General features: G+C 71.4%; 50 protein-coding genes and 1 riboswitch (2 of these 51 only partly in view). Of the genes, 23 read left to right on the top strand and 27 right to left on the bottom strand.

The window, feature by feature from the left end:
• Together cyc1 and AB0E77_RS21885 are read left to right on the top strand one after the other, a co-directional pair.
• Positions 1-639, top strand: the 3' portion of a protein-coding gene (gene cyc1, locus AB0E77_RS21890) for an epi-isozizaene synthase (RefSeq protein WP_361573140.1). The gene continues 447 nt to the left of window position 1, outside the view; the window shows 639 of its 1086 coding nt (coding positions 448-1086); its start codon lies beyond the left edge, outside the window; the stop codon is at positions 637-639.
• Positions 636-2051, top strand: a complete 1416-nt coding sequence (locus AB0E77_RS21885) for a cytochrome P450 (RefSeq protein WP_361573138.1) — start codon at positions 636-638, stop codon at positions 2049-2051. Before cyc1 ends, AB0E77_RS21885 begins: the two co-directional genes overlap by 4 nt.
• A gap of 18 nt (positions 2052-2069) precedes the next feature.
• On the opposite strand, the gene AB0E77_RS21880 is transcribed toward AB0E77_RS21885, so the two are convergent.
• The 7 genes from AB0E77_RS21880 to AB0E77_RS21850 form a co-directional block, all read right to left on the bottom strand.
• Complete coding sequence (locus tag AB0E77_RS21880) at positions 2070-3038, bottom strand: helix-turn-helix domain-containing protein (protein WP_361573136.1); 969 nt, start codon at positions 3036-3038, stop codon at positions 2070-2072.
• 220 nt (positions 3039-3258) lie between these two features.
• Positions 3259-4275 carry a ribonucleotide-diphosphate reductase subunit beta gene (locus AB0E77_RS21875; RefSeq protein ID WP_361573134.1) on the bottom strand — a complete coding sequence of 339 codons (1017 nt, stop codon included), beginning with the start codon at positions 4273-4275 and terminating at the stop codon, positions 3259-3261.
• Entirely contained in the window at positions 4275-6656 is a 2382-nt protein-coding gene (locus AB0E77_RS21870) for a ribonucleoside-diphosphate reductase subunit alpha (protein ID WP_361573132.1), read from the bottom strand. Before AB0E77_RS21870 ends, AB0E77_RS21875 begins: the two co-directional genes overlap by 1 nt.
• A 145-nt stretch (positions 6657-6801) precedes the next feature.
• A riboswitch (cobalamin riboswitch) is annotated at positions 6802-6879 on the bottom strand.
• A gap of 78 nt (positions 6880-6957) precedes the next feature.
• Complete coding sequence (locus AB0E77_RS21865; protein ID WP_361573130.1) at positions 6958-7464, bottom strand: GNAT family N-acetyltransferase; 507 nt, start codon at positions 7462-7464, stop codon at positions 6958-6960.
• A 72-nt stretch (positions 7465-7536) separates the two neighbouring features.
• Positions 7537-9165 (bottom strand): monocarboxylate uptake permease MctP, encoded by a 1629-nt coding sequence (gene mctP / locus AB0E77_RS21860; RefSeq protein WP_361573128.1) that lies wholly within the window; start codon positions 9163-9165, stop codon positions 7537-7539.
• Entirely contained in the window at positions 9162-9419 is a 258-nt protein-coding gene (locus tag AB0E77_RS21855; RefSeq protein ID WP_361573126.1) for a DUF3311 domain-containing protein, read from the bottom strand. The genes mctP and AB0E77_RS21855 overlap by 4 nt, the downstream gene beginning before the upstream one ends.
• 158 nt (positions 9420-9577) lie before the next feature.
• Entirely contained in the window at positions 9578-10342 is a 765-nt protein-coding gene (locus AB0E77_RS21850) for a GntR family transcriptional regulator (RefSeq protein ID WP_239762586.1), read from the bottom strand.
• A gap of 456 nt (positions 10343-10798) precedes the next feature.
• Between AB0E77_RS21850 and dasA the strand changes: the two genes are divergently transcribed.
• The 4 genes from dasA (at position 10799) to AB0E77_RS21830 (ending at position 15474) form a co-directional block, all read left to right on the top strand.
• Positions 10799-12076, top strand: a complete 1278-nt coding sequence (gene dasA, locus AB0E77_RS21845) for a N,N'-diacetylchitobiose ABC transporter substrate-binding protein DasA (RefSeq protein WP_361573124.1) — start codon at positions 10799-10801, stop codon at positions 12074-12076.
• An 87-nt stretch (positions 12077-12163) separates the two neighbouring features.
• The gene (locus tag AB0E77_RS21840; RefSeq protein WP_361573122.1) at positions 12164-13150 is read left to right on the top strand and encodes a sugar ABC transporter permease; all 987 of its coding nucleotides are present in this window, start codon (positions 12164-12166) and stop codon (positions 13148-13150) included.
• Entirely contained in the window at positions 13147-13977 is an 831-nt protein-coding gene (locus AB0E77_RS21835) for a carbohydrate ABC transporter permease (RefSeq protein WP_361573120.1), read from the top strand. The genes AB0E77_RS21840 and AB0E77_RS21835 overlap by 4 nt, the downstream gene beginning before the upstream one ends.
• A gap of 9 nt (positions 13978-13986) precedes the next feature.
• Positions 13987-15474 (top strand): glycoside hydrolase family 3 protein, encoded by a 1488-nt coding sequence (locus AB0E77_RS21830; RefSeq protein WP_361573118.1) that lies wholly within the window; start codon positions 13987-13989, stop codon positions 15472-15474.
• A gap of 106 nt (positions 15475-15580) precedes the next feature.
• Here the strand turns inward: AB0E77_RS21830 and nagB are convergent, their stop codons facing one another.
• Complete coding sequence (gene nagB, locus AB0E77_RS21825; RefSeq protein ID WP_361573116.1) at positions 15581-16366, bottom strand: glucosamine-6-phosphate deaminase; 786 nt, start codon at positions 16364-16366, stop codon at positions 15581-15583.
• Between the two features lie 593 nt (positions 16367-16959).
• On the opposite strand from nagB, the gene AB0E77_RS21820 reads away from it, so the two are divergent.
• Positions 16960-18426 carry a PAS domain-containing sensor histidine kinase gene (locus tag AB0E77_RS21820; protein WP_361573186.1) on the top strand — a complete coding sequence of 489 codons (1467 nt, stop codon included), beginning with the start codon at positions 16960-16962 and terminating at the stop codon, positions 18424-18426.
• Positions 18427-18636: 210 nt separating this feature from the next.
• Here the strand turns inward: AB0E77_RS21820 and AB0E77_RS21815 are convergent, their stop codons facing one another.
• Together AB0E77_RS21815 and AB0E77_RS21810 are read right to left on the bottom strand one after the other, a co-directional pair.
• Entirely contained in the window at positions 18637-18894 is a 258-nt protein-coding gene (locus AB0E77_RS21815; RefSeq protein WP_003973730.1) for a WhiB family transcriptional regulator, read from the bottom strand.
• 319 nt (positions 18895-19213) lie between these two features.
• Positions 19214-20182, bottom strand: coding sequence for a diacylglycerol kinase family protein (locus AB0E77_RS21810; protein WP_361573114.1), 969 nt, complete (start codon positions 20180-20182; stop codon positions 19214-19216).
• Between the two features lie 116 nt (positions 20183-20298).
• On the opposite strand from AB0E77_RS21810, the gene AB0E77_RS21805 reads away from it, so the two are divergent.
• Positions 20299-20751 carry a hypothetical protein gene (locus AB0E77_RS21805; protein WP_361573112.1) on the top strand — a complete coding sequence of 151 codons (453 nt, stop codon included), beginning with the start codon at positions 20299-20301 and terminating at the stop codon, positions 20749-20751.
• 57 nt (positions 20752-20808) lie between these two features.
• Here AB0E77_RS21805 and AB0E77_RS21800 read toward each other — a convergent pair whose 3' ends face one another.
• From AB0E77_RS21800 to AB0E77_RS21790, 3 genes are all read right to left on the bottom strand, one after another.
• The gene (locus AB0E77_RS21800) at positions 20809-21894 is read right to left on the bottom strand and encodes an RNA polymerase sigma factor SigF (RefSeq protein WP_361573110.1); all 1086 of its coding nucleotides are present in this window, start codon (positions 21892-21894) and stop codon (positions 20809-20811) included.
• Positions 21895-21911: 17 nt separating this feature from the next.
• A complete protein-coding gene (locus tag AB0E77_RS21795; RefSeq protein ID WP_003973726.1) occupies positions 21912-22325 on the bottom strand; it encodes an anti-sigma regulatory factor in 414 nt (137 codons plus the stop codon).
• Positions 22326-22585: 260 nt separating this feature from the next.
• On the bottom strand, positions 22586-22846 hold the full coding sequence (locus AB0E77_RS21790; RefSeq protein WP_361573108.1) for a UBP-type zinc finger domain-containing protein: 261 nt from the start codon (positions 22844-22846) through the stop codon (positions 22586-22588).
• Between the two features lie 59 nt (positions 22847-22905).
• Between AB0E77_RS21790 and AB0E77_RS21785 the strand changes: the two genes are divergently transcribed.
• Complete coding sequence (locus AB0E77_RS21785; RefSeq protein WP_361573184.1) at positions 22906-24501, top strand: Na+/H+ antiporter; 1596 nt, start codon at positions 22906-22908, stop codon at positions 24499-24501.
• A gap of 42 nt (positions 24502-24543) precedes the next feature.
• Here the strand turns inward: AB0E77_RS21785 and AB0E77_RS21780 are convergent, their stop codons facing one another.
• Together AB0E77_RS21780 and AB0E77_RS21775 are read right to left on the bottom strand one after the other, a co-directional pair.
• Positions 24544-25461, bottom strand: a complete 918-nt coding sequence (locus AB0E77_RS21780; RefSeq protein WP_361573106.1) for a pyridoxal-phosphate dependent enzyme — start codon at positions 25459-25461, stop codon at positions 24544-24546.
• A 39-nt stretch (positions 25462-25500) separates the two neighbouring features.
• Positions 25501-26091: an N-acetylmuramoyl-L-alanine amidase gene (locus AB0E77_RS21775; protein ID WP_361573104.1), complete on the bottom strand. Its 591-nt coding sequence runs from the start codon at positions 26089-26091 to the stop codon at positions 25501-25503.
• A 303-nt stretch (positions 26092-26394) separates the two neighbouring features.
• Here AB0E77_RS21775 and AB0E77_RS21770 point away from each other — a divergent pair, with 303 nt between their 5' ends.
• From AB0E77_RS21770 to AB0E77_RS21760, 3 genes are all read left to right on the top strand, one after another.
• Positions 26395-27801: a family 2B encapsulin nanocompartment shell protein gene (locus AB0E77_RS21770; RefSeq protein ID WP_361573102.1), complete on the top strand. Its 1407-nt coding sequence runs from the start codon at positions 26395-26397 to the stop codon at positions 27799-27801.
• Positions 27802-27888: 87 nt separating this feature from the next.
• Entirely contained in the window at positions 27889-29034 is a 1146-nt protein-coding gene (locus AB0E77_RS21765) for a family 2 encapsulin nanocompartment cargo protein polyprenyl transferase (RefSeq protein WP_361573100.1), read from the top strand.
• A 190-nt stretch (positions 29035-29224) separates the two neighbouring features.
• Positions 29225-29872: a GNAT family N-acetyltransferase gene (locus AB0E77_RS21760; protein WP_361573098.1), complete on the top strand. Its 648-nt coding sequence runs from the start codon at positions 29225-29227 to the stop codon at positions 29870-29872.
• On the opposite strand, the gene AB0E77_RS21755 is transcribed toward AB0E77_RS21760, so the two are convergent.
• Positions 29869-30459 carry a TetR family transcriptional regulator gene (locus AB0E77_RS21755; RefSeq protein ID WP_361573096.1) on the bottom strand — a complete coding sequence of 197 codons (591 nt, stop codon included), beginning with the start codon at positions 30457-30459 and terminating at the stop codon, positions 29869-29871. The genes AB0E77_RS21760 and AB0E77_RS21755 overlap by 4 nt on opposite strands.
• Positions 30460-30587: 128 nt before the next feature.
• On the opposite strand from AB0E77_RS21755, the gene AB0E77_RS21750 reads away from it, so the two are divergent.
• Entirely contained in the window at positions 30588-31178 is a 591-nt protein-coding gene (locus AB0E77_RS21750) for a dihydrofolate reductase family protein (protein WP_361573094.1), read from the top strand.
• 128 nt (positions 31179-31306) lie between these two features.
• On the opposite strand, the gene sodN is transcribed toward AB0E77_RS21750, so the two are convergent.
• The gene (gene sodN, locus AB0E77_RS21745) at positions 31307-31702 is read right to left on the bottom strand and encodes a superoxide dismutase, Ni (protein WP_053136948.1); all 396 of its coding nucleotides are present in this window, start codon (positions 31700-31702) and stop codon (positions 31307-31309) included.
• Between the two features lie 145 nt (positions 31703-31847).
• On the opposite strand from sodN, the gene sodX reads away from it, so the two are divergent.
• On the top strand, positions 31848-32282 hold the full coding sequence (gene sodX / locus AB0E77_RS21740) for a nickel-type superoxide dismutase maturation protease (protein WP_361573092.1): 435 nt from the start codon (positions 31848-31850) through the stop codon (positions 32280-32282).
• Here the strand turns inward: sodX and AB0E77_RS21735 are convergent.
• Complete coding sequence (locus AB0E77_RS21735; protein ID WP_361573091.1) at positions 32186-32815, bottom strand: CGNR zinc finger domain-containing protein; 630 nt, start codon at positions 32813-32815, stop codon at positions 32186-32188. The genes sodX and AB0E77_RS21735 overlap by 97 nt on opposite strands.
• A gap of 101 nt (positions 32816-32916) precedes the next feature.
• On the opposite strand from AB0E77_RS21735, the gene AB0E77_RS21730 reads away from it, so the two are divergent.
• Complete coding sequence (locus AB0E77_RS21730; RefSeq protein ID WP_361573089.1) at positions 32917-33687, top strand: class I SAM-dependent methyltransferase; 771 nt, start codon at positions 32917-32919, stop codon at positions 33685-33687.
• Positions 33688-33766: 79 nt separating this feature from the next.
• On the opposite strand, the gene AB0E77_RS21725 is transcribed toward AB0E77_RS21730, so the two are convergent.
• The 3 genes from AB0E77_RS21725 to AB0E77_RS21715 are packed head-to-tail and all read right to left on the bottom strand — an operon-like array spanning position 33767 to position 36478.
• On the bottom strand, positions 33767-34519 hold the full coding sequence (locus tag AB0E77_RS21725; RefSeq protein WP_361573182.1) for an amino acid ABC transporter ATP-binding protein: 753 nt from the start codon (positions 34517-34519) through the stop codon (positions 33767-33769).
• Between the two features lie 17 nt (positions 34520-34536).
• The gene (locus tag AB0E77_RS21720) at positions 34537-35475 is read right to left on the bottom strand and encodes an amino acid ABC transporter permease (protein ID WP_361573087.1); all 939 of its coding nucleotides are present in this window, start codon (positions 35473-35475) and stop codon (positions 34537-34539) included.
• A 37-nt stretch (positions 35476-35512) separates the two neighbouring features.
• Complete coding sequence (locus AB0E77_RS21715) at positions 35513-36478, bottom strand: ABC transporter substrate-binding protein (protein ID WP_361573085.1); 966 nt, start codon at positions 36476-36478, stop codon at positions 35513-35515.
• Between the two features lie 621 nt (positions 36479-37099).
• On the opposite strand from AB0E77_RS21715, the gene AB0E77_RS21710 reads away from it, so the two are divergent.
• The 4 genes from AB0E77_RS21710 to AB0E77_RS21695 all read left to right on the top strand — a co-directional run bounded on the left by AB0E77_RS21710 (position 37100) and on the right by AB0E77_RS21695 (position 40473).
• Entirely contained in the window at positions 37100-38329 is a 1230-nt protein-coding gene (locus tag AB0E77_RS21710) for an NADP-dependent malic enzyme (protein WP_361573083.1), read from the top strand.
• A gap of 276 nt (positions 38330-38605) precedes the next feature.
• On the top strand, positions 38606-39571 hold the full coding sequence (locus tag AB0E77_RS21705; RefSeq protein WP_361573081.1) for a zinc-binding dehydrogenase: 966 nt from the start codon (positions 38606-38608) through the stop codon (positions 39569-39571).
• Between the two features lie 123 nt (positions 39572-39694).
• The gene (locus AB0E77_RS21700) at positions 39695-39904 is read left to right on the top strand and encodes a helix-turn-helix domain-containing protein (RefSeq protein ID WP_077796561.1); all 210 of its coding nucleotides are present in this window, start codon (positions 39695-39697) and stop codon (positions 39902-39904) included.
• Positions 39904-40473 carry a Clp protease N-terminal domain-containing protein gene (locus AB0E77_RS21695; RefSeq protein ID WP_361573079.1) on the top strand — a complete coding sequence of 190 codons (570 nt, stop codon included), beginning with the start codon at positions 39904-39906 and terminating at the stop codon, positions 40471-40473. The genes AB0E77_RS21700 and AB0E77_RS21695 overlap by 1 nt, the downstream gene beginning before the upstream one ends.
• Before the next feature lie 26 nt (positions 40474-40499).
• Here AB0E77_RS21695 and AB0E77_RS21690 read toward each other — a convergent pair whose 3' ends face one another.
• From AB0E77_RS21690 to AB0E77_RS21680, 3 genes are all read right to left on the bottom strand, one after another.
• Positions 40500-41558, bottom strand: coding sequence for a helix-turn-helix transcriptional regulator (locus AB0E77_RS21690; protein ID WP_361573077.1), 1059 nt, complete (start codon positions 41556-41558; stop codon positions 40500-40502).
• 1 nt (position 41559) lies between these two features.
• On the bottom strand, positions 41560-42525 hold the full coding sequence (locus tag AB0E77_RS21685; protein ID WP_361573075.1) for a DUF4097 family beta strand repeat-containing protein: 966 nt from the start codon (positions 42523-42525) through the stop codon (positions 41560-41562).
• Positions 42526-42747: 222 nt separating this feature from the next.
• Positions 42748-42930 (bottom strand): DUF6104 family protein, encoded by a 183-nt coding sequence (locus tag AB0E77_RS21680; RefSeq protein WP_003961784.1) that lies wholly within the window; start codon positions 42928-42930, stop codon positions 42748-42750.
• Positions 42931-43131: 201 nt separating this feature from the next.
• On the opposite strand from AB0E77_RS21680, the gene AB0E77_RS21675 reads away from it, so the two are divergent.
• Genes AB0E77_RS21675 through AB0E77_RS21660 form a run of 4 tightly spaced genes read left to right on the top strand, consistent with a single transcriptional unit; the run spans position 43132 to position 50847 of the window.
• Positions 43132-43524: a CU044_2847 family protein gene (locus AB0E77_RS21675; RefSeq protein WP_361573073.1), complete on the top strand. Its 393-nt coding sequence runs from the start codon at positions 43132-43134 to the stop codon at positions 43522-43524.
• Positions 43521-45578, top strand: a complete 2058-nt coding sequence (locus tag AB0E77_RS21670; protein ID WP_361573071.1) for a trypsin-like peptidase domain-containing protein — start codon at positions 43521-43523, stop codon at positions 45576-45578. Before AB0E77_RS21675 ends, AB0E77_RS21670 begins: the two co-directional genes overlap by 4 nt.
• Positions 45575-46618: a MoxR family ATPase gene (locus AB0E77_RS21665; RefSeq protein WP_361573069.1), complete on the top strand. Its 1044-nt coding sequence runs from the start codon at positions 45575-45577 to the stop codon at positions 46616-46618. The genes AB0E77_RS21670 and AB0E77_RS21665 overlap by 4 nt, the downstream gene beginning before the upstream one ends.
• Complete coding sequence (locus AB0E77_RS21660; RefSeq protein WP_361573067.1) at positions 46618-50847, top strand: SAV_2336 N-terminal domain-related protein; 4230 nt, start codon at positions 46618-46620, stop codon at positions 50845-50847. Before AB0E77_RS21665 ends, AB0E77_RS21660 begins: the two co-directional genes overlap by 1 nt.
• Before the next feature lie 111 nt (positions 50848-50958).
• Here the strand turns inward: AB0E77_RS21660 and AB0E77_RS21655 are convergent, their stop codons facing one another.
• From AB0E77_RS21655 to AB0E77_RS21645, 3 genes are all read right to left on the bottom strand, one after another.
• Positions 50959-54750, bottom strand: a complete 3792-nt coding sequence (locus AB0E77_RS21655) for a multifunctional oxoglutarate decarboxylase/oxoglutarate dehydrogenase thiamine pyrophosphate-binding subunit/dihydrolipoyllysine-residue succinyltransferase subunit (protein WP_361573065.1) — start codon at positions 54748-54750, stop codon at positions 50959-50961.
• A gap of 281 nt (positions 54751-55031) precedes the next feature.
• Positions 55032-56156 carry an ATP-binding protein gene (locus tag AB0E77_RS21650; protein WP_361573063.1) on the bottom strand — a complete coding sequence of 375 codons (1125 nt, stop codon included), beginning with the start codon at positions 56154-56156 and terminating at the stop codon, positions 55032-55034.
• A protein-coding gene (locus AB0E77_RS21645; RefSeq protein WP_217167633.1) for a response regulator transcription factor crosses the window boundary here: on the bottom strand, positions 56153-56394 show its 3' portion. 499 nt of this gene lie beyond the right edge of the window; only the last 242 of its 741 coding nucleotides appear in the window; the start codon falls outside the window, past its right edge — the gene reads right to left on this strand; its stop codon occupies positions 56153-56155. Before AB0E77_RS21645 ends, AB0E77_RS21650 begins: the two co-directional genes overlap by 4 nt.

Here is a 56394-nt window from a genome sequence, read left to right as displayed (position 1 = left end):
TACGCCTTCCTGCCGGCGACGTGGAACGCCCGGTTCGCCCGGCACTTCCACGCGGTGATCGAGGCGTACGACCGGGAATTCCACAACCGCACCCACGGAATCGTGCCCGGCGTCGAGGAGTACCTCGCGCTGCGCCGGCTCACCTTCGCGCACGCGATCTGGACCGACCTGCTGGAGACGAGCGCGGGGTGCGAACTGCCGGACTCCGTGCGAAAGCACCCGGCATACCGGCGGGCGGCCCTGCTGAGCCAGGAATTCGCCGCCTGGTACAACGACCTCTGCTCACTGCCCAAGGAAATAGCGGGCGATGAGGTCCACAATCTCGGCATCAGCCTCATCACCCACCACCAACTGACCCTGGAAGAAGCGATAGAGGAAATCCGGCGACGCGTGGAGGAATGCATCACGGAATTCCTCGCCGTCGAGCGGGACGTCTTACGGTTCGCCGGCGAACTCGACGACGGAACCGTACGCGGAAAGGAACTGAGCGGCGCCGTGCGGGTCAACGTCGGCAATATGCGGAACTGGTTCAGTTCCGTCTACTGGTTCCACCACGAGTCCGGCCGGTACATGGTCGACAGCTGGGACGACCGGTCCACGCCCCCGTACGTCGACAACGAAGCGGCAGGTGAGAAATGACCGTCGAGTCCTCCCCCGAGTCCTCGGCCACGCTCGGACAGGGGGCGCCCCCGTCCCCCGGCATCCGGACCGGCCGGGCGCCGGAACTGCGCGAGCCGCCCGTCGCGGGCGGCGGCGTCCCGCTCCTCGGCCACGGCTGGAGGCTGGCCCGCGACCCGCTGGCCTTCATGGCCCAGCTGCGCGACCACGGCGAGGTGGTCCGCATCAAGCTCGGCCCGAAGACCGTGTACGCGGTCACCACCCCGGCGCTCACCGGCGCCCTCGCGCTGAGCCCCGACTACCACATCGCCGGCCCACTGTGGGAGTCGCTGGAGGGCCTGCTCGGCAAGGAGGGCGTGGCCACCGCCAACGGTCCGCTCCACCGGCGCCAGCGGCGCACCATCCAGCCCGCCTTCAAGCTCGACGCGATCCCCGCCTACGGGCCGATCATGGAGGAGGAGGCGCACGCGCTCACCGAGCGCTGGCGGCCGGGGGAGACGGTCGACGCCACCTCCGAGTCCTTCCGCGTCGCCGTGCGCGTCGCGGCCCGCTGCCTGCTGCGCGGCCAGTACATGGACGAGCGCGCCGAGCGCCTGTGCACCGCCCTCGCCACCGTCTTCCGCGGCATGTACCGGCGGATGGTCGTCCCGCTCGGCCCGCTGTACCGGCTGCCGCTGCCGGCCAATCGCGAATTCAACGAAGCGCTGGCCGATCTCCACCTGCTGGTGGACGAGATCATCGCCGAGCGCCGTGCATCCGGTCAAAAGCCGGACGATTTGCTGACGGCTTTGCTGGAGGCCGAGGACGACAATGGCGATCCGATCGGAGAACAGGAGATCCACGACCAGGTCGTCGCGATACTCACCCCCGGCAGTGAAACCATCGCCTCCACGATCATGTGGTTGCTCCAGGCACTTGCCGACCATCCGGAACATGCCGACCGCATACGCGACGAAGTCGAAGCGGTGACCGGCGGACGCCCGGTCGCATTCGAGGACGTCCGCAAGCTCACGCACACCGGCAATGTCATCGTGGAGGCCATGCGTTTGCGTCCCGCGGTATGGGTATTGACGCGGCGCGCGGTGGTCGAGACGGAACTCGGTGGCTATCGCATTCCGGCCGGAGCGGACATCATCTACAGTCCGTACGCAATCCAGCGCGATCCGAAGTCATACGCCCGCAACCTGGAGTTCGACCCGGACCGATGGCTTCCGGAGCGGGTGACGGAACTGCCGAAATACGCCATGCGGCCGTTCAGCGTGGGCAATCGCAAGTGCCCCAGCGACCACTTCTCCATGGCGCAGCTGACGCTGATCACGGCGGCGCTCGCCACCAAGTACCGCTTCGAGCAGGTGGCGGGCTCGAACGACGCGGTGCGCGTCGGCATCACGCTGCGTCCCCACGACCTGCTGGTCCGGCCCGTGGCGAGGTGAGCGCCGCGGCGACGCGGCTCAGGCGGCGGCCTCGGGGCCCCGGAAGGTGCGCCGGTAGGCGTGCGGGGTGGTGCCGAGAGCCCTGACGAACTGGTGCCTCAGGGCCGCCGCCGTGCCGAAGCCGGTGCGCCAGGCGACCGCGTCCATCGTCTCGTCCGTCGCCTCCAGCAGCCGCTGGGCCAGCAGCACGCGCTGGCGCAGGATCCAGCGGTAAGGGGTCGTGCCCGTCTCCTGCTGGAAGCGGCGGGCGAAGGTGCGCGGGGACATGTGCGCGCGAGCGGCGAGCTGCTCGACGGTGACCTCCTCGTCGAGGTGCTGTTCCATCCAGGCCAGCACCTCGCCGACGGTGTCGCAGGAGGAGTGCGGCAGCGGCCGCTCGATGTACTGGGCCTGGCCGCCGTCCCGGTGCGGCGGTACCACCATGCGCCGGGCGATCCTGTTGGCGACCTCCGGCCCCTGCTCCTTGCGCACGATGTGCAGGCAGGCGTCGATGCCGGCGGCGGTGCCGGCGGACGTGATCACCGGGTCCTCGTCCACGTACAGCACGTCCGGCTCGACCCGGGCCCGCGGGTACTGCCGGGCCAGCTCGTCCGCGTGGCGCCAGTGCACCGTGCACCGCCGGCCGTCCAGCAGCCCGGCGGCGCCCAGCACGAACACCCCCGAGCACACGCTGAGCACCCGCGTGCCCCGGTCCACGGCCCGGCGCAGGGCCTCGAGCAGCTCGGGCGGGTACACCCGGTCGACGAACCGGTTGCCGGCCGGCACGGCGATCAGATCGGCCTCCTCCAGCCGGTCGGGGCCGTACGGCGTGGAGACGCTCAGTCCGCCTACGTGCGTGGTGAGCGCCGGGCCCTCGGCGGAGACCACCGCGAAGTCGTACACCGGCAGGCCCTCGTCGCTGCGGTCGATGCCGAACACCTCGCACACGACGCCGAGTTCGAAGGGATGCACGCCGTCGAGCAGGACGGCGGCCACGTTCTTCAGCATGCTGCCAGTGTGCCTCGGGAGTGGCAGGAAATCGAGGCCTTACGGCAGTCCTGCCACTCCCGGTAAGGACCATCCGGCGCGACAGTGGTGTCATGACCGGAAACCAGATGGAAGCCCTGATCGGAATGCTCGTGACCTTCGGACTCCTCGTCCTCATGGTCCTTCCCTCACTGATCGGCGTCGTGCGCGACAAGCGCATCGACCGTCAGATCAGGGAGGCTCAGAAGTCCTCGTCCAGGTCGACGGTGCCCTCCACCGCCACCTGGTACGCCGAGGGCCGCCGCTCGAAGAAGTTGGTCAGCTCCTGAACCCCCTGGAGCTCCATGAAGGAGAAGGGGTTCTCGGAGCCGTACACCGGGGCGAAGCCGAGCCGCGTCAGACGCTGGTCGGCGACGCACTCCAGGTACTGCCGCATCGAGTCGGTGTTCATCCCCGGGAGGCCGTCACCGCACAGGTCGCGCGCGAACTGCAGCTCGGCCTCGACGGCCTCCCGCAGCATGTCGGTGACCTGCTGCTCGAGCCGGTCGTCGAAGAGGTCCGGCTCCTCCTTGCGGACGGTGTCGACCACGTCGAAGGCGAAGGACATGTGCATCGTCTCGTCGCGGAACACCCAGTTGGTGCCGGTGGCCAGCCCGTGCAGCAGACCCCGGCTGCGGAACCAGTACACGTAGGCGAAGGCGCCGTAGAAGAACAGGCCCTCGATGCACGCGGCGAAGCAGACGAGGTTGAGCAGGAAGCGGCGGCGGTCGGCCTTGGACTCCAGCCGGTCGATGGACTCGACGGAGTCCATCCACTTGAAGCAGAACTCCGCCTTCTCGCGGATGGACGGGATGCTCTCCACGGCCGCGAAGGCCGCCGCGCGGTCCTCCGGGTCGGGCAGGTAGGTGTCCAGCAGCGTCAGATAGAACTGGACGTGCACGGCCTCCTCGAAGAGCTGCCGGCTCAGATAGAGCCGCGCCTCGGGGGAGTTGATGTGCTTGTAGAGGGTCAGCACCAGGTTGTTCGCGACGATCGAGTCACCGGTGGCGAAGAACGCCACCAGCCGGCCGATCAGGTGCTGCTCCTCGGGGCTGAGCCTGGCGAGGTCGGCGACGTCCGAGTGGAGGTCGACCTCCTCGACGTGCCAGGTGTTCTTGATGGCGTCCCGGTAGCGCTCGTAGAAGTCCGGGTAGCGCATGGGGCGCAGGGTCAGTTCGAAGCCCGGGTCGAGCAGGTTCTTGGTGGTGTTGTCGGTCATCACTGGCAGGCCTCGCAGGACTCGGGGTTTTCCAGGGAGCAGGCGACCGCTTCGGGGTCGGGGACCGCCTGCACGGGCACGGTGGCGCGGCCGGCGGCGCGGGCGATGCGGGTCGCCGGGCGGGAACGCAGGTAGTAGGTGGTCTTCAGGCCCTGCTTCCAGGCGTACGCGTACATCGAGGAGAGCTTCCCGATGGTCGGCGTCTCCAGGAACAGGTTCAGCGACTGGGCCTGGTCGAGATACGGAGTGCGGGCGGCGGCCATGTCGATGAGGGCGCGCTGCGGGATCTCCCAGGCGGTGCGGTACAGCACGCGCACGTCCTCGGGGATCCACGCGAAGTCCTGCACCGAGCCGTTCGCCTCGCGCAGCGCCTCGCGGGTGCGGGCGTCCCACACGCCGAGCCGCTTGAGGTCGCCGACCAGGTACGAGTTGACCTGGAGGAACTCGCCGGACAGCGTCTCGCGCTTGAACAGGTTGGACACCTGCGGCTCGATGCACTCGTAGACGCCCGCGATGGAGGCGATGGTGGCCGTCGGCGCGATGGCCAGCAGCAGCGAGTTGCGCAGCCCGGTGGTGGCGATGCGCTCGCGCAGCGCCGCCCAGCGCTCCGGCCACGCCTGCTCCACGTCGTAGTGGTCCGGGTGCAGCACGCCCCGCGCGGTACGGGTCTTCTCCCAGGCCGGCAGCGGGCCGCCCCGCTCGGCGAGGTCGGCGGAGGTCTCGTACGCGGCGAGCATGATCCGCTCGGCGATGCGGGTGGACAGGGCCTTCGCCTCGGGGGAGTCGAAGGGCAGGCGCAGTTGGAAGAAGACGTCCTGGAGACCCATCGCGCCGAGGCCGACCGGACGCCAGCGGGCGTTGGAGCGGCCCGCCTGCTCGGTCGGGTAGAAGTTGATGTCGACGACCCGGTCCAGGAAGGTGACGGCGGTGCGCACGGTGGCGTCCAGCCGCTCCCAGTCGATGTCGTCGCCGGTCACGAAGGCGCCCAGGTTGACGGACCCGAGGTTGCAGACCGCGGTCTCCCCGTCGTCGGTGACCTCGAGGATCTCCGTGCAGAGGTTCGAGGAGTGGACGACGTGGCCCGGCTCGGCCGTCTGGTTGGCGGTGCGGTTGGCGGTGTCCTTGAAGGTTATCCAGCCGTTGCCGGTCTGCGCGAGGGTGCGCATCATGCGGCCGTACAGCTCACGGGCCGGGAGGGTCTTCCTGGCCAGGCCCTTCGCCTCGGCCGTCCGGTAGGCGGCGTCGAACTCCGCGCCCCACAGGTCCACCAGCTCCGGCACGTCCGAGGGCGAGAACAGCGACCACGGCCCGTCCGCGTCCACCCGCCGCATGAACTCGTCCGGGATCCAGTGCGCCAGGTTCAGGTTGTGGGTGCGGCGGGCGTCCTCGCCCGTGTTGTCCCGCAGCTCCAGAAACTCCTCGATGTCGGCGTGCCAGGTCTCCAGGTAGACCGCCGCCGCGCCCTTGCGCCGGCCGCCCTGGTTCACCGCGGCCACCGAGGCGTCCAGCGTCTTGAGGAACGGGACGATGCCGTTGGAGTGCCCGTTGGTGCCGCGGATCAGCGAACCCCGGGAGCGGACGCGGGAGTAGGCGATGCCGATGCCGCCGGCGTGCTTGGACAGGCGCGCGACCTGGTGCAGGCGGTCGTAGAGGGAGTCCAGCTCGTCCTTGGGGGAGTCGAGGAGGTAGCAGGACGACATCTGGGCGTGCCGGGTGCCGGAGTTGAAGAGGGTGGGGGAGGAGGGCAGGTAGTCCAGGCGGCTCATCAGCCCGTAGAGCGCGGCGACCTCGTCCACCGACCGCTCGGTGTCGTCCTCGGCGAGTCCGGCGGCGACGCGCAGCAGGAAGTGCTGGGGCGTCTCGACGACCTTGCGGGTGAGCGGGTGCCGGAGCAGATAGCGGCTGTAGAGCGTGCGCAGCCCGAAGTAGCCGAAGCGGTCGTCGGCGGACGGGTCGACCAGCGCGTCCAGGCGGGCCGCGTGCAGCCCGGCGAACGCGGCGGTGCGGTCGGCGATCAGGCCCTCGCGGTGGCCCGTGGCGACGGACTCGGTGAAGGAGGTGACCCCCTGGGAGGCGGCCTCGGCGCGGATGCCGATGGTCAGCAGCCGGGCGGCCAGACGGGAGTAGGCCGGGTCCTCGGAGATGAGACCGGCCGCGGCCTCCGTCGCCAGCTCCCGCAGCTCCGCCTCGTCGGCCCGCGCGGACCGGCCGCGCAGCGCGGCGGCGGCGACCCGGCCGGGGTCGGCGTCGGGGAGGTCGGCGGTGAGGGCGGTCAGGGTCCGCAGCAGGGCGGCACCGGGTCCGTCGGCTTCCTCGGTCGCCGGGACCGCAGAAGCCGTCGCAGCGGACGCTGAAACCGGGTCGGCTGACGCGATGGTCACGTGGGGCACTCCCTCGCTCGGCACGGGGCCAGGCGGAGGGCGGGGGGCAGCTCACGAGCGCACGCGGCGTCGCGTCCACCGGCCCATTCCGCGAGGCCCGGACGTCATGGCACCCGGACCGGGACGGCCGGGCGCACCGTCGGCAGGTCCTCGGACTGGACACGCGTGCGGAAACACGCGTGTACACCGTTGCGGGACAGTTCCGGATTCGCACCGGATTCCCCTGCGGCGACAGCGAGCATGAGCATACATCTTGTGCCGGGTCGCGCGAGCGCCCCCAGATGTAGTGTCGAGGCCGGTCTCAGAGGGTCAGCTCGTAGGTGAGCAGCGTGATGTCGTCGAGCTCGGGCAGCGGGTTCCAGTCCCGCCCGGGCGTGCGGGCGAAGCCCAGGCGCCCGTAGAGCCGGTGGGCGGTGCGCATCGTCCGCTGGGTCGACAGCACGACGCGTACGCAGCCCTCGACGGCCCGGGCACGGTCGACGCAGGACCGCACCAGGGCCTCGCCGACGCCGCGTCCCCGCGCCTCGCGGGCGACGGCGAGCATCCGTATCTCGGCCTCGCCGGGCCGGGCGATGTCGGCCATGGTGCCGCCGCAGGGCACGAAGGTCACGCCGCCCAGGACCCGGTCGTCCGCGGTGGCGACCAGCACCTCGGCGGCCGCCGCCCGCTTGGCCACGTCCCGCAGTTCGCCCAGGTACGCGTCGCTCTCGCCGAAGTCGAGGAGGCCGTCCCGGAGGTACGCCTGTGCGGTGAGCTCGCCGAGGGTGTCGTACTCCTCGGCCGCCGCCCGCCGGATCACGAAGTCCATGGAGCCGAGTGTGCCCGACGGGTACGACGACGGGCCGCCGGATTTCTCCGACGGCCCGTTCGCGAAGCGGGATCAGTGCGAGGAGCCCGCCGTGGCCGGGGGCAGCTCGACCTGGACGCCCGGGTCGCCCGCGTCCGCCGTGTAGTCGCCCGGCTGGGTCTCGTCGACGCCGTCGGGCGCCTTGACGGCCTTCAGGACGAAGGTCAGGACCACGGTGACCAGGACGTTCAGCACGAAGGCGGTGAGACCGATGTAGCCGATCTCGCCGATGCCCGGGATCTCCTTCGAGGAGCCGCCGAAGTGCGCCTGCGTCGGTGAGGCGACCCCGTACGCGGCGGCCGTGCCGTAGACCATGCCGACCGCCCAGCCGGCGAGCAGCGCCCAGCGGTGGAACCAGCGGGTGAACAGGCCGCCCACCAGCGCCGGGAAGGTCTGCAGGATCCAGATGCCGCCGAGCAGCTGGAAGTTGATCGCGACCGTCTTGTCCATGCCCAGGACGAAGATCAGCGCGCCCACCTTCACCAGCAGCGACACCAGCTTGGAGACCTTGGTCTCCTGCTCGGGGGTGGCGTCCGGCTTGATGAAGTCCTTGTAGATGTTGCGGGTGAAGAGGTTCGCGGCCGCGATCGACATGATCGCCGCCGGGACCAGCGCGCCGATGCCGATCGCCGCGAAGGCCACGCCCGCGAACCAGTCCGGGAACATGTCCTCGAACAGCTGCGGGATCGCCAGCTGGCCGTTCTGCACCTTCACACCGGCCGCGATCGCCATGAAGCCCAGCAGCGCCAGCAGGCCGAGCATCAGGGAGTACAGCGGCAGGATGGTGGTGTTGCGGCGGATCACCTCACGGCTGCGGGAGGACAGCGTCGCGGTGATCGAGTGCGGGTACATGAACAGCGCGAGCGCCGAGCCGAGCGCGAGCGTGGCGTACGTCCACTGGCTCGCCTCGCCCGGCACCACCGCCCCGCGCGGCTTCCCGGTCGCCTCGTTGGTCTGGCCGAAGGCCTCGCCCGCCTTCGCGAAGATGTCGTTGAAGCCGCCCAGCTTGATCGGGATGTAGATGATCGCCACCGCGATCACGATGTAGATCAGCGTGTCCTTCACGAACGCGATCAGCGCGGGCGCGCGCAGACCCGACGAGTAGGTGTACGCCGCCAGCACACCGAAGGCGATCAGCAGCGGCAGGTCCTTGACGAACCAGTTGGTGTCCTCGCCGCCGCCGACCCCCATCACGTCCAGGACGGCCTGGATGCCGACCAGCTGGAGCGCGATGTACGGCATCGTGGCGAGGATGCCGGTGACGGCGACCGCGAGCGACAGGCCCTTCGAGCCGAAGCGGCCGCGCACGAAGTCCGAGGTCGTCACGTAGCCGTGCTTGTGGGAGACCGACCACAGGCGGGGCAGGAAGGTGAAGATCAGCGGGTACACCAGGATCGTGTACGGCACCGCGAAGAAGCCGGACGCGCCCGCCGCGTAGATCGCCGCCGGGACGGCCACGAAGGTGTACGCCGTGTAGAGGTCGCCGCCCAGCAGGAACCAGGTGACCCAGGTGCCGAACGAGCGGCCGCCGAGGCCCCATTCGTCGAGGCTGTGCTCGTTCTCGGCCTTGCGCCAGCGCGCGGCCAGGAAGCCCATCGCGGTGACGAGCACGAAGAAGAAGATGAAGACGGCGAGTGCGACGCCGTTCACGCCGTCGTTCACTGGGCCCCGCCTTCCCGGCGGGCGCGCTGGTCACGCTGCCAGAGCTTGTACGCGATCACCGTCAGCACGGTGGAGATCAGCACCCACGCCATCTGGTACCAGTAGAAGAACGGGATGCCGATGAACGCCGGGTCGGTCTTGGCGTACGAGCCGACCCACAGCATGGCGACGAACGGTGCGACAAGACAGAGGGCGATGACGACGCGCACCGGCGTCACCGTCGGCCCTCTGTTCACTTCCGGGGCTTGTGACATGCGTGGCTCCGTCCCCTCACGATCACCTGGTGCAGTGCGCACGAAATGTAGGTGACGGTGTCAAGAGAGCGGAAGACCTCGTCCGTATATCGGTCCCCAAACGCAATGTCGCATCCCACGTGGGGGTGACGGGCCCTGTTCCGGCGGTCCGACGGCCCCTAGTCCTGGGGGCGCTTCAGCCTGGCCACGAACTTGTAGCGGTCGCCGCGGTACACCGAGCGGACCCACTCCACCGGCTGGCCCGTGCGGTCCAGCGAGTGCCGGGAGAGCATCAGCATCGGCAGGCCGACGTCGGTGCCGAGCAGGCCGGCCTCGCGCGGGGTCGCCAGCGAGGTCTCGATGGTCTCCTCGGCCTCGGCGAGATGGACGTCGTACACCTCGGCGAGCGCGGTGTAGAGGGACGTGTACTTCACCAGCGACCGGCGCAGCGCGGGGAAGCGCTTCGCCGACAGATGGGTCGTCTCGATGGCCATCGGCTCGCCGTTGGCCATGCGCAGCCGCTCGATGCGCAGCACCCGCCCGCCCGCCGTGATGTCCAGCAGCCCGGCGAGGCGTTCGTCGGCGGTGATGTAGCCGATGTCCAGCAGCTGCGAGGTGGGTTCGAGGCCCTGGGCCCGCATGTCCTCGGTGTAGGAGGTGAGTTGCAGGGCCTGCGACACCTTGGGCTTGGCGACGAAGGTGCCCTTGCCCTGGATGCGCTCGAGGCGGCCCTCGACGACCAGCTCCTGCAGGGCCTGGCGCACGGTCGTGCGGGAGGTGTCGAACTCCGCGGCCAGGGTGCGCTCGGGCGGGACCGGCGTACCCGGCGCCTGTGTCCGGGTCATGTCGAGCAGATGCTTCTTCAGGCGGTAGTACTTGGGCACGCGCGCGGTACGGACGGTCGCCCCACCCTCGTTCTCCGCACTGCTGACGTCGGTGCTCATGCTCTGCCTTCCCGGCTCCGGGTGCCGAAGCGACCGACATCCCCTATCGGCCACGGCTCACATCGTGGCACGGGTTGGTGCCGGGAGGAGGATCCCGCACGCTCCGTGATCCCTTCTGTATACCTTCGAGACCCCCGTTGGTCTAGTCCACAGCGCCGCCCGGGCCCGTTGGTACGTCCCCTCCGGCCGCCTCCGCGGCCCGCTCGGGCGGAAGTGGTACACCCGGCCCCGGTCCGTCCGATGTGTCGCTTGCGCAATGAAAGGTCCCTGCATATCTCGGTCCCATCACGGACGCCCGGAGCGCGCTTGAACACCCTTGACAGCCCTATTGGTCTGGGCCAAGCTCCCCGTACTGGTCTACACCATTGGTCCAGGTCCCGGCCCCAAGGGCGGTCCGCGTCGACGAGCAACCGCGGGGAGGCAGGGGGGTTTTGTGGCATCCCTGAGGAGGGTGGCGTGAAGCGCAAGCTGATAGCCGCGATCGGTATCGCGGGCATGATGGTCTCGATCGCGGCGTGCGGGGGCGACGACGGCGACGACGGCAAGAAGGCCGGGGCGGACGGCTACGCCGGCCAGACGCTGACCGTGTGGGTGATGGACGGTTCCTCGCCCGACCAGTGGCAGGCGGACCTCGCCAAGGAGTTCGAGGCGAAGACCAAGGCCAAGGTCAAGTTCGAGGTCCAGAAGTGGAACGGTATCCAGCAGAAGCTGACCACCGCTCTCTCCGAGGAGAACCCGCCCGACGTCTTCGAGATCGGTAACACCCAGACCCCGGCCTACGCCAAGACCGGCGGCCTGGCGGACCTGAGCGACCTCAAGAGCAGCATCGGCACCGACTGGTCCGAGTCCCTCAACAAGTCCGCCGTCTTCGAGGGCAAGCAGTACGCGGCCCCGTGGTTCGTGGTCAACCGCGTCGTCGTCTACAACAAGAAGATCTGGGCGGACGCGGGCATCAAGGACACGCCCAAGACCCGCGACGAGTTCTACAACGACCTCAAGACGATCGGCGAGAAGACCGACGCCGAGCCGATCTACCTGCCCGGCCAGAACTGGTACCACTTCGTGGGCCTGGTCGTCGGCGAGGGCGGCGAGCTGGTCAAGAAGGACGGCGACAAGTACGTCTCCAACCTGGACGACCCGAAGGTCGCCGCGGCCACCGAGACCTACAAGAAGTTCCAGGCCCTCTCCAAGGCGCCCAAGGACAAGGACGAGGCCACCCCGCAGCAGGGTGAGGTCTTCGCCAAGGGCAAGACCGGCGCCTTCATCGGCATGGGCTGGGAGGGCGCCTCGGCGATCGCCGCCAACCCGGCCATCGAGAAGGACCTCGGCTACTTCACCATCCCGGGTGCCACGGCCGACAAGCCCGAGGGCGTCTTCCTCGGCGGCTCCAACCTGGCCGTCGCCGCGGGCAGCAAGAAGCAGGAGCTGGCCAAGGAGTTCCTGAAGCTCGCGCTCTCCGACAAGTACGAGGGCGGGCTGGCCAAGGCCAACGGCGTCATCCCGAACAAGGAGTCGCTGCAGAGCAACCTGCAGGGCAACGCGGCCGCCGAGGCCGCCGCGCCGGCCTCCGCCGGCGGTGACACCACGCCGCTGATCCCGGAGTGGGCCGCGGTCGAGAACGACCCGAACCCGATCAAGACCTACCTGACGGCCGTGCTCAAGGGGAAGTCCCCCGCCGACGCCGCCAAGCAGGTCGAGGGCGAGTTCAACAAGCGCCTGGCGCAGCAGCAGTAACACCGGGTGAGCGGGGCGGGGGCCGGCACGCGACGGCCCCCGCCCCGGCTTGAGCTGGACAGGTCGAGAAGAAGAGAGACCGCGAGCATGACCGTGCAGACCGAACGGCCGCCCCGAGGCCCGTCGGACGTCCGCAAGGCGGACGGCGGGAACACCGGCCAGGCGAAACCGAGAGCCGCGTCCCGCGCCGGCGCGCTCGTCCCGTACCTCCTGCTGCTGCCGGCCTGCGCGGCCACCGTGCTGCTGCTCGGCTGGCCGCTGGTGAAGGACGGACTGCTGTCCTTCCAGAACCTCAACATGGCGCAGCTGATCCAGCACGTCACCGAGTGGACCGGCTTCGACAACTACAAGGAGGTCCTCACCGGCGAGGACTTCTGGCGCGTCACCCTCCGCTCCATCGTCTTCACCGCGGTCAACGTCGTCCTCACCATGGTGCTGGGCGGCCTGATCGGCCTGCTGCTCGCCCGCCTCGGCAAGGCGATGCGGTTCACGCTGATGATCGGCCTGGTGCTGGCGTGGGCCATGCCGGTGGTCGCCGCGACCACCGTCTACCAGTGGCTCTTCGCCCAGCGCTTCGGCGTCGTCAACTGGGTCCTGGACAAGCTCGGCTGGCACTCCATGGCCGACTACAGCTGGACCGGCAGCCAGTTCTCGACGTTCTTCGTCGTCACCGTCCTGATCGTCTGGATGTCCGTCCCGTTCGTCGCGATCAACCTGTACGCGGCGACCACCACCATCCCCGGCGAGCTGTACGAGGCCGCCGCCCTCGACGGGGCCGGCGTCTGGCGCAGCTTCACCACGGTCACGATGCCGTTCCTGCGGCCGTTCCTCTACGCGACGACCTTCCTCGAGGTCATCTGGATCTTCAAGGCGTTCGTCCAGGTGTACACGTTCAACGGCGGCGGCCCCGACCGTCTCACCGAGATCCTGCCCGTCTACGCCTACATCGAGGGCGTCGGCAACCAGCACTACGGCATGGGCGCGGCGATCGCGGTCCTGACCATCCTGATCCTGCTCGGCCTGACCGCGTACTACCTCAGGATCGTGCTCAAGCAAGAGGAGGACGAGCTGTGAAGCGCTCGCTCTTCGGCCGCCTGTGGCCCAACGTCACGGCCGTCGTCCTGTTCATCGGCCTCGTCTTCCCCGTGTACTGGATGTTCGCCACGGCCTTCAAGCCGACCGGCGACATCATCTCGGAGGACCCGGTCTGGTTCCCGACCGACATCACCTTCGAGCACTTCAGGACCGCGGTCGACGCCGACCACTTCTGGACGTACGTCACCAACTCGCTCGTCGTCACCGTCTGCGCGGTCGTCTTCTCGCTGATCATCGCGCTGGCCGGCGCCTTCGCCCTGGCCCGCATGCGGTTCAAGGGGCGGCGCGGCTTCATCGTCGGCTTCATGCTGGCCCAGATGGCGCCCTGGGAAGTCATGGTCATCGCCATCTACATGATCGTGCGCGACGCGTCGATGCTGAACAGCCTCGTGCCGCTCACGCTCTTCTACATGATGATGATCCTGCCCTTCACCATCCTGACGCTGCGCGGCTTCGTCGCCGCCGTGCCGAAGGAGCTGGAGGAGTCCGCGATGGTCGACGGCTGCACCCGCGCCCAGGCCTTCCGCCGGGTCATCCTGCCGCTGCTCGCGCCGGGCCTGATGTCCACCTCGATGTTCGGCTTCATCACCGCCTGGAACGAGCTCCCCCTCGTCCTGGTCGTCAACAAGGAGGCTGAGTCCCAGACCCTGCCGCTGTGGCTGACCAGCTTCCAGACGGTCTTCGGCGACAACTGGGGTGCGACCATGGCCGCCTCGTCCCTCTTCGCCATCCCGATCCTGATCCTCTTCGTCTTCCTCCAGCGCAAGGCCGTCAGCGGCCTGACCGCCGGCGCCGTGAAGGGATAACGCCACCCGATGACGACAATCGCCAGCGGCACCGACACGCTCACACGCGACGCGCTGACCGTCCTCCAGCCCGGTTTCACCGGCACCACCGCCCCCGACTGGGTGCTGCGCCGCCTCGGCGAGGGGCTGGCCTCCGTCGGCCTGTTCGGGCGCAACATCGCCTCGGACGAGCAGCTGGCCGCGCTCACCGCCCAGCTGCGCGCCGAGCGCGAGGACGTGCTGGTCGCCATCGACGAGGAGGGCGGCGACGTCACCCGCCTCGAGGTGCGCACCGGCTCGTCCTTCCCCGGCAACCTCGCCCTCGGCGCGGTGGACGACGTGGGGCTCACCCGGCAGGTCGCCGCCGAGCTGGGCCGCCGCCTCGCGGCCTGCGGCGTCAACCTGAACTGGGCCCCGTCCGCCGACGTCAACTCCAACCCCGGCAACCCGGTCATCGGCGTGCGCTCCTTCGGCGCCGGCACCGACCTGGTCGCCCGGCACACCGCGGCCTACGTCACCGGGCTGCAGTCGGCGGGGGTGGCCGCCTGCACCAAGCACTTCCCGGGCCACGGCGACACCGCCGTCGACTCCCACCACGCCCTGCCGCGCATCGACGTGGACGCCTCGGTGCTGGCCGAGCGCGACCTGGTGCCCTTCCGCGCGGCCATCGCCGCCGGCAGCCGCGCGGTGATGAGCGCCCACATCCTGGTCCCGGCCCTGGACCCGGACCGTCCGGCAACGTTGTCCCCCCGCATCCTGACCGAGCTGCTCCGCGGCGAACTGGGCTACGACGGTCTGATCGTGACCGACGGCATGGAGATGCAGGCCATCGCCGGCACCTACGGCATCGAACGCGGCAGCGTGCTGGCCGTCGCGGCCGGTGCCGACGCGATCTGCGTGGGCGGCGGTCTCGCCGACGAGGAGACCGTACGACGCCTCGGCGACGCCCTGGTGGCGGCGGTCCGCTCGGGGGAGCTGTCCGAGGAACGCCTGGTCGACGCGGCCGAACGGGTACGCGCCCTGGCCCGCTGGACGGCCGGGGCCCGGGACGCCGCGCGGTCCCTGCCCGCCGACGGCGAGGTGGGCCTGCGCGCGGCCCGCCGCGCCCTGCGCGTCACCGTCACCGAGGGCTTCACCCCCCTCACCGAAGCGCCGTACGTCGCCGCGCTCACCCCGGGCGCCAACATCGCGGTCGGCGACGAGACCCCCTGGGGCGTCGCCGCCGAGCTCGGCCGGCTGCTCCCCGGCACCGAGACCGGCAGCTTCGCCGGGGCGGGCGCCGGCGACGAGGTGCTCGCGGCGGCCGGCCCGCGCCGTGTCGTGGCGGTCGTGCGCGACGAGCACCGCCACCCCTGGATGGCGGCGGCCCTCGACGCCCTGCTGGCGGCCCGGCCCGACACGATCGTGGTCGAGATGGGCGTCCCCGGAGCCGAGCCCCGCGGCGCCCTGCACGTGGCCACCCACGGCGCGGCCCGGGTCTGCGGCCGGGCGGCCGCGGAGGTCGTCGCGGGCGCCTGATCCAGGTGTCCGCCGGCCCGTCACGACGAAGGCGCCGCACCCCCCGGTCGGGGGGTGCGGCGCCTTCCGCCTTCGGGCCCGCAGGGGGTGGGCGCGGGCCCGGGGATCAGATGCCCTGCCAGTCGGGCTTGTGGGCGTAGGTGTGCCGGAAGTAGTCGGCGAGCTTCAGCTTGGAGGCGGCGGCCTCGTCCACGACGACCGTGGCGTGCGGGTGCAGCTGGAGCGCGGAGGCCGGGCACACGGCCGCGACCGGGCCCTCCACGCTCGCGGCGACCGCGTCCGCCTTGCCCTCGCCGGTGGCCAGCAGCACCAGGTGCCGGGCCTCCAGGATGGTGCCGATGCCCTGCGTGATCACGTGGTGCGGGACCTGCTCGATGTCGCCGTCGAAGAACCGGGCGTTGTCGACGCGGGTCTGCTCGGTCAGCGTCTTGATCCGGGTCCGCGAGGCGAGCGAGGAGCACGGCTCGTTGAACCCGATGTGCCCGTCGGTCCCGATCCCCAGCAGCTGGAGGTCCACCCCGCCGGCCTCGCCGAGCGCGCGGTCGTAGGCCTCGCACGCGGCCTGCACGTCCACGGCGGTACCGTCCGGGCCGAGGAAGGCGTCCATGCCGATCCCGAGCGGCTCGAGCACCTCGCGGCGCAGCACCGAACGGTAGGACTCCGGGTGGTCCGCCGGCAGCCCCACGTACTCGTCGAGCTGGGCGATCCGGGCCCGCGCGGTGTCCACGGAGCCCGCGCGCACCCGGGCCGCGAGCGCCTCGTACACGGGCAGCGGCGTCGAGCCGGTGGCCACCCCGAGCAGGGCGTCGGGCTTGCGCCGCAGCAGCTGCGCCATGGCCTCGGCGATGAGCTCGCCGCCCGCCGCGGCGTCGGGAACGATGACAACTTCCACGCTTGCCTGCCGTTTCGAAGTCAGGGGCCCACCCGGTGCCCGGGAATGGCTATGTGGTTTAGACCAATCTAACAGAGGAGGGCCCCACAGGCGCTCCGAAACGGCGGCCCGCCCCAGGTGTGCGCCGGCGCGCACCGCCGGGCGGGCGGAAATTGTCGCGGCCGTCCGGCCCCGCTCGTGGGCCAACAGGGTTAGGCTTCAGGCGACCGCCCGGACGTCCGGGCGGCGTCGGAACACGACAACTGCAAAGACCGTCCACCGCATGGACACGGCTAGTGGTCTAGTCCACAATGGACACCAGACACCGGCCGCGACACTCACGCGAGAAGACGTCGGGCTTCCGCCTTCCCCGCACAGGAGGGCGGACCGAGGAACCGGAGCTCTCTGCCCTGACTGCCCCGGCTCCTCACCCTTCGGCCGCACGGGACCGCACACCCCACGGCCGATGTTGCTCCGGGCTGCGGTGCCGGGAGGGTTGAGGGTCCCTCCCAGGCGCCGCGGCCCGCGGGTGTCTCCGGGCCCCTGACGCGGCGGAATCTGGCCGATTTCGATCGCTGTCCGTACCGCCAGGTACGCTCGGCCACGTGCCCTCCATGAACGAACTCGTACGCCAGCACACCGCCCTCGACGACTCCGACCTCGAGTGGCTCCACCTGCTGGTGTCGGAGTGGCAGCTCCTCTCCGACCTCTCCTTCGCCGACCTGGTCCTGTGGGTCCCCACCCGCGACGGCACGCGCTATGTGTCCGTCGCCCAGATGCGGCCCAACACCGGCCCGACCTCGTACCAGGACGACATGGTCGGCCACCTCGTCCCGCGCGGCCGGCGCCCCATGCTGGACGTCGCGCTGGACGAGGGCCGGATCGTGCGCGAGGGCGACCCGGAGTGGCGCGAGGAGGTCCCGGTCCGCGTCGAGTCCATCCCCGTGCGGCGCCAGGGGCGCGTCCTCGGCGTCATCGCGCGCAACACCAACCTCCTCACCGTGCGCACCCCGAGCCGCCTGGAGCTCACGTATCTCCAGAGCGCCTCGGACCTCGCGCAGATGATCGCCGCGGGCGCCTTCCCGTTCGAGAACCAGCAGGTCGACATGGACGCCTCGCCGCGCGTCGGCGACGGCCTGATCCGCGTCGACGGGGACGGCATCGTCCAGTACGCCTCCCCGAACGCGCTGTCGGCCTACCACCGGATGGGCCTCGCCGCCGACCTCGTCGGCCACCACCTGGGCCGGACCACGGCCGAACTCGCCCCGTCCCGGGGCCCGGTGGACGAGGCGCTCGCGAAGGTGGCCAGCGGCTGGGCACCGCGCGAGTTCGAGATCGAGGCGCACGACGGGGTGATCCAGTTCCGCGCCATCCCGCTCAAGCCCAAGGGCACCCGCATCGGTTCGCTGGTGCTCCTGCGCGACGTCACGGAACTGCGCCGCCGCGAGCGGGAGTTGATCACCAAGGACGCCACCATCCGGGAGATCCACCACCGGGTGAAGAACAACCTCCAGACGGTGGCCGCCCTGCTCCGGCTCCAGGCCCGGCGCATCGGCTCGGAGCGCGGTCGCGAGGCGCTCGAGGAGGCGGTACGCCGCGTCGGCTCGATCGCGATCGTCCATGAGACGCTGTCTCAGAACCTGGACGAGCGGGTGGAGTTCGACGAGATCGCCGACCGCGTGCTGGCCATGGTCGCCGAGATCTCGCCCGGCAAGGTGACCGGCCGGCGCACCGGCCGCTTCGGCATCCTGGACGCCGAGGTGGCCACCCCGCTGTCGATGGTGCTGACCGAGGTCCTGCAGAACGCGCTGGAGCACGGCTTCCGCGAGGGCGACACCGGCACGGTCGAGGTCTCCGCGGTCCGCGGCGGCACGCGCAAGGATTCGCGGCTGCTGGTCACCGTCCAGGACGACGGCGTCGGCCTGCCCGAGGACTTCGACCCGCACCGCTCCGGGAATCTCGGACTGCAGATCGTCCGCACGCTGGTCGAGGGTGAGCTGGGCGGCACCTTCGACATGGTCCCGGCCCCCGAGCGCGGCACCAGTGTGATCCTCGACATCCCGGTGCCGGCGGGGAAGTAGGGCAGGGGGGTCCAGGAGCGAGCGGGGCGGAGCCGGGACGGCGCGGGACCGCAGCCGGGACAGCAAAAAGCCCCGGACCGGTGAAGGTCCGAGGCCAGTGCTCATGCGATGCGGGGGAGCATCGGGGTACTGCGCGCTGCGGCTCGGGGGCGGGAGTTGCGTACTCGCTGTACGCGCCGCCAAGCTCAGGCTGTCAGCAGGGGTGACTGGTCAGGCGGAGGCCTGACGAGCCCGGTTGCGGGCGGCACGGCGCTTCATCGCGCGGCGCTCGTCCTCGCTGAGACCACCCCAGACGCCGGAGTCCTGACCGGACTCGAGCGCCCACTGCAGGCACTGCTCCATGACAGGGCAGCGACGGCAGACGGCCTTGGCTTCCTCGATCTGCAGCAGCGCGGGACCGGTGTTGCCGATGGGGAAGAAGAGCTCGGGGTCTTCCTCGCGGCAAACGGCGCGGTGACGCCAGTCCATGGCTGCTACCTCTCCTTGGTATGACTGTGCAGGGTGCTTGTGAATGTGAACGCTTTCACGAATCCCTCAACAAGGGAAGGGCCTACCGCCAGGTTCCCGGCGTGGTCCTTGGGTTTGAAGAGGGGTTCCGGTGATCTGTGGAGGCTGGTGTTGCGGGCCGTCCCGATCGCCAAGAAGAGACTCGCAAACCTCGGCGGTGGATACAACCCCTTCCGGAAAGTTTTTTTTGATTCTTCGGTGTCGACTAGGTCACAGCCGTACTTCTATGGGGTGGACCCTGGCCTAAACGTTCGAGTGAAAGGACTTTTGCCGGTTCTGCTCACACAATCACACGCAGTGCACGGCGTACGCCTGTGAACGTCACGCTCGTTCGCAGCCCCAGGTGGTCACCGTCCATCTGGAGGGGGAGGGGCACCTTCGAATGCAAGGTGAAGTCACTCAGATCGTGCAGGGAGACGGCATGCTTCCCACGGGGGCCGCGCTCGGGGGACGAAGTGAGCAACTGGGTGCCATACCGGGCAACCGCGGCGGTCGAGAGCCGGCTCAGTCCGAACACATCCAGCCCCGTGTCGAACGACGCCTCGGGCGAGGCGTAGATCGGGCGGTTGCCGAGGAACGTCCACGGGCAGGTGTTCGAGACTATGGACAGCACCAGATCCGTCACCGGATCCTCACCGGCGCGCTCCAGCGTGATGGTGCCGCTGCGGCGGTGCGGCTCGCCGATGAGCTGGCGCACCACCTGGCGGACGTAGAGGGCGTGGGTGGACTTCCTGCCCTGCTCGCGCCGCTGCTCGACGCGCCCGACCACGCCGGCGTCGAAGCCCAGTCCGGCGTTGAAGGTGAACCAGCGGGCCGGCACGGCCTCGTCCTCCGTGCCCGGTGTGCCGGAGGCCAGGCCCAGCCCCACGGTCCGTTCGCTGCCCTCGCGCAGTGCGTCCAGCAGGGCGCCGGTGGCCTCCACCGCGTGGTTGGGCAGGCCGAGGGCGCGGGCGAAGACGTTGGTGGAGCCGCCGGGGACCACCGCGAGACCGGGCAGGTGCTCCGGGTCGGGTCCGGCGTGCAGCAGGCCGTTGACGACCTCGTTCACCGTGCCGTCGCCGCCGAGGGCGACCACCAGGTCGATGTCGTCGCTCTGCGCGGCCTGCCGGCCGAGGTCACGCGCGTGGCCGCGGTACTCGGTGGTGACCGCCTCCAGCTTCATCTCACTCGCGAGCGCGTGGATGAGCACGTCGCGCGTGCGCGCGCTCGTGGTGGTTGCCGCCGGATTGACCACGAGAAGTGCACGCATGCTGTGCAGGGTACCTACTGGGCGGTACCCCGGCCCAGACCGAGGTGGGGATCGGGCCGGACACCCGCGCGGGCCCGGCCCGCGGGCACCGGCGCCCTGCGGGCTACCCTTCTGGGGTGAGCAGTGAGCAGAACCCCACGCCCGGAGCCGAAGCCGCCGACGAGGCGGGGCCCCGTCCCGGCCGCCTGACCGCCGCGGCCGCGCTCGCCGCGCTGGAGGGCCTGGCGCTCGTCGTCGGTGGCGTCTGGATGCTCGTGGAAGGGCTCACCGGACACCCCGCCGACCGGACCGCCGCCGTCACCGGCGGCGTCACCCTGATCGTCCTCGCCCTGCTGCCGCTGCTCGCCGCGCGCGGACTGCTCGCCCGGCGGAGCTGGAGCCGGGGACCCGCCGTCATGACGCAGCTCATGGCGCTCCCCGTGGCCTACAACCTGCTGCAGGCCGACAGCGTGGCCATCCCGGCGGGAATCGCGCTCGCCGCCGTGTCCGTCGCGTCGCTTGTCCTGCTCGTGAACCCCACGACGACCCGGGCCCTCGGCATCCGCGGACCCGGCCGCGTCGAGAAGTAGTCGAGAAGTAGTCGAGAAGCAGTCGAGGAACGACCGGCGCGACCGGCGTCGTGGCGGCTACTCCTCGACCAGCAGCTTCTCCCGTAGCTGCGCCAGCGTGCGCGCCAGCAGCCGCGACACGTGCATCTGGGAGATCCCGACCTCCTGCGCGATCTGCGACTGGGTCATGTTGCCGAAGAAGCGCAGCAGCAGGATCCGTTTCTCGCGCGGCGGCAGGTCCTCCAGCAGAGGCTTGAGCGACTCCCGGTACTCGACGCCCTCCAGCGCCTCGTCCTCGGCGCCGAGGGTGTCCGCGACCGCCGGCGACTCGTCGTCGGTGTCCGGGACGTCCAGGGACAGCGTGGAGTACGCGTTGGCCGACTCCAGGCCCTCCAGGACCTCCTCCTCCGAGATCGACAGCTTCTCGGCGAGCTCGTGGACCGTGGGGGAGCGGCCGTGCAGCTGCGAGAGCTCCGCCGTGGCCGTCGTCAGGGCCAGCCGCAGCTCCTGGAGCCGGCGCGGGACGCGCACCGCCCAGCCCTTGTCCCGGAAGTGCCGCTTGATCTCGCCGACGACCGTCGGCGTCGCGTAGGTGGAGAACTCCACCCCGCGGTCCGGGTCGAAGCGGTCGACGGACTTGATCAGCCCGATGGTGGCGACCTGGGTGAGGTCGTCCAGGGGCTCGCCGCGGTTGCGGAAGCGGCGCGCGAGATGTTCGACGAGGGGGAGGTGCATGCGCACCAGCCGGTTGCGCAGTTCCGCGTACGCGGGGCTGTCCTTCTCCAGCGTGCGCAGCTCGAGGAACAGGGCGCGCGCCCCGCTGCGGTCCTGCGGGTCGTGCCGTGTGCCCTGCGTGCCGCGCGCGCCCGGCGCCCGGTCGTGGGAGTGTCGCTCGTGCTCGCTCATCGTCTCGCCCGTCGCCCTTTCCCGAGCCCTCGCCTCCGCTCGGCCGGGCCGGGCGGGCGTGCTCCCGGTCCGGCCGGCCGTGGGCGTGCTCCGCACGACACCGCCCCCGCTCCCGGTCCCCGGAGGGGTGTCGTCCTCCGGGTGCGGCCGGGCCTGCTCGGGAATGCCGTCGATGCCGTCCACCGTGTGTGGGGCCTCGTTCTCCGAACGAGCGCCCTCGGCCGACAGCCCTCGTGTGCCGCGTTCTTCGTCCCGCACCGGCCCGTCCCCGTTCCTCACGTCGGCCCGGGTCCCGCGCCGCGCTGTTTGTAGAGGCTGATCGAAACGGTTTTGTCCTCGTCCACGGCGGAGGAGACCTTGCCCGCGAGAGCGGACAGGACGGTCCAGGCGAAGGTGTCCCGCGAGGGGGCGTGACCGTCCGTGGTCGGCGCCGAGACAGTGACTTCGAGCGAGTCGTCGACGAGGCGGAAGACGCAACTGAGCACCGAGCCGGGCACGGCCTGCTGCAGCAGGATCGCGCAGGCCTCGTCCACTGCGATGCGCAGGTCCTCGATCTCGTCGAGGGTGAAGTCCAAGCGGGCTGCGAGGCCGGCCGTCGCCGTACGCAGCACCGACAGGTAGGCACCCGCGGCCGGCAGCCGGACTTCCACGAAGTCCTGGGTCGCGGGCTCGCCTGCGATCTGGGACACCCTCACCTCCAAGGTGGTACAAGCGTTACAGGGCCGAGGGTCGCCCCTCGGGGTAACGCGACACGTGGTTCAGCGGTGACGTTATCGCGCTCCGGACATCTCTGTCCCCGAGACCCCAACCCCTTGCTGTCACTCATAGTAAACACCCGAACACGCACAGTGGCTAGGGGTTCGGCGGGCTCAAATCGGGAGAGCGCGCGCCGGGTTGACGTACCCCGGCACCGGACGGTCGAACCGTCCCCCGGCACAGTCGTACCGGCTCACACCAGCACGTGGTCGACGAAGCACCAGCGCCAGCTCTCCCCGGGCTCGAAGGTCCGCATCACGGGGTGGCCGGTTTCCTTGTGGTGCGCCGTCGCGTGCTGCTTCGGCGAGGAGTCGCAGCAGCCGACGTGGCCGCAGGTGAGGCACAGCCTCAGCTGCACCGGATCCGTGCCCTCGGCCAGGCACTCCGGGCAGGTGTCGCCCAGCGGCTCCGGCTCCGGGTGCGGCAGCCCTTCGGCGTGCGTGCACTGTTTCATGATTGCCAGGTTACGACGGGCGCACGGGCGACCGCGCGGAGAAAAGGGTGGGCGAGGCCATGGACGTGATGCCGCTGCTGTTGCTGGTGGCGGGCAGTGCCGCGATCGCCGCGGCGGGCCGGCGCACCCCGGTGCCGGCGCCGCTGCTGCTGGTCGCCGCCGGTCTGGCGGTCAGCTATCTGCCCGGGGTGCCCGACTACACCCTGGACCCGCACATCGTCCTGCCCCTGCTGCTGCCGCCGCTGCTGTACACGGCGGCCACCGACAGCTCCTACCTCGACCTGCGGGCCCAGCTGCGGCCGGTGGCCCTGCTGTCCGTGGGGTACGTGCTCTTCGCGACCTTCGTGGTCGGCTGCGCCGCCTACCTCGTCGTGCCCGGGCTGCCGCTGACCGCCGCGCTGGTGCTCGGCGCGGTGGTGGCTCCACCGGACGCGGTCGCGGCCACGGCGGTCGCGCGCCGGGTGGGGCTGCCGTCCCGGATCACCACCATCCTCCAGGGCGAGTCCCTGGTGAACGACGCCACCGCGATCACCGCCTACAAGGTCGCCCTCGCGGCGGCGGTCGGCGAGGGCGCCACCTGGGCCGGCGGGATCGGCGAGTTCCTGATCGCCGCGGTCGGCGGTGTCGGCGTCGGGCTGGTGCTGATGGTGCCCATCCACTGGCTGCGCACGCACGTCAGGGAGGCGCTGCTGCAGAACACGCTCTCCCTGCTGATCCCGTTCGTCGCCTACGCCGTCGCCGAGCAGGTGCACGCCTCCGGAGTGCTGGCGGTCGTGGTCGTGGCGCTCTATCTCGGCCACCGTGCGTGGGAGGTCGATTTCGCCACCCGGCTCCAGGAGGAGGCCGTGTGGAAGATGGTCGCCTTCGTCCTGGAGTCGGCCGTGTTCGCCCTGATCGGCCTGCAGCTGCCCGTGGTCCTCAAGGGCCTCGGCGCGTACGAGGGGTCCGATGCCGCCTGGTACGCGGTCGCCGTCTTCCTGGTGGTCGCCGCGGCCCGTTTCGTCTGGGTGTACCCGGCGACCCTCCTCCCGCGGATGCTGTCGGCACGCATCCGCGCGCGTGAGGAGGACCCCGGCTGGAAAGGGCCGTTCGTGATCGCCTGGGCCGGGATGCGGGGCGTGGTCTCGCTGGCCATCGCCTTCTCCATCCCGCTCACCGTGCACGGCGGCGCCCCCTTCCCCGAACGCAACCTCATCCTGTTCCTGACCTTCACCACGGTCATCGGCACGCTGGTCGTGCAGGGGGTGACGCTGCCGCCCCTGATCCGCCTGCTGAAGTTCCCGCAGCACGATGTGCAGGCCGAGACGCTGGCGGAGGCCAACGCCCAGGCGCAGGCCTCCCGGGCCGCCGAACGGCGCCTGGACGAACTGCTCGCCGACGAGCGCAACGCCCTGCCGGCGCCCCTCGCCGACCGCCTGCGCTCGGTCCTCGAGCGCCGCCGCAACGCCGTCTGGGAACGCCTCGGACAGGCCAACCCCGTCACCGGCGAGACCGTCGACGACACCTACCGGCGGCTGTCCAGGGAGATGATCAGCGCCGAGCGCGAGGTCTTCGTCCGGCTGCGCGACGGCCGGTACATCGACGACGAGATGCTGCGCACGCTGCTGCGCCGCCTGGACCTGGAGGAGGCGGCGGCGTATCGGGAGGCCGCATAGACCTGCCGGACGGCGCGGTTCGCGGCGGGCGGTACGCGGGCCTCAGGGGAAGGGGCGGCCGGTGACGACGGCCGCGAGGGTCGTGCCGCGCGGGAAGGCGCCCTCCTCGGCCAGCGCGAGCAGGGCGTACAGCATCTTGGCGACGTAGATCCGCTCGACGGGCAGGCCGTGGCGGCGTTCGAAGTCCGCGGCGAACGCGTCGAGCTCCGGGGTGACGCGCGCGTAGCCGCCGCCGTGGAAACGGTCGTCGAGGCTCCAGTCGCCGCGTCGCCCGCCGAAGGCCGCCTGCTGCAGCCGTCGTACCTCCTCGGCCAGGAAGCCGCCCTTGAGCACGGGTATCCCGAGCGCCCGCCGGCCGCGGGGGAGTCCGGCGGCCAGCCCGGCGAGCGTGCCGCCCGTGCCGCACGCGAGCGCGACGACGTCGGCGTGCCCGGCCAGCTCCTCGCCGAGGGCCCGGCACCCGCGGACCGCCGCGGCGTTGCTGCCGCCCTCGGGGACGACGACCGCGTCCTCGGCGCCCGCCGCCCGCAGCAGCGCCGCCAGGGTCGCCGGTTCGCCCTTGCGGCGGTAGGCCGCGCGGTCGGTGAAGTGCAGCCGCATGCCGTCGGCGGCGCACCGGGCCAGGGAGGGGTTGAGCGGCCGCCCGGCCAGCTCCTGGCCCCGGACCACGCCGACCGTGGACAGCCCGAGCAGCCGGCCCGCGGCGGCCGTGGCGCGCAGATGGTTGGAGTAGGCACCCCCGAAGGTGACGACGCTGCGGCCGCGCGCCGTGGCGAGATTCGGTGCGAGTTTGCGCCATTTGTTGCCGACCAGGTCCGGGTGGATCAGATCGTCGCGCTTGAGCAGCAGCCGCACGCCGCGCCGCTCGAACCGGTCGTCCACGGCCTCCTGCAACGGCGAGGGCAACCGGGGGCGCAGGGCGGCGAGGCCGGCGGGATCGGCGGGGTCGGTGCTGGTCACCCCGCCATTGTCACGCCGCCCGGCGCGCGGTGCGGGCGGTCACTTCAGCCGGTCCCGGATCCGCGCCCGCATCGACGTCATCGTGAAGCCCCTCGGGTCCACCTTTCCCGGCTGCCACTCGAGGTGGCCGATGACGGAACGTTCCGTCCAGCCATGGTGACGGCAGACCGCGGCGGCGGCCTTCTCGATCGCCTCCAGTTGAGCCGCCGGCCAGGGGTCCTCGCCGTCGCCCAGGTTCTCGCACTCGAAGCCGTAGAAGTGCCGGTTGCCGTCCGTGTTCGCCTCGTTGTCCCGGGGCAGCGCCTTCTCCGCGATCACCGCGCGCAGGACGTCGTCGTCGCCGAGCCCGGCGTGGTTGGCCCGGCCGTAGCCGACGAGGTGGATCCGGCCGTCCTTCGTGATCACGCCGTGGCACAGCGGTCCCGGCAGCCCTTCGTAGCCCTTGCGGCAGATGTCCACGGTCCGCGCGCTGCCCTTGGTGACCGTGTGGTGGATCATCACGCCGTTGACGGGCCCCCACGGGCCCTTGTGGTTGCGGTTGTGGTGCCGCCAGTCGCCGACCTCGACGACGGTGAGACCCTCCGCCTTCAGGGCCTTGAGGAAACTTCCCGCGGACATGGGTGAGGCCATGGCCGACTCCTTCACGCTGCGCGACGACCGCCGGACGCGACCGCCTCGTACGGAGCTTGTACCGAAACGGAGCCGTCCCTATGACTTGTTCGGGCCGTGTGCGAGCCGATCCGGACAACCTCGTGCGCAGCAGTGGCGGGCCCGGCCCCGTGCGGCCGCGCGAGTCCCTCTTCCTGCCCCGGCGGCCGGTGATCCATTCCCGCTCTTTCGGGTAATAGCACCGCCACGCTCCGTGAGGAAGGCTGGTCCACGCACATCGATGCCGGGCGCAGGCGTCCGGCATGACCGGGAGGGCAATTCCTTATGTCGGTAGGCGAAGAGATCCGCACCGAGCAGACCAGGCCGCAGCAGAGCCTCGGCACGGCGGCCGCGCGGAACCTGGCCACCACCACCAAGTCCGTACCCCAGATGCAGGAGATCAGCTCGCGCTGGCTGCTGCGCACGCTCCCGTGGGTGGACATCCAGGGCGGCACATACCGGGTCAACCGGCGCCTGACCTTCGCCGTGGGCGACGGCCGGGTGACGTTCGTGAAGACCGGCGACCGCGTCGAGGTCGTCCCCGCCGAGCTGGGCGAGCTGCCGGCCCTGCGCGCGTACGAGGACGAGGAGGTCCTGTCGGAGCTCGCCCGGCGCTGCGAGCAACGGGAGTTCGGCCCGGGCGAGGTGATCGCCTCGTTCGGCGCTCAGGCCGACGAGGTCTATCTGCTGGCGCACGGCAGGGTCGAGAAGATCGGCACCGGCCCGTACGGCGACGACGCCGTCCTCGGGGTCCTCGCCGACGGCGCCTACTTCGGCGAGGCGGCCCTGCTCGACGGGGACGCCATCTGGGAGTACACCGCCCGCACGGTCACGGCCTGCACGGTCCTCGTGCTGCCCCGCCAGGAGGTGGAGCGGGTCGCGCAGCGCGCGGACACCCTGCGCGAACACCTCCAGCGGCAGCGCTCGATCCCCGCGCAGCGCACCAACAAGCACGGCGAGAAGGCCATCGACCTCGCCGCCGGCCACAGCGGCGAGCCGGACATCCCGCACACCTTCGTCGACTACGAGGCGCGGCCCCGTGAGTACGAGCTGAGCGTCGCCCAGACCGTGCTGCGCATCCACTCGCGCGTGGCCGACCTCTACAACCAGCCGATGAACCAGACGGAACAGCAGATCCGGCTGACCGTCGAGGCGTTGAAGGAGCGCCAGGAGCACGAGCTCATCAACAACCGCGAGTTCGGACTGCTGCACAACTGCGAGTACGACCAGCGGATCCAGCCGCACGACGGCGTGCCCGGCCCGGACGACCTTGACGAGCTGCTCAGCCGCCGGCGCGGCACGAAGCTGCTGCTCGCCCACCCGCGGGCGATCGCCGCGATCGGACGCGAGCTGAACAAGCGCGGACTGGTCCCCGAGACGATCGACGTCGCCGGCAACCGCATCCCGACCTGGCGCGGTGTCCCCATCTACCCCTGCAACAAGATCCCGGTCAGCGAGGCCCGCACGTCCTCGATCATCGCGATGCGTACCGGCGAGGCGGACCAGGGCGTCATCGGCCTGCGGGCCACCGGCATCCCGGACGAGATCGAGCCGAGTCTGTCGGTGCGGTTCATGGGCATCAACGAACAGGCCATCATCAAGTACCTGGTCACGGCCTACTACTCGGCCGCCGTCCTCGTGCCCGACGCGCTCGGTGTCCTGGAGAACGTCGAGATCGGCCGCTGGCGGTGACGCCCCTCTTCCGAACGCCGTGTTCCCGCCCGCCCGGGCGGGTACACCCCGGGGGTACGGACACGAACGCAAGGGGGAGGTGAGCCGGTGACGGAGGCTGGGCACGGCGCCGCCGAGGCGACGCCTCACCCCACCGGAATCCTGGAACCGCGCGGGACCATCGGCGGGCAGCGCACCAGGGAGCCCGAGACGGCTCCCGGGGACGAGGGGCAGGAGGCGGCGGAGCTTCTGCGCCGGTCCCGGACCTCGGTCGATCCCGAACTGCGGTCCGCCGTCGCATCGCTCCCCGCCGCCATGCGCCGGGTCGCGCTCTACCACTTCGGCTGGCAGCACGCGGACGGCACACCCGCCACCGGGAACGCCGGCAAGGCGATCCGTCCCGCCCTCGTCCTCACCTCGGCCGCCGCGCTCGGCGGGGCCGGGGCCCGGACGGCGGCGGTGCGGGCGGCCGCGGCGGTGGAACTGGTCCACAACTTCACGTTGCTGCACGACGACGTGATGGACCGGGACGTCACCCGCCGTCACCGGCCCACCGCCTGGACCGTTTTCGGCACCACCGACGCGATCCTCGCGGGCGACGCTCTGCAGGCGCTGGCCCTGCGGCTGCTCGCGACGGATCCGCATCCGGCGTCCGCGGCGGCGGCCGGCCGGCTGGCGGACTGCGTCGTGGAGCTGTGCGAGGGGCAGCAGGCGGACACCTCCATGGAGGGGCGCGGCCCGCACGAGGTCACCCTCGGCGAGACGCTCGCGATGGCCGAGGCGAAGACCGGCGCGCTGCTGGGGTGCGCCTGTGCCCTCGGTGCGCTGTACGCGGGCGCGGACGACGAGGACGTCCGGGCGATGGACGCCTTCGGCCGCGAGGCCGGCCTGGCCTTCCAGCTCATCGACGACGTCATCGGTATCTGGGGCGACCCGCGCCGCACCGGGAAACCGGCCGGCGCGGACCTGGCGGCCCGCAAGAAGTCGCTGCCGGTGGTCGCCGCCCTGGCTTCCGGCAACCCGGAGGCCGCCGCGCTCGCCGAGTTGTACGCGGCACCGTACGCGGAGGACAAGGAGGATCTGGAAAGCACGGCACTGGCCGTGGAGCGGGCCGGCGGCCGGGACTGGGCGCAGGCCCAGGCGGCCGACCGGATGGCGCGGGCCATGCAGGAGCTCGCCCGTGCGGTGCCCGAACCGGAGGCGGCGGGCGGCCTGCTCGCGCTGGCCGAGTTCGTGACCCGGCGCAGTACCTGACGGCCACGGCCGCGCAAGACCCCGGAGCCCGTTCAGGGCCGTGCGGCGCCTGACCGCCGTACGACCGCACCGCCGACGGCTCCGGTACGGCGGGTCCCGCACTTCCCCACGGTGTGCGGGGCCCGCCACCTGTCGTTAAGCTCAACGGCCGTACTTAAGAACGCTGTTGAGGTGAAGGGGCGGGCGGGACATGGGCGTGGCGATCCGGACGGCGGGCGAGGACGACCGGGAACTCGTCGTGCGGCTGCTGGACGAGGCGTTCCAGGACGACCCGGTGAGCAGCTGGGTCTTCCCCGGCGAGGAGTACCGCCGCAGCACCCACCACCGGCTCATGGGCGCCTTCACCGACGCCGTGCTCGCGGACGGGTGGATCGACCTCACCGAGGACGCCGCGGCCTGCGCGCTCTGGCTGCCCGTGCCCGCGGACGTGGGCGACGGCGGTGAGGGCGACGGCGGTGAGGGCGACGGCGGTGAGGGCGACGCACCCTCGCAGGTGCGGGAGGCGGTGGACCCGGACAACGAGCGGGTCGAGCTGATCGCCAGGCTGACGGAGGGCATCCACCCCCAGGGCCGCGCCCACGTGTACCTGTGGATGATCGGCGTGACCCCCGGACGGCAGGGCGAGGGACTGGGCACCGCGCTCATCGAAGCGGCCCTCGACCGCTGCGACCGCGAGGAACTGCCGGCCTATCTGGAGGCCAGCAGCGCTCGCAGCCGGGGCCTGTACGAACGCCTCGGCTTCGCGTTCACCGGCCGTGCCCTGGACCTGCCGGACGGCCCCCGGATGTGGCCCATGTGGCGCGAGCCACGGCAGGGTGCACGGCAGGGGGCGCGCTAGGCCTCCGGCACCACCGTCGCCACGATCCGCTCCACCAGGGCGTCGGGGACGTCCACCGTGGGCAGGAGGCCGTTCAGGACGTCCGGCAGGGTCAGGTGCTCCAGGATCAGCCCGAGCATCGCGAGGTAGAGAACGACGACGGTCTCGTCCCCGCCCGGCAGCCCCGCCGAGCGATGGAACTCCATGCCCTCCTCCAGGTCCCCCCGCACCGACCGGGTGTACGAGGCGAGCAGTCCCGGGCGCCGGGTGGCCTCCAGCCGCATCTCCAGCAGGGCCAGATAGCCGGTGCGGTCACGGGTCGCGCGGCCCATCAGGTCGTGCATGAAAGCGGCGACCAGGGAGCGGTCCTTCGGCCTGGTCAGCAGCTCCGCCACCACCTCGGGATCGGGTGCCAGCCGCTGGTGCAGCCGGGCGTCGATCTGCCGCAGCAGGTCGTCGCGGCCGGTGAAGTAGTTGGACGCCGTGCCCACGGGCACGCCCGCCTCGGAGTCCACCGCACGGAACGTCAGCCCGCGCGCCCCCTCACGGGCGAGCACCTCGACGCCCGCGTCGACCAGGGCGGCACGCCGCTCCGGGTTGCTGACCATGCGGAACCCTTCCCTTTACTCGGCGTCCTCGTCCCCGCGTCACGGAAACATCTTGCAACCACTACGACTGAAGCACTATAACTGAAGTAGTTCAGCCCTTGCGGCTCCTCCCGACGGAAAGAGACCACTTGCGCAAGCTCACGTACTTCATCGCCTGCTCGATCGACGGCTTCATCGGTGCCCCGGACGGCGACGCGTCCTTCATGTATCCGTTCGTCGACGAGGAGTCCATCGAGTTCCTGTCGGCGGAGTACCCGGAGACGATGGCCACGCAGGGCCGTCGGGCGCTCGGCCTCGACGACCTGCCGAACAAGCGGTTCGACACGATCGTCCAGGGCAGGGCCAGCTACGACCTGGCCCTGAAGGAGGGGATCACCAGCCCGTACGCCCATCTGCGTGAATACGTCGCTTCGCGCACGCTCGACCCGTCACCCGACCCGAACGTCGAGATCATCTCGTCCGACCTGGTCGGCAGGGTCCGCGCGCTGAAGGCGGAGGACGGCCCGCTCGGCATCTACCTGTGCGGGGGCGCCACGGTCGCCGGCGAGCTGATCGACGAGGTCGACGAGCTGGTCGTCAAGACGTACCCCGTCGTGCTGGGCTCCGGCATGCCGATGTTCGCCTCCGGTTTCGAGGTCTCCGAGTTCGTGCCGGACGCGGACGCGGTGCGGGTGTTCGGGAACGGCGTCGTGGTGCGGACGTACCGCAGGAAGCCCTGAGCCACCGCCCGGGGCACGCCACGGGACGACGAAGGGGCCCCGCCGCTCGTGCGGCAGGGCCCCTCCGGGCTGTCCGTCGGCCTGCGATGGTGCACCGATCGCCGGCGTACGGAGGTGCTGACCGGGCGTCAGGCCTTCTTGGTCTCCCAGAAGATCTTGTCGATCTGGGCGATGTAGTCCAGGGCCTTCTGGCCGGTGGCCGGGTCGGTGGAGCCCTTGGCGGCCGACAGGGCCTTCAGGGTGTCGTTGACCAGCTGGTGCAGCTCCGGGTACTTCTCGAAGTGCGGGGGCTTGAAGTAGTCGCTCCACAGCACGGAGACGTGGTGCTTCGCCAGCTCGGCGCGCTGCTCCTTGATGACCGTGGCGCGCGTCTGGAAGTGCGGGTCGTCGTTGCCGGCCATCTTCTCCTGGACGGCCTTCACCGACTCCGCCTCGATGCGGGCCTGGGCCGGGTCGTACACGCCGCAGGGCAGGTCGCAGTGGGCGCTGACCGTGACCTTGGGGGCAAACAGGCGGGAAAGCATGGAGCGTTCCTTCCTCGTGATCGTCTTCTCAGGGGGGACATTACTCCCTGGGAGGCCCGTTTTCGCGAGTGCCCCCGTGGGCTTAGGACAAAAGTCCGGGGTGAGACTGAGACTGGTGGAGGAAAGACCGGGGAGGTGCCGGGTGATGCCGGAGCTGTCGCAGGAGACCGAGCGCGCGAGAGGGCCGCTGCCGTTCGGGCCGGCCGAGGTGACCGGGCCGTCCATGGTGCCCACGCTGCACCACGGGGACCTGCTCCTCGTGCACTGGGGAGCCGCGGTCAGGCCCGGTGACGTGGTCGTCCTGCGGCACCCCTTCCAGCAGGACCTGCTGGTCGTCAAGCGGGCGGTGGAGCGGCGTGGGGCAGGCTGGTGGGTGCTCGGGGACAACGCCTTCGCCGGCGGCGACAGCACCGACTACGGGGTGGTCCCCGAGGAGCTCGTACTGGGCAGGGTGCGGTTGCGGTACCGGCCCCGCGGGCGCGGTCAGCGCTCGCCGCTCGCCGTGGTCCGCTGGGCCGTCTCGGCGCTCAGGCCGGTGCTGTCCGACCGGTCCGCCTCCAGGCGTTTGCGGGCGCGGTAGGCCGCCACGTTGGCCCGGGTGGCGCAACGGTCGGAGCAGTAGCGCCGGGAGCGGTTGGTGGAGGTGTCCAGGTAGGCGTTGCGGCAGGGAGAGGCCTCGCACAGGCCGAGGCGGTCCACGCCGTACTCGGTGAGGTGGAAGGCCAGGCCCATCGCGGCGATGGCCGCGTAACCGGCGGTCGCGTTGGACGGGTGGTCCGCCAGGTGCATGTGCCACAGGGGGCGGCCGTCGTCGTCCCGGTGGTCGTGGCCGGAGATCTGCGGGCTCACCGGGAACTCCAGGAGCAGTGAGTTGAGCAGGTCCACCGCGAGCGTCTCGTCGCCCTCGTCGGCCGCCTCGAAGACCGCCCGCAGCCGCCCCCGGACCGAGCGGAACCGGGTCACGTCCGAGTCCGTGGCCCGCCGGGCCGCCGACTGGTTGGCGCCGAAGAGTTCGCGGACGGCCTCGACGGAGGTCAGGGAGTCCTGCGCCCGCGCCGGTTCCTCGGTGTTGACGAGGCGTACGGCGTAATCCGAGTAATAGGCCAGTTCCACTTGTAGTCCTTACGAAGGGGCTCTATGGTCGTGCCTGCGATCAGGTAACAGCTGATCGTGCCTACAGGGTATTACGTGTGTCGCTGTGACGGAGGGGCTCGATGACGGACGCGCAGATCACCACCGCAGGTACCGACTGGAACGCCTGGCAGGAGAGCTGGGACCGGCAGCAGGAGTGGTACATGCCGGACCGCGAGGAACGCTTCCGGATCATGCTCGACATGGTCGAGGCGTTGACCGGCACCGCACCGCGGGTGCTCGACCTCGCCTGCGGCACCGGCACCATCACCGCCCGGCTGCTCGCCCGGTTCCCGGACGCCGTCAGCACCGGCGTGGACCTCGACCCGGCGCTCCTCACGATCGCCGAGGGCACCTTCGAGGGCGACGACCGGGTCTCCTTCGTCACCGCCGACCTCAAGGACCCCGACTGGACGGCGAAGCTGCCGTACGACTCCTACGACGCCGTCCTGACCGCGACGGCCCTGCACTGGCTCCACTCCGAACCCCTCGCGGCCCTCTACGGTCAGGTCGCGGAGGTGGTCCGCGACGGCGGCGTCTTCATGAACGCGGACCACATGATCGACGAGACCACGCCCCGGATCAACGCGGCCGAGCGCGCGCAGCGGCACGCCCGTATGGACGACGGAAAGCGCGGCGGCGCCCTCGACTGGGCCGAATGGTGGCAGGTGGCCGCGAAGGACCCCGTCCTCGCCGAGCCCACGGCCCGGCGCTTCGAGATCTACGGCGAGCACGCCGACGGCGACATGCCCTCGGCGGCCTGGCACGCGCGCGTGCTGCGCGAGAAGGGCTTCGGCGAGGTGCGGCCGGTGTGGTGCTCGCCGTCGGACACGCTGCTGCTCGCGCTGAAGTAGGGCGCCGGAGCATTTGGGCGCTACCACGCGCCGAGGGGCGGCACGGAGATCCGTACCGCCCCTCGGCGTGCGTGCGCGCTCAGAGGACCTTGGACAGGAACGACTTCGTCCGCTCGTGCTGCGGGTCGGTCAGCACGTCGCGCGGATTGCCCGACTCGACCACCACGCCGCCGTCCATGAAGACCAGGCTGTCGCCCACCTCGCGGGCGAAGCCCATCTCGTGGGTGACGACGACCATCGTCATGCCGGACTCGGCCAGGTCGCGCATGACGTCCAGGACGTCACCGACCAGCTCCGGGTCCAGGGCCGAGGTCGGCTCGTCGAACAGCATCAGCTTCGGGTCCATCGCCAGGGCCCGCGCGATCGCGACCCGCTGCTGCTGGCCGCCGGAGAGCTGCGAGGGGTAGTTCCCGGACTTGTCGCCCAGGCCCACGCGCTCCAGGAGCTGCATGGCGCGCTCCCTGGCCTGCGTCCTGCTGACGCCCTTGACCTGGACCGGGGCCTCCATGACGTTCTCGACGGCCGTCATGTGCGGGAACAGGTTGAAGCGCTGGAAGACCATGCCGATGTCCCGGCGCTTGAGGGCGACCTCGCTGTCCTTGAGCTCGTAGAGCTTGTCGCCCTTCTGGCGGTAGCCGACCAGGTCGCCGTCTACGTACAGCCGGCCGGCGTTGATCTTCTCCAGGTGGTTGATGCACCGCAGGAAGGTCGACTTGCCGGAGCCGGAGGGGCCGATGAGGCAGAACACCTCGCCCTGCTTCACCTCCAGGTCGATGCCCTTGAGGACCTCGACCTGACCGAAGGACTTGTGGACGCCCTCGGCCTTCACCATGGCGTGGGAGGACTGCTTCATGCCGCGGCTCCCTTCGGGCGGCGCGTGGGCAGAACCGCGGTCCTGAAGCGCTGCCACGGCGTCGGCGGCAGGGAGCGGCTCGACCCGCGGGCGTAGTAACGCTCGACGTAGTACTGCCCGACGCTCAGGATCGAGGTCATGATCAGGTACCAGGCGGCGGCCAGGAAGTACATCTCCACCGTGGAGCCCGCGTTCTGGCCGATGTCCTGTGCCTGCTTGAACAGGTCGTAGAACTGCACCGCCGAGACGAGCGAAGTCGTCTTCAGCATGTTGATGACCTCGTTGCCCGTCGGCGGCACGATGACCCGCATCGCCTGCGGGATCACGATCCGGCGGAGCGTCTTCGTGTGGCTCATGCCCAGGGCGTGCGACGCCTCGGTCTGCCCCTCGTCGACCGAGAGGAGACCGGCACGGCAGATCTCCGCCATGTAGGCGGCCTCGTTGAGGCCCAGGCCGAGCAGCGCCGTCAGCAGCGGCGTCATGAAGGACGACCAGTAGTCCTTGTAGAACGGACCCAGGTTGATGTACTCGAAGACCAGGCCCAGGTTGAACCAGACGAAGAGCTGGACCAGGACCGGGGTACCGCGGAAGAACCAGATGTAGAACCACGCGATGGACGAGGTCACCGGGTTCTTCGACAGGCGCATCACGGCGAGCAGGATGCCGCCGGCGATGCCGATCACCATCGACAGCACGGTGAGCTGGAGGGTGTTCCAGACACCGTCGAGGATGCGGTCGTCGAAGAAGTAGTCGGGGATCGCGCCCCAGTTGATCTTGCCTTGGGCGAAGGCGTAGACGACCGCGCCCAGGAGGGCGAGCGCGACGACCGCGGACACGTACCGTCCCGGGTGCCGGACCGGAACGGCCTTGATGGCCTCCGGTCCGGCGGGGGGCCTCGCGTCGGGACCGGTCGTCTTGTTGACGTCAACAGTCACGGATGGAGCCTTTCAGAGCCGCGTCGAACGGGACGGTTCAGGAGCCGCCGTTGATCTTGGCCTCGGTGATCGCGCCGTCCGCGACACCCCACTTCTCGACGATCTTCTTGTACTCGCCGCTGTCGATGACCGCCTGGACGGCCGCCTGCAGCGCGTCGCGCAGCTGGGTGTTGTCCTTGGCGACGGCGATTCCGTACGGGCCCGCCTCGACCTGGTCGCCGACGATCTCGAAGTACTTGCCGCCACCGGAGTTCTTCACCGAGTACGCGGCGATCGGGAAGTCGGCGGAGACGACGTTCGCGCCCTTGGAGCGCATCCGGGTCTCGGCCTCGGGGTTGGTCGCGAAGTCCTCGATCTTCAGGGTCTTCTTGCCGGCCTTCTCGCACTTCTGCGCCTGTTCCTTGGCGAGGTCGTGGGAGAAGGTGTTGCGCTGCACGGCCATGGTCTTGCCGCACAGGTCGTCCCAGGTCTTGATGCCCTGGTCGTCGCCCTTGTTGGTGTAGAGCGAGACGCCCGCGGTGAAGTAGTCGACGAAGTCGACGCCGGCGCCGACCTTCTTGCCGGTGTCGGCGTCGATGCCCTCCTGCCGGTCCTTGGTGTCGGTCATGGCCGACATGGCGATGTCGTAGCGCTTGGACGCGAGACCGCCGACCAGGGTGTCGAACGTGGCGTTCTGGAATTCGAACTTCACGCCGAGCTGCTTGCCCAGGGCGTCCGCGAGATCGGGGTCGATGCCGACCGTCTTGCCGGAGTCGTCCTTGAACTCGACCGGAGCGTAGGCGATGTCGGATCCGACCTTGATGACGCCCTTGTCGCGTATCGCCTGGGGCAGCTTTTCGGCCAGCGGGGCCTTCGATGCGGACTGGCTGTCGCCGCCGCCGTCGTTCTTCTTGGTCTGGTCGCCGCATCCGGTGAGCAGCAGAGCGCCTGCGACCGCGATCGCACCGACCGCTGCTAGCCGGGACTGCGCGGCGGTCGGACGACGGGTGGAGCTTGCGGTCATGGTGGTTCCTCCGGCGGATGATGGAGTTGCCGATGGGACGGGACGCCGGCCGGGGGACCGACAGGCGCGGTGGGTCGACGAGAGCACACACCTTCGAGTGCCGCGACCTCGTGTGATTACGGCATCTTGCCATTCGGACTCGGCCGTTCAGGGGAGTCGTCATGTCAAAATCGGATAACGGGTGACCCCCCGAACCCCATCAGGTCGGTACATCGCGACCGAACCTTTGCGGGAATCGACCCTTCCGGCCGGAAGATCTTCGGTATTTCTCGTTATGCGGACACGGTTCGCGGGTGTGTGTCCCCGTCGAGATCCCGTTCTCCGGGACTGTCAAGAGGTACCGGGAAGTTGACCGGATGCATGGCTATGAGTCATGTCACCGGCATGCGGCGTACCGCGTCCGACATGTGAGCTTGCACTTATCGGACTCGTCGCGGGAGGTGTCCGTCGGGTAAGAAGGTTCTTTACACCCCTCATCAGGGGCTCAGGGCGCGTGTGCGGCGCGCCCGTCGCGCAGGGGCCCATGCGCATCAACGTGCCATGTCCCTGGGCGGTGCCCGCCCACCCCTCACCAGGAGTGGACAAACCCTCAAACCATGAACACTTAAGGGGTAAGACAAAGTGGCAGCGGAGATCGTCAATCCTCGCAGCGACAGCGACGTCAGTACGGACCGGGAGGCCGGGGCGGAGCCCCTCGACTCCTTCGACCCGGCGTTCGCGCTGCACCGCGGCGGCAAGATGGCTGTGCAGGCCACCGTGCCGGTCCGCGACAAGGACGACCTGTCCCTGGCGTACACGCCCGGCGTCGCGAAAGTGTGCAGCGCGATCGCCGAGCAGCCCGACCTGGTGCACGACTACACGTGGAAGTCGTCGGTCGTGGCGGTCGTGACGGACGGTACGGCGGTTCTGGGACTCGGGGACATCGGGCCCGAGGCCTCCCTTCCGGTGATGGAAGGCAAGGCGATCCTCTTCAAGCAGTTCGGCGGCGTGGACGCGGTCCCGATCGCGCTGGACTGCACGGACGCCGACGAGATCGTCGAGACGGTGGTGCGCCTCGCGCCCTCGTTCGGCGGAGTCAACCTGGAGGACATCTCGGCGCCGCGGTGCTTCGAGATCGAGCGCAAGCTCCAGGAGCGGCTGGACATCCCGATCTTCCACGACGACCAGCACGGTACGGCGGTCGTGACGCTGGCGGCGCTGCGGAACGCGGCGCGGCTGAGCGGGCGGACGCTGGGTGAGCTGCGGGCGGTGATCTCGGGCGCGGGCGCGGCCGGCGTCGCCATCGCCAAGATGCTGGTCGAGGCCGGCATCGGGGACGTCGCGGTGGCCGACCGCAAGGGCGTCGTCTCGGCGGACCGGAGCGATCTGACGTCCGTGAAGCAGGAGCTGGCCTCCTTCACCAACAAGGCCGGGCTGTCCGGCTCGCTGGAGGAGGCCCTCGCGGGCGCCGACGTCTTCATCGGCGTCTCCGGCGGCACGGTGCCGGAGGAGGCGGTGGCCTCGATGGCGAAGGGCGCGTTCGTCTTCGCCATGGCCAACCCGAACCCCGAGGTGCACCCCGAGGTCGCCCACAAGTACGCGGCAGTCGTCGCGACCGGGCGGTCCGACTTCCCGAACCAGATCAACAACGTGCTGGCGTTCCCGGGCATCTTCGCGGGCGCGCTTCAGGTGCGGGCGTCGCGGATCACCGAGGGCATGAAGCTCGCGGCGGCGGAGGCGCTGGCGTCCGTGGTCGGGGACGACCTCGCGGCGGACTACGTCATCCCGTCGCCGTTCGACGAGCGGGTGGCGCCGGCGGTGACGGCTGCGGTGGCTGCGGCGGCCCGGGCGGAGGGTGTGGCGCGTCGGTGATGGTGTGACGTGCGTGTGAGCGGCCTCGTCCCCCTGGGGGCGGGGTCGTTTGCGTTGGGTGGGTGGGCGGTCCGGTGCCGGGCAGGGGTGGGTGACGCTGCCCGGTGCTGACGGGGTGCCGCTGCGCCCACCCGTGCCGCCCCAGCGGCACGACTGCCCGCAGCTGGGGCGGCAATGGGGCTGGCTGCCCGCAGCTGGGGCCGTGTGTGGCAAGAGGGTGTGTGTCACAGGGGCGGGCGGTTTCGGATGGGCCGTGGGGAACCTATGGTCAAGGTCATGTTCGCTGTCTACGCCGCCCGAATCGACCGCGACCAGCCGCTGAACGGTCTGGAGTTGGGGGAGCGTCCGGCCCCCGAGGTCCGTCCCGGCTGGAGTGTCGTCGATGTGCGGGCCGCTTCCCTCAATCACCACGACCTGTGGTCCCTGCGTGGTGTCGGTCTCCCGGAGGACCGGCTGCCGATGATCCTCGGCTGCGACGCCGCCGGTGTCGACGCCGACGGCAACGAGGTGGTCCTGCACTCCGTGATCGGCCAGACCGGCCACGGGGTCGGGCCGAAGGAGCCCCGCTCCATCCTCACCGAGCGCTACCCGGGGACGTTCGCCGAGCAGGTCGCCGTGCCGACCTGGAACATCCTGCCGAAGCCCAAGGAGCTCTCCTTCGCCGAGGCCGCCTGTCTGCCGACCGCCTGGCTGACGGCCTACCGGATGCTGTTCACCAATGCCGGGGTGCGTCCCGGTGATTCGGTGCTGGTGCAGGGCGCCGGTGGCGGGGTCGCCACGGCCGCGATCGTGCTCGGCAAGGCCGCCGGGCTGCGGGTCTTCGCCACCAGCCGGGACGAGGCCAAGCGGAAGCGGGCCCTGGAGCTGGGCGCGGTGGAGGCCGTGGAGCCCGGGGCGCGACTGCCGCAGCGGGTCGACGCCGTCATCGAGACCGTGGGCGCCGCGACCTGGTCCCACTCGGTGAAGTCGCTCAGGCCGGGCGGCACGCTCGTCATCTCGGGCGCCACCAGCGGCGACCGGCCTTCCCACGCCGAGCTGACCCGGATCTTCTTCCTGGAGCTCAAGGTCGTCGGTTCGACGATGGGCACCAAGGAGGAGCTGGACGACCTGCTGTCCTTCTGCGCGGCCACCGGCGTGCGCCCCGTCATCGACGAGGTGCTTCCGCTGGACCGGGCCCGCGAGGGCTTCGAGCGGATGGCGTCCGGTGAGCTGTTCGGCAAGATCGTGCTCAGTGGGTCCTGATCCCCGCCTTCCATGTCCGTGCGCGGCGGGTCCGGTGTTCCGGGCCCGCCGTTCGCGTTTCCCGACGCGGCCAGGTGTCAATGTGGGTTGACGCGACCCGGCATGTCAACCTAAGTTGACTACATGAGCGAAGCAACGGATCTCGCCGCGCGTGCGGGTGACCGTGACCCCCGGGTCGGACTGCGCGCCGTCGCCGCACTGCGCAGGCTGCTGGAGCAGCTGGAGGCGGTGCAGGTACGCAGTGCGCGCCATCAGGGCTGGTCGTGGCAGGAGATCGCCACGGAACTCGGGGTCAGCAGGCAGGCCGTGCACAAGAAGTACGGGAGGCATTGATGTTCGAGCGGTTCACGAAGGACGCCCGTGCCGTGGTCCACGGGGCGGTCGAGCACGCCGAACGGACGCAGGCGGGGGCCGTCGGTGCCGAGCACCTGCTCCTCGCCCTGCTGGACCGGGAGGGCAGCCGCGCCTCGTTCGCGCTGACGGCGCTCGGGATCGGCGGGGACGGTGAGGGCGCGGTCTCGGTGCGGCGGGCCCTGGAGGAGGCGCGGCGGCACGCCGGCCTGTCGCAGGCCGAGACCGAGGCGCTCGCCGGTCTGGGGATCGACGTCTCGCAGATCGTCGCCCGGGTCGAGGAGGCTCACGGCGTCGGCGCGATGTCCGGCGACCGGAAGGGCGGGCGCCCGTGGTCCGGGCGCCGACCTTTCGGCCGGGACGCCAAGGAGGTCCTGGAGAAGGCCCTGCGGGTCGCCATCGCCCGCCGTGAGCGGTACATCGGTGACGAGCACCTTCTTCTCGCCCTGACCGTCCGCCCCGGTGTCCCCGCCGAGGTGCTCGCCGACCACGGGGTCACCCAGGAGACGCTGACCAGGGTCCTCGGCGCCGGGGGAAAGGCCTGCGCCTGACCCGGCCGACCCCCTCCCGTGCCTGCTCAGACCTTCGGCGCCCGCAGGATCGCGCCGATGCGGGCGGCCGCGGCCGACAGCTCGCCCCGGGCGTCCCGGAGCTGGTCGGCCGTGACGCCGTGGTCGCGGGCCGCGTCCCGGATCCCGTCCCGGAAGCGGTCCAGCAGCCGGTCCAGATCGCGCGCCGGGTCACCGGTGGAGTCCGCGGTGTCCTCGTGGGCCCACGCCGGCTCGTATACCGCCGGGAAGTCCGCGGGGGTGCGTGAGTAGTCCGGCCGGGAGGCGGACGTGGCGGACGTATCGGTGTCGGTACGGCCGAAGCCCCAGTCCCGGCCGAAGTCCTTGCCGAACTCGCCGACCTCCTTCACCAGCTCGCCCAGGCCCTCGCGCAGTCCCGTCGGCCAGTCGCCCCGCGAGAAGTGGTCCTGCATCTGCTCCTGGACCCGCTGGGCGATGCGCTGAACCTCCTCCTGTGCCTGGGCGCGGGCCCGCTCCTGCGCCTCCTTGGCCTGGCGCCGGGCCCGCTGGGCCTCGTCACGGGCGCGGCGGCTCTCGTCCTTGGCGCGGCGGGCCTGCTCCTTCCACTCCTGCTTGACCCGGCGCATCTCCTCCTTGGCGGCGCGCCAGGCCTCCTTGTCGCCGAGGTCGACGCCCTCACCGAGGCCCCCGGCCCCCTCTGCCCGGGTACCGCCGCCCCGGCGGGCCTCGCCGGCCGCGGCCCGCATCTCCCGGCGCAGATCACCGGCGGCGCCGCGCACATCCGCCCGGATCTCCGCCGCGAGCTCGGCGACCGAGTCGCGGATCTCCAGCTCCAGGTCGGCCAGCTCGCCGCTGCGGTCGGCCAGCTCGGCGCGGCCCGCGTCGGTGATCGCGTACACCTTGCGGCCGCCCTCGGTGGTGTGGGTGACCAGGCCCTCGGCCTCCAGCTTGGCCAGGCGCGGGTACACCGTGCCCGCCGACGGGGCGTAGAGGCCCTGGAAGCGCTCCTCGAGGAGCCGGATCACCTCGTACCCGTGGCGCGGGGCCTCGTCGAGCAGCTTCAGCAAGTACAGGCGGAGGCGGCCGTGGGCGAAGACGGGGGGCATGTCAGAGCACCTTCTTGTCGGTCGTGCCGTCGGCCGGGGCGTCGGTGGCGCCGTCGTCCGGGCCGGAAGCGGAATTGTCCCCCGACTCGCGCGGCGTGCCGCCCGCCGGTCCGGTGTCCTGCGGCCCTCGCTGTTCCGGCTCCGGCCCCCAGGGCGACTCCTCCGCCGGCGGCCGGCGCAGCAGCGCGATGGAGCCGGAGACCGTCGTGGCCTTCAGCCGGCCGTTGCCCGCGCCGAGCCGGCCGGTGATCCGCTTGGCGCCCCACTGGCCGGTCACCCGGAGGTCCTCGAAGGCGCTGGAGACCGTGCCGCTGGCGGTGTTGGCCTCCACCTCGGCGTCGGCGGGCTGCGGCAGCCGGATGGCGATCTCGCCCGAGACGCTGGTCAGGCCGATGTCCGTCGGCCCGTCGGTCGGGTCCAGGTCGACGATCATCGAACCGCTCACCGAGTCCGCCTTGACCGACGAACCGGCCTCCACGACCGTCAGGTCCCCGGAGACCGAGTTGAAGCGGAGGTCTCCGGTGAGCGCCTGGGCCTCCAGACTCCCCGCGACCGTGTCCGCGCGGACCGGGCCCCTCAGGCCCACCAGGGTGGTGTCCCCGGAGACGCCCTTCACCTCGGTGCGTCCGTCGATGCCGGAGACGACGGCCGCCGCGCCGACGACGCCCACCTCCACGCGAGTTCGGGCGGGCACGGCCAGCGAGACTACCGCGCTGCGGCGCCAGCCCTTGCGGTCGAGCCACTTGAGGAAGCCCTTCCAGGGCAGGTCCTCGTACGCCACCGTGAGGGTGCCGTCCCGGTGGGTGACGAGCAGGGGCGGGCCCTGGATCTCGGAGACCTCCAGTCTGGCGGAACCCTCGTCCGTGCCCACCACGTTCACCGTTCCGTTGACGATGCGGACGTGGAGCTCGCTCACGGACTCGTCGAAGGTGAGCTTCCTGGGCTCCGCGACGGACCACTCGGACATGCTGGGGACCTCCTGACCGAACGCGCCATATCGCGTCCTCCGTCATTCACGATATATCGTGGTGGTCGGAAGTCAAGACACCCGTTCGTGTGGTCACCCCACTCGCGGTCGTTCGGGTGGCCACCCGTCCGGTCCGGGGAGGCCGAGCGCGGCCCGGACATGCGAAACGGGGTGCCGTGTACCGGCACCCCGCGGGAGTTCAGCGGCGAAAAGCAGTCGTCCCTACTCGTCCTCGTCCTCGTCGTCCAGCCGGGCCAGCCACGTCGCCAGCCGCTCCACCGGTACCTCGAAGTCCGGGTTCAGGTCGACGAACGTCCGCAGCTGCTCGGCGAGCCACTCGAAGGTGACCTCCTCCTCACCGCGCCGCTTCTCCAGTTCCTCGATGCCTCGATCGGTGAAGTACACAGTCGCTCTCCTGGGGATGGGCCGCCTGGGGCCTCGGGTCCTACCCGTCCAGGTTATGCGCCCGCGCGCGGGGCTCTGACCTGTCCGAACAGCGCCCGTGCGGTCACGCGGTTGTGCAGAATGGCATCACCGCAGTCGCAAGGGCACAACGAGGTGCGGGTCTCCGGGAGTTGCCCCGGTGGCGCGGCACAGGGGGACACCATGGACCACCGCAGGATCCAGGAGATCGAGCTTCCGGGCGGCCGGACGGTTCTCGCGCGCGTGAGCGTGCTCGAACCGGATCAGCTGCCGGGCGGCCCGGACGAGTTCTCGTACGAGGACGTCGGCGCCCTCGACCACATGGCGGCCAAGGTCGACCAGCTGGGCGACCTGGTGCGGGGCGTGGGCTCGGCCGTGCTCGAGGCGGCGCGCACCGTGGCCCCCGACGAGGTGAGCGCCACCTTCGGGGTCGAGCTCGCCGTCAAGCCCGGCAAGGCCGTCGCCCTGCTCGCCGACGGCGAGGCCAAGGCGGCCCTCTCCATCACCCTCACCTGGCGCTCCGACGGCGCGGCGGACGCGGCCCCCGCCGACGGGCAGAGCACGCCGACGGCATGACGGGCAGGCTCGACGCACTGCTCTCCCGTGCCACCGTACGGATAGGCCCGGCGGGCGAACCGGACAGACTGTGGGGCAGCGGCTTCTTCGTGGCACCCGACTGGGTGCTGACCTGCGCCCACGTCCTGGCGCCGGCCGGCGGCCCGGAGCACGCGGCCGACCTGCTCCTCCAGGGACACCAGCGGGTGCGGGCGCGGGCCCGCACGGCGTACTGGCTCGGCGGGGGCACGGACCCGGAGCAGGATCTCGCCCTGCTCCGGGTGACGGACCCCATCGACCACACGTGCGTGCGCCTCACCGACCGCTACGACCCGCCGATCGCCGTCACGGCCCACGGCTGGCGCCCGGTGTCGGCCGGGGCGCCACAGCGGTGGAGCGGCCAGACCGAGTGCAACGGCAGGGACGGGGCGTACGGGCTGACCCTCGCCCCGCACGTGGAGATCCCGCACGGGGCCTCCGGCGGACCGCTGCTCGACCGGGAACGCGGGCTGGTGGCCGGGGTCGTCAAGGCGCGGCGGGCGCAGAAGGACGGCGGTCTCGCCGTCGCCGTGACCGCGTTGCGCGGCTTTCGGCGCGCGGTGCCCGTCGACGGCGAGTCCGCCCTCGGACCCGACCCGTACGCGGCCCTGATCCGGGCCCACGACCTCTGGCACGAGCAGACCGACGGAGCCCTCTCCTGGGTGGACGCCCAGGCCGAGCTGTGCGCGGGCGCCGAACGCCGCTGGGACCCCCGCGACAGCGCCCGGGCCGCCGCGCTGCTCGCCGAGCTGCCCCGCCCGGCCTCACCGGCCCAGCTGCAGACCCTGATCGAACGCGTCCTCGGCGACGAGCCGCTCTGGGAGGACGAGCACGCCCCGCACGACTGGCGCGACGGACACGGCTGGCTCTACGACCACCGGGAGGGCGCCGACGTCGTCTCCCTGCACTATCTGCGCGCCGTCGCCGCCGCCTGCGCGGACCGCGCCCCGGAAGCGGTCGCCGACCTGGAGCGCTGGGTCGAGCGCCGCGCCGCGCGGCTGCCCCGGCATCTGCGCGCCCTGCTGCGCACCGCCGCCCCCGTCCGGCCGCCGGACCACCGCAGGCCGCCGGACCACCCCGCCCACGGCGCCCCGCAGGGCCGGGACCACCCTCCGGTCGCGTCCGGCGGTCCCGACACCGGTCCCCGCGGCCACCGGGCGCCGTGCGCACCGGCGGCCCCCGCCCCGGCCGCGGCGGCCGTCGGCGTCGGGAGGGAGCCGGACGACGAAGGCCCCGTCGTCGCAGTCGAGCTGGAACCCGACCTCTTCCGGCCGCACGACCGCTTCCACTGGCGCATCTGGGCCTGGACCGGGGGAGCGGACACCGTACGCACGGTGGACCAGGACACCGACGGCGAAGGCGCCTCCCTGGCCGAACTCCCGTACCTCCTCAACGAGCCGCTCACCCGCACCTTCGGCAGGCTCGACGGGCACCGCCGGGCCCGGCTGGAACTCGCGCTGCCCGTCGAGCACTTCGGCGTGAACGTCCATCTGTGGCGGCCGGGCCCCGTGGTGAGCAGCCTCAAACCGCACCCCGCCGAACGCCCCTTCGGCGTGCACCGCCAGGTCGTCCTGCGCTGCCTCAAACGCCGCGGCGAGCCCACCGAGATGTGGCGGGAGCGCTGGCACGGCGTCGCGGAGAACGCCCCCAAGGCGCTTGCGGTGCAGTCGGACGCCGCCGCGCGGGCCCTGGCCGAGGCACCGCCGGGCGCGGTCCCGGTGCTGTGCCGGCCGCCGGCCGAGAGCACCACCACGCTCACCCAGGCCCTCGGCGCCGGATACGGCGTCATCCTCTGGCACCTCAGGGCCGAGCACACGCACGGCTGCGGCCCGGACTGCGACCGGCTGCACGAGAAGGCGGCCGAACTGCTCGCCACCACCGGCCGGGCCACCGCCCTGCCCGAGCACCTGCGCGCCCTGCGGGAACGCGTCAGCAACGCCGACCCCCAGGCCTACTGGGCCGAGGACCTCGCCCTCCTCTACGACGACCCGCGCCGCCCGATCCCGCTCTGCGACGACCTGCTGGAGTCCCCGTGACCGAGACCCCCGAGACGGACTGGCACATCTACCGGGGCACCGGTGAGCCGCACGACGGGATCACCCGGCTGCCCCCCGCGCCGCCCTGGCGCGACTTCGACGGCGCGCCCGTCACCGAGGCCGTACCGCCGCTCGGCAGCGAGTCCACCCGGCGGCTCGGCACCCGCGGCGGCCGGCGCATCGCCTGGCGCCCCGAGGACCTGGAACTCGTCAACGCCGCCCTCTACCTGCGCCGCCCGCTGCTGGTGACCGGCGACCCCGGTTCCGGCAAGTCCACGCTCGCCCACGCCATCGCCCACGAACTCGGTCTCGGCCGGGTCCTCCAGTGGCCCGTCGTCAGCCGCACCACCCTCAAGGACGGCCTCTACACCTACGACGCCATCGCCCGGCTCCAGGACACCCAGATGGCCAAGCTGCGCGGCGAGGACCACCGGGACATCGGCGAGTATCTGCGCCTCGGCCCGCTGGGCACCGCCCTGCTGCCGCACGAACGGCCCCGTGTGCTGCTCGTCGACGAACTCGACAAGAGCGACATCGACCTGCCCAACGACCTGCTGAACGCCCTGGAGGAGGGCGAGTTCCGGATCCCCGAGCTCCAACGCATCGCCGGACGGCAGGGCGCGGTGGACGTGCTCACCGACGACGACCGCCACGCCACCGTGCACGACGGGCTGGTCCGCTGCCGGGCCTTCCCCGTCGTGGTGATGACAAGCAACGGCGAGCGGGACTTCCCCGCCCCGCTGCTGCGCCGCTGCCTCCACCTCGACCTGCCCTCCCCGCGCAACGACGAGTGGGGCCGGGCGCGCCTCGGCGCCATGGTCGACGCCCACTTCGGCGGCGCGGACGCCGGCCGCCACGAGGAGCTCATCGACTCCTTCCTCGGTTCCGCCCCCGGCGCCCTGCGCGCCGCCGACCAGCTCCTCAACGCCATCTACCTCACGCAGGAGGCGGTGCGTGACCGCGAACCCGACCGGCAGCGCCTGGCCGACCTGCTGATGCGGCCCCTCGACCACGGCGACCACGGGAGCGGGCGCCGCTGATGGCCGCACCGGACGGGCAGGTGGGCGAACTCGCCGAACGGCTGCGCGCGCTCGGCGCCGAGCCGTCCGCACGCGAGCTCGCCGAGGCGCTGTGGCTGGCCCGGTACGTGAGCCCGGCGGCGATGTCCGCCGGCCGCTCCGGGGACGGCGAGCCGGGCGGCGGGGGCGGCGAGCCGGACTCCCGGCCCCCGCACTCCGCGCCCGGAACGCCGGACACCGCGCCGGCGCCGCTCGACGCCGCACCGACCCGGCTGCACGCCGAACGCCCCGATCCCGACGGCCCCCGGCCGGCCGGGACCGGCCCGGCGGACCCCGACGCCGTCCGCGTCCGGGTGCCGATGGCCACCGCGCTGCCGTACCCGCTCGGCCTCCAGCGGGCGCTGCGCCCCCTCCAGCACTACCGCCCGCCGGTCCGCGCCGCGGCGCTCCACCTCGACGAACAGGCCACCGCGGAGCAGGCCGCCGAGACCCGCCTGCTGCTCCCGGTCCTGCGCGCCACCACCCGGCGCGAGTCCCGGCTGCGGCTGCTCATGGACGTCTCGACCTCGACCGGCGTCTGGGAGACCGCGCTGGACGAACTGCACCGGATCTGCTCCGGCCTGGGCGCCTTCCGGGAAGTGACGGTGCATCACCTCCGCGAGGGCGACGACGGCGAGCTGGTCGCGGCCACCTCCCGGGACGGCGAGCGGGCGCTGCGCGCCGCCGAGCAGCTGCGCGACCCGACGGGACGGCAGCTCACCCTGGTCCTCAGCGACTGCGCCGGACCCCTGTGGCGCTCCGGCCGGATGCAGCGGCTCCTGCACCACTGGGGCAGGGTGGCACCCGTCGCGGTCGTCCAGCCGCTGCCCCAGCGGATGTGGCGGCGCACCCACCTGCCCGCGCTGCCCGGCACCCTGCGCCGCCGGGAGGGCCTCGGCGCCCGTCTGGACTTCGTACCGGCGGACGGCGCGACGGCACCGGCCGGAGCGCTGCCCGTGCCCGTCCTCGCACCGACCCGCACCGCGCTCGGCACCTGGGCACGGCTGCTGTCCGGCTCCACGGGACTGGCGCTGCCCGCCGCCGCGGCCTGGGTCCGTGCCGACCACCCGGCGGCGCCGTCCAGGCCCGCCCGCCCAGGGGCCGACGGCGAGACGGCCGTGCGCGCCTTCCGCCGGACCGCCTCGCGCCCCGCCGTGCACCTGGCCGCCTCCTTCTCGGCGATACCCCTCACCCTTCCCGTGATGCAGCTCGTCCAGCGCGCCATGCAGCCGAGGTCCGGACCCGAGGTGCTGGCCGAGGTCCTGCTCAGCGGCTTGCTGGAGCGCGGCCCGCAGGACGGCTGGTACGCCTTCCGGCCCGGGGTCCGTGAGGCGCTGCTGCGGCACCTCCCGCGGGGCGACGCCCTGCTGGTGCGCAAGCACTGCGGCGAGTACGTCGACCGCCACTTCGGACGCCGGGAGCGCAACTTCCCGGCGCTGGCCCGCACCGGCCCCGGCGACCGGCAGGCCCTGTTGCCGTCGGGCGGCACGGAGCTGCTGGCGGAGGCCTTCGCCGAGGTCTCCGGGCTGGTCGCCGAACGCTTCGGGACCGCCGTACCGCACGACGCCGGCCGGAGCGGGACCGTCGACCTCGTGTACGTCCGGGACGACGAGGCGTGGGGGGCCTGGGCGGCGCGGGTGCTCCTCGCCGCCGGACAGCCGGTGCGGCGCCATGTGCTCGAGACACCCCGGGGGCTGCCGCGGTGGCTGGGGTCGTGGCAGCCCGCTGCACCCGGGGATCGCGCGGCGCTCCTGATCGGCTCCTGGTACGCGGATCTGCCGGGCGACAGCGCCCTGTGGGAGGAGATCGTCACACGCGAGCTGGTGCCCTTCACCCTGATGCGGGTGGCCGCCGACTCATGGGTGGCGGACCTGGGCGTCGTGACCCGGCTGTGGGACACGACCGCCGTCGACGCCGGACGACGTCTGCTGAACGGGCTCGGCGCGGAGCTGTCCGCGGCGTCCGTGTCGGCGGCCGGGAACCTCCCCGTGAGCCGGCTGCGGCTGCGCCACGGGGTGCCCGCCCCCGGGCCCAGCCCGCTGCCGGAGGGCACGCTGCTGCGGCGGCTGGCCGACACCCTGTCCCGCGACCGCCGCGACGCGGTGTGCGTGCTCTCCGGCCCGCCGGGCACGGGCAAGACCGAGGCCGCGGCCGAGTACGCGCGACGGCACCAGGACGCGTACGACATCGTCTGGTGGGTCGGCGAGAGCCAGGGCGGACGGCGGGAACGACTGGCCCGGCTCGGCGTCGAGCTGGGCCTCTCCGCGGAGGGCAGCGTGTTCACCCGGCTGCGGGAGCTGGCGCGCGTCCTGCGGGAGACCGCCCTGCGGTGGCTGATCGTCATCGACGGCTGGGACGACGCGGACGTCCCCGACTACCTGCCGTCCGGCGGGCACGTGCTCATCACCTCCGAGCGGACGGAATGGCCCGCGGGATTCGTCGTCCAGCCGGTGAAGCCGCCGTCCAGCGGCTGGGGCGACGTCCGCCACGAGTACGTCGAGCGGGGCCTGGTCCGGCTGGCCGTGGGCGAGCAGGCCCTCGGCACCGGATTCCTTCTCGCCGACGGGTTCGTGGTCACCGCCGCGGCGGTGCTCGAGAGACTGCCCCCCGGCGCGGACCCGACGGACATCACCGCGACGACCCCGTGGCACCACCGGTACGAACTGCTCTCGACGACGACGGCGGGCTTCCTGACCCTGTGCCGGGTCACCTCCTCGCCCGTGGTCCACACCCTGCGGCTCACCGACCGGCCGGACACCCGGCCGGAGGACGCCCTCGTGTGCGCCGCGCTGGGGGAGGGCCGCGCCCTGTCGTCGGCCGGCTGGTCGGTGCGGTCCGAGGGCGCGCCCGGCGGGACGCTGATGCGGCTGACGGGGGAGCCCCTGGCGCCGGAATGCGTCGGCGGCCCCGTCCTGAGCCGCCACGACGGTGCCGTCGTCGGCGTCGTCGTCTCGAACGTGACGGACGACGGGCACGCGGGAGTGGCCGTCCGCATCGAGACCCTGCGGAACCTGCGCCCGCACGCCGGCGACGGAGGGGGGTGGCACGGCCTGGTCGCCACCCACGACCGGGACCAGGCCAGGATCCGGCACCGTGTGGCGCCACCGGTCTCCGAGAAGACGGTGCTCTACGCGATCCTGGCCCGGCTGGAACCCCCCTCGGACCCCGACGTGGTCGTACGGCTGCTGCCGCGGGACGACGTGCCCGCGCCGGACCACCCGCCCCACAGCTGGCGCGACGGCGCCGGGCACCTGTACGCCCTCGCCTCCGAGGCGGACGTGGTGCTGTACGCCCTGTGGATCCTGGTGTACCTCGGCAACAGGTCGCCCGCCTTCTTCTCGTCGTCCGAGCGGACCGACCTGCGGGCCTGGATCGAACGCATGGCGCCGGTGACCCTCTCCTCGGAACAGCAGCGCTATGTGGCGCGCACGCTCGAACGCGAGGACGTCCCGACGGGCTGCCGCATCACGCTCGACATCACGCCCGGCGACGAAGGCCACTTCTGGAGGCTGCGTGCCGTCCAGGACGGCAGCCCGCTGCACCAGGCCACCGGGAGCGCCCAGCTGCTCGCGGAGGGAGCTCCGGCACTGGGACTGGAACGGGCCCTGAAGGCAGCGGTGGACGCCGCGGACACCAGCCGGCGCAGACCCACCGTCGAGTACCGGCTGCCGGAGGACCTGCTCTGGGACGTCGCCGTGGAGTCCTGGACGCCCGCCCTCGCACTGCGGGCCGAGTGCAACGTGTTCGTGCGCGGCCCGGGCCCCCGCCGTGTCTCCCACCAGTCCCAGGGACCGGAACGCTGGGACGCGGTGCGCAGCGGGTCGCTGCGGGCGCTGCGCGCCCCCTCGGCCAGACCGCCGAGGCCCCGGCCGCCCGATGTTCCCGCCCTGCTCAGGGACGCACCGGCCGAGGCCGTTCCGCTCTGGTGCCGCCACGCCGCACTCGGCAAGGAAGCCCTCGACCGGGCCCGGTCGCTCGGCTATCCGCTCATGGTGTGGAGCCGCGCCGAGCACCACCAGGACTGTGCCGCGGCCCACCGTGCGGTGGAGCTGGAACTCACCAGGTCCACCAGCGTCAAGGAGTTCCTCGCCCGCATGCGGGGCCTGTGGATCCGGCAGGTCTTCAGCCCCCGCGGCGGCGGCTGGGTCAAGCACCTCACCGTGTACTACGACCCGCCCGAGGAGGGCCTCGACGGCGTCCTCCGCCCATGACGAAGGGCCCGGCCCCTGGAATTCACCGGGGGACCGGGCCCTTCACATCAGACCGTCGGAGGATCAGGCCGTCGGAGGATCAGGCCCTCCGGGGACAGGCCGTCCGGGGCCTCAGGCCTCGAACACCTCGCGCACCAGCTGCTCCTGCTCGGCCTGGTGCCGCTTCGCGGAACCGACGGCCGGGGACGAGCTGTGCGGACGCGAGATGCGGCGCAGGCGCTCGCCGTGCGGGACGTCGGCGCCGACCGCCAGGTCCAGGTGGTCGATCAGGTTGAGCGCGATGAACGGCCAGGCACCCTGGTTCGCCGGCTCCTCCTGGGCCCACAGGTACTTCTCGGCGTTCGGGTACTTGGCGATCTCCGCCTGGAGCTCCGCACCCGGCAGCGGGTACAGGCGCTCGATGCGGATGATGGCCGTGTCCGTGACACCGCGCTTCTTCCGCTCGGCGTCGAGGTCGTAGTAGACCTTGCCGGCGGTGAAGACGACCTTCTTGACCGCGGCCGGGTCGACCGAGTCGTCGCCGATGACCGGACGGAAGCCGCCCGTGGTGAACTCCTCCGCCTTCGACGCCGCGGCCTTCAGGCGCAGCATCGACTTCGGGGTGAAGACGACCAGCGGCTTGTGGTGCGGGTTGTGCACCTGCCACCGCAGGAGGTGGAAGTAGTTCGCCGGGGAGGTCGGCATCGCGACCGTCATGTTGTTCTGCGCGCACAGCTGGAGGAAGCGCTCCGGGCGGGCCGAGGAGTGGTCCGGGCCCTGGCCCTCGTAGCCGTGGGGGAGGAGCAGGACCACACCGGAGGTCTGGTTCCACTTCTGCTCCGCCGACGAGATGAACTCGTCCACGACCGTCTGCGCGCCGTTGACGAAGTCGCCGAACTGCGCCTCCCACAGCACGAGCGCGTCGGGCCGGGCCAGCGAGTAGCCGTACTCGAAGCCCATCGCCGCGTACTCGGACAGCAGGGAGTTGTAGACGTTGTACCGGGCCTGCTCGTCGGCCAGGTACAGCAGCGGCGTGAACTCGTCACCGGTCTCGCGGTCGATGATGACCGCGTGCCGCTGGCCGAAGGTGCCGCGCTGCGAGTCCTGGCCGGCCAGGCGCACCGGCACGCCCTCCAGCAGGAGGGAGCCGACGGCGAGGGTCTCGCCCATGCCCCAGTCGATCGTGCCGTCCTCGACCATCGCCGCCCGGCGCTGCAGCTGCGGCAGCAGACGCGGGTGGACCGTGATGTGGTCGGGGATGTTGACCTGCGACTCGGCGATCCGCTTGACGACCTCGGCGGTGACCGCCGTGTTCACGGAGACCGGGAACTCGGCCTGCGGGTCGGTGGGCTCGGCGGCCGCGGGCTGCGAGGTGGCCTCGCGGACCTCGGTGAAGACCTTCTCCAGCTGGCCCTGGTAGTCCTGGAGCGCCTGCTCGGCCTCTTCCAGGGTGATGTCGCCACGGCCGATCAGCGACTCGGTGTACAGCTTGCGCACCGAGCGCTTGCGGTCGATCAGGTCGTACATCAGCGGCTGGGTGAAGGCCGGGTTGTCGGACTCGTTGTGACCGCGGCGGCGGTAGCAGATGAGGTCGATCACCACGTCCTTGTTGAACGCCTGGCGGAACTCGAAGGCGAGCCGCGCGACGCGCACGACGGCCTCCGGGTCGTCGCCGTTCACGTGGAAGATCGGGGCCTCGATCATGCGGGCCACGTCCGTCGCGTACATGGAGGAACGCGAGGACTCCGGGGCCGCGGTGAAGCCGACCTGGTTGTTGATGACGATGTGGACCGTGCCGCCGGTGCGGTAGCCCCGCAGCTGCGACATGTTCAGGGTCTCGGCCACCACGCCCTGGCCCGCGAAGGCCGCGTCGCCGTGGATCGCCACCGGCAGGACGGTGAAGTCCGTGCCGCCCTTGTTGATGATGTCCTGCTTGGCGCGCGCGACGCCCTCCAGGACCGGGTCCACCGCCTCCAGGTGCGAGGGGTTGGCCACCAGCGAGACGCGGATCTGGTCGCCGTCCAGACCGGTGAAGGTGCCCTCGGCGCCCAGGTGGTACTTCACGTCGCCGGAGCCGTGCATCGACTTCGGGTCGAGGTTGCCCTCGAACTCGCGGAAGATCTGCGCGTACGACTTGCCGACCACGTTGGCCAGCACGTTGAGCCGGCCGCGGTGCGCCATGCCGATGACGACCTCGTCGAGGCGGGACTCGGCGGCCGAGTCCAGCACGGCGTCCAGCAGCGGGATGACGGACTCGCCGCCCTCCAGGGAGAACCGCTTCTGGCCGACGTACTTGGTCTGCAGGAAGGTCTCGAAGGCCTCCGCCGCGTTCAGCCGGCGAAGGATGCGCAGCTGCTCCTCGCGCTCCAGCTTGGAGTGGGCGCGCTCCACGCGGTCCTGGATCCACTTGCGCTGCTTGGGGTCCTGGATGTGCATGAACTCGATGCCGGTGGTGCGGCAGTACGAGTCGCGCAGCACGCCGAGGATGTCGCGCAGCTTCATCATCGACTTGCCGGCGAAGCCGCCGACGGCGAACTCGCGCTCCAGGTCCCACAGGGTGAGCCCGTGCTCGGTGATGTCCAGGTCGGGGTGCTTGCGCTGCTGGTACTCCAGCGGGTCGGTGTCGGCCATGACGTGGCCGCGGACCCGGTAGGAGTGGATCAGCTCGAAGACGCGGGCGGCCTTGGTGACGTCGTCGTCGTGCGAGGCGTCGATGTCCTTGAGCCAGCGGACCGGCTCGTAGGGGATGCGCAGCGCCTCGAAGATCTCGTCGTAGAAGCCGTTCTCGCCGAGGAGCAGGTTGGCGACCTGGCGCAGGAACTCGCCGGAGGCGGCGCCCTGGATGACCCGGTGGTCGTAGGTCGACGTGAGCGTCATGACCTTCGAGATGCCGAGCTTGTTCAGGGTGTCCTGGCTGGTGCCCTGGAACTCCGCCGGGTAGTCCATGGAGCCGACGCCCATGATCACCGACTGGCCGGGCATCAGGCGCGGCACGGAGTGCACGGTGCCGAGGCCGCCCGGGTTGGTCAGGGAGACCGTGACGCCGGTGAAGTCGTCCATCGTCAGCTTGCCGTCGCGGGCGCGGCGGACGATGTCCTCGTAGGCCTGCCAGAACTCGAAGAAGTTCAGCGTCTCGGCCTTCTTGATCGCCGCGACGACCAGCTGGCGGTCGCCGTTGGGCTTGACCAGGTCGATGGCGAGGCCGAGGTTGACGTGCGGCGGCTTGATCAGCGTCGGCTTGCCGTCCTTCTCGCCGAACGCGTGGTTCATCGCCGGCATGGCCTTGATGGCCTGCACCATCGCGTAGCCGATCAGGTGCGTGAAGGAGATCTTCCCGCCCCGGGCGCGCTTGAGGTGGTTGTTGATGACGATGCGGTTGTCGAACAGCAGCTTCACCGGGACGGCGCGCACGGACGTGGCCGTGGGCAGCTCCAGGGAGGCGTTCATGTTCTTGGCGACCGCGGCGGACGGGCCGCGCAGCGTCACGAACTCCGGGCCCTCGGGAGCCGAGGTGGCGGGCTCGGCCTTCGGCTGCGGCTTCGCGGCCTGCTTGGCGGCGGGCTTCGCGGCCGGGGCCGCGGCGGCCGGCTTCGCGGGGGCCGCGGCGGGCTGGGGAGCCGCCGGGGCCTGGGCCGGGGCGGGCTGCGCGGGAGCGGCCGGGGCGGGAGCCTGCGCCTGGGGCGCCGGGGCGGCCTGCGGAGCGCTCGTCGCGGAGCCGGACGCGGCCTGGGCGGCGGCCGCCCCGGGCTTGTAGTCGGCGAAGAAGTCCCACCAGGCTCGGTCCACGGAATTCGGGTCCTGGAGGTACTGCTGATAGATCTCGTCGACGAGCCATTCGTTGGCACCGAACGCGGCCGCGGGGTTCTTGCCCGCTTGGTCGGTGTCGGTCGAGATGCTCGAGTTACTGGGGGACTGTGGCGACACGGCGAGAACCGCCCTCTTCCGCTTCACAAGGTGGTGGACAGCGGGAATCAAGGCTACGCCTCCCCGGACCGGAAGGTCAGGCCGGGCCCGTTCAACGTCGCGTAAGTCACATTGCAGACCGTGTTTCGGCGCTGGAAATGGCGGGAAACAAGCGAGGTTCTGTTGCGCTTGGGAAGGGGAGACCGCGGCCCCGGGCGAGGAATTCGCGGGCCTGTGCCTGATCACACGTGTCCGCCAGCGAGAACGCCTGCGGATCTTGGTGCTCCGGTTCGAACCCTACGTCAACTCGACGCCGGGGGCAGGCCCGGAAGAGTGATGAGAATGCGGCAGCCCCGCTCGGATTCGGCCACACCGATCCGGCCGCCGTGCAGATCGACCGCCCAGCGGGCGATCGCCAGGCCGAGGCCGGTGCCGCCGTCGCTGCCGGGGCCGTGGGGCCGGGACACCGAACCCCGGTTGAAGCGCTCGAACACCCGTCGCCACTCCGAGCGCGGAATGCCGGGACCCTCGTCCATGACCTCCAGCTCGAGGGACTCCGGCTGCGTCCCGCGCCGCGCCCTGACCGTCACCCGGCCGTGCGGCGGGCTGTGCTTGACGGCGTTGTCGATGAGATTCGCCACCACCTGGTGAATGCGCTCGGGGTCGGCGTGCGCGGTCAGGTCGGACGGGAACACGTCGAGGGCCAGATGCACGTCGGTGCGCGTGTGGCTGCCGGACCCGGAGGCGATGCCCGCCCGCGCCGAGGCGACCATGTTGGCCTCCTTCAGCACACCCGACAGATACGGCCACACCTCGAAGCGCCGTTTGCGCAGCGGCACGACGCCGTTGTCCAGGCGGGACAGGTCGAGGAGCGTCTCCACCAGCCGGCCGAGCCGCTCCGTCTGCCGCAGTGCCGTGCGCATGGTCTCCGGGTCGGCCTCGGTGACGCCGTCGACGATGTTCTCCAGCACCGCGCGCAGGCCCGCGATGGGGGTGCGCAGCTCGTGCGAGACGTTCGCCACCAGCTCCTTGCGCTGGAGGTCCTGCGCCTCCAGGTCGTCGGCCATGCGGTTGATCGTGACGGCCAGGTCGCCCAGCTCGTCGCGCCGGTTCTCGCGCACCCGGCGCGTGTAGTCGCCGTGCGAGATGGACCGGGCCACGGCGTTCATCTCGTCCAGCGGCGCCGTCAGCGAGTGCGCCACGAACTGCGTGATCAGCAGCGTGGCGATCATCGAGAAGACCGTGATGAAGCGCAGCTCCGTCTTGGTGTGCACCGCGATCACCGACAGACCGGTGGTGATCAGCACGGACGTGACGACCAGCGCGCCCAGCTTGGTCTTGATCGAGAACGGGCGTACGCCGCCCCAGGGCTCCCCGGTGCTCCGGGGGCCGGGGCTCCTCCGTGCGGCCTCCCGTCCCGAACTCATGGCGTGGGCGTCTCCAGCGCGTAGCCCACGCCGTGCACGGTGCGGATGCGTTCGGCCCCGATCTTGCGGCGCAGCGCCTTGATGTGGCTGTCGACGGTCCGGGTGCCGGAGGCGTCCGCCCAGTCCCACACCTCGGCCAGCAGCTGCTCCCGGGAGAGCACCGCGCGCGGGGTGTTCGCCAGGCACACCAGCAGGTCGAACTCGGTGGGCGTCAGGTGGACGTCCTCGCTGCGCACCC

This window comes from Streptomyces sp. NPDC032940, assembly GCF_040636935.1.
GTDB lineage: Bacteria > Actinomycetota > Actinomycetes > Streptomycetales > Streptomycetaceae > Streptomyces.
This window is presented reverse-complemented; position numbering and strand designations above follow the sequence as displayed.

What these genes read in the sequence shown, in the direction of transcription:
- AB0E77_RS21885 (WP_361573138.1), top strand. Translation starts at nt 636, where the DNA reads ATGACCGTCGAGTCCTCCCCCGAGTCCTCGGCCACGCTCGGACAGGGG.
- AB0E77_RS21880 (WP_361573136.1), bottom strand. Translation starts at nt 3,038, where the DNA reads ATGCTGAAGAACGTGGCCGCCGTCCTGCTCGACGGCGTGCATCCCTTC.
- AB0E77_RS21875 (WP_361573134.1), bottom strand. Translation starts at nt 4,275, where the DNA reads ATGACCGACAACACCACCAAGAACCTGCTCGACCCGGGCTTCGAACTG.
- AB0E77_RS21865 (WP_361573130.1), bottom strand. Translation starts at nt 7,464, where the DNA reads ATGGACTTCGTGATCCGGCGGGCGGCGGCCGAGGAGTACGACACCCTC.
- AB0E77_RS21855 (WP_361573126.1), bottom strand. Translation starts at nt 9,419, where the DNA reads ATGTCACAAGCCCCGGAAGTGAACAGAGGGCCGACGGTGACGCCGGTG.
- AB0E77_RS21850 (WP_239762586.1), bottom strand. Translation starts at nt 10,342, where the DNA reads ATGAGCACCGACGTCAGCAGTGCGGAGAACGAGGGTGGGGCGACCGTC.
- AB0E77_RS21840 (WP_361573122.1), top strand. Translation starts at nt 12,164, where the DNA reads ATGACCGTGCAGACCGAACGGCCGCCCCGAGGCCCGTCGGACGTCCGC.
- AB0E77_RS21830 (WP_361573118.1), top strand. Translation starts at nt 13,987, where the DNA reads ATGACGACAATCGCCAGCGGCACCGACACGCTCACACGCGACGCGCTG.
- AB0E77_RS21820 (WP_361573186.1), top strand. Translation starts at nt 16,960, where the DNA reads ATGAACGAACTCGTACGCCAGCACACCGCCCTCGACGACTCCGACCTC.
- AB0E77_RS21815 (WP_003973730.1), bottom strand. Translation starts at nt 18,894, where the DNA reads ATGGACTGGCGTCACCGCGCCGTTTGCCGCGAGGAAGACCCCGAGCTC.
- AB0E77_RS21810 (WP_361573114.1), bottom strand. Translation starts at nt 20,182, where the DNA reads ATGCGTGCACTTCTCGTGGTCAATCCGGCGGCAACCACCACGAGCGCG.
- AB0E77_RS21790 (WP_361573108.1), bottom strand. Translation starts at nt 22,846, where the DNA reads ATGAAACAGTGCACGCACGCCGAAGGGCTGCCGCACCCGGAGCCGGAG.
- AB0E77_RS21785 (WP_361573184.1), top strand. Translation starts at nt 22,906, where the DNA reads ATGGACGTGATGCCGCTGCTGTTGCTGGTGGCGGGCAGTGCCGCGATC.
- AB0E77_RS21775 (WP_361573104.1), bottom strand. Translation starts at nt 26,091, where the DNA reads ATGGCCTCACCCATGTCCGCGGGAAGTTTCCTCAAGGCCCTGAAGGCG.
- AB0E77_RS21770 (WP_361573102.1), top strand. Translation starts at nt 26,395, where the DNA reads ATGTCGGTAGGCGAAGAGATCCGCACCGAGCAGACCAGGCCGCAGCAG.
- AB0E77_RS21760 (WP_361573098.1), top strand. Translation starts at nt 29,225, where the DNA reads ATGGGCGTGGCGATCCGGACGGCGGGCGAGGACGACCGGGAACTCGTC.
- AB0E77_RS21755 (WP_361573096.1), bottom strand. Translation starts at nt 30,459, where the DNA reads ATGGTCAGCAACCCGGAGCGGCGTGCCGCCCTGGTCGACGCGGGCGTC.
- sodN (WP_053136948.1), bottom strand. Translation starts at nt 31,702, where the DNA reads ATGCTTTCCCGCCTGTTTGCCCCCAAGGTCACGGTCAGCGCCCACTGC.
- sodX (WP_361573092.1), top strand. Translation starts at nt 31,848, where the DNA reads ATGCCGGAGCTGTCGCAGGAGACCGAGCGCGCGAGAGGGCCGCTGCCG.
- AB0E77_RS21730 (WP_361573089.1), top strand. Translation starts at nt 32,917, where the DNA reads ATGACGGACGCGCAGATCACCACCGCAGGTACCGACTGGAACGCCTGG.
- AB0E77_RS21725 (WP_361573182.1), bottom strand. Translation starts at nt 34,519, where the DNA reads ATGGTGAAGGCCGAGGGCGTCCACAAGTCCTTCGGTCAGGTCGAGGTC.
- AB0E77_RS21715 (WP_361573085.1), bottom strand. Translation starts at nt 36,478, where the DNA reads ATGACCGCAAGCTCCACCCGTCGTCCGACCGCCGCGCAGTCCCGGCTA.
- AB0E77_RS21705 (WP_361573081.1), top strand. Translation starts at nt 38,606, where the DNA reads ATGTTCGCTGTCTACGCCGCCCGAATCGACCGCGACCAGCCGCTGAAC.
- AB0E77_RS21700 (WP_077796561.1), top strand. Translation starts at nt 39,695, where the DNA reads ATGAGCGAAGCAACGGATCTCGCCGCGCGTGCGGGTGACCGTGACCCC.
- AB0E77_RS21695 (WP_361573079.1), top strand. Translation starts at nt 39,904, where the DNA reads ATGTTCGAGCGGTTCACGAAGGACGCCCGTGCCGTGGTCCACGGGGCG.
- AB0E77_RS21690 (WP_361573077.1), bottom strand. Translation starts at nt 41,558, where the DNA reads ATGCCCCCCGTCTTCGCCCACGGCCGCCTCCGCCTGTACTTGCTGAAG.
- AB0E77_RS21685 (WP_361573075.1), bottom strand. Translation starts at nt 42,525, where the DNA reads ATGTCCGAGTGGTCCGTCGCGGAGCCCAGGAAGCTCACCTTCGACGAG.
- AB0E77_RS21675 (WP_361573073.1), top strand. Translation starts at nt 43,132, where the DNA reads ATGGACCACCGCAGGATCCAGGAGATCGAGCTTCCGGGCGGCCGGACG.
- AB0E77_RS21670 (WP_361573071.1), top strand. Translation starts at nt 43,521, where the DNA reads ATGACGGGCAGGCTCGACGCACTGCTCTCCCGTGCCACCGTACGGATA.
- AB0E77_RS21660 (WP_361573067.1), top strand. Translation starts at nt 46,618, where the DNA reads ATGGCCGCACCGGACGGGCAGGTGGGCGAACTCGCCGAACGGCTGCGC.
- AB0E77_RS21650 (WP_361573063.1), bottom strand. Translation starts at nt 56,156, where the DNA reads ATGAGTTCGGGACGGGAGGCCGCACGGAGGAGCCCCGGCCCCCGGAGC.